This is a genomic window from Duganella sp. LjRoot269 (assembly GCF_964254095.1).
In the GTDB taxonomy this organism is placed as follows: Bacteria; Pseudomonadota; Gammaproteobacteria; order Burkholderiales; family Burkholderiaceae_D; genus Rugamonas; species Rugamonas hordei.
This window is the reverse complement of sequence record NZ_CAXUSL020000001.1, coordinates 6,203,950-6,261,620: the sequence shown is the minus strand read 5'-3', so window position 1 is coordinate 6,261,620 and position 57,671 is coordinate 6,203,950. Positions and strand designations below refer to the sequence as shown.

The following is a 57,671-nucleotide window of genomic DNA, read 5'->3' as shown; positions in this document are numbered from 1 at the left end:
CGGCAGCTATTCGTCCACCTTCAGCTCGGTGCAACTGCCTAACATCATCGGCAAGAATCCGGACCAGGTGGCCGACGCCGGCAGCATCCCGCTGCCAGGCCTGTCGAAGACCAACGCCAAGGCCCAGCTGTACTTCGAGAAGAAAGGCTTCAGCGCCTTCATCGCCGAGAACTACCGTTCGCGCTACGTCGGCAAGGTGGCCAACGACACCGTCGGCGGTTTCCCGGCGCTGGTGTTCATCGAGTCGCAGAAGTGGATCTCGGCCCAGGTCGGCTACGAGTTCCAGGAAGGTCCGCTCAAAGGCCTGTCCCTGCGCGTCGAGGCGAACAACCTGAACAGCCCGTACTACGTCGAGTCCAATGCTGACGGTTCCACCAAGACCCGTACGCAAACCGGCCGCACGCTGTTCTTCACGGTCGGCTACAAGATGTAATAAGGCAGTGGCCTGAAACCTCCAAGCCCCTTGCCGGAATGTTGCCGGCAAGGGGCTTTCTACCTTTATACTTCTGACAATGCCGTGCAGGGACCCTTGCATGGCGTCCTCGTGGGTCTGGATGATGGAACAACGCAAACTGAAAAATATCGTCATCGTCGGCGGCGGCACGGCCGGCTGGATGACCGCCTCCGCGCTGGCCAAGTCGCTCAAGGGCCAGTACAGCATCAAGCTGGTCGAGTCGGACCAGATCGGCACCATCGGCGTGGGCGAAGCCACGATCCCGATGATCAACCTGTTCAACCGCATGCTGGAGCTGGACGAAGACGAGTTCATGCGCCAGACCCAGGGCACGTTCAAGCTCGGCATCGAGTTCGTCAACTGGGGCCGCATCGGCGACCGCTACTACCACGGCTTCGGCGTCATCGGCCAGGACACGTGGACGGTGGACTTCCACCAGTACTGGCTCAAGCAATATCTGGCGGGCAAGGCGCCCGAGCTGGACCATTTCTCGCTCAATAATGTCGCCAGCATGCACAACAAGTTCATGCGCGCGCAGACCGACCTGCCCAATTCGCCGCTGGCGCAGATCGTGCACGCCTACCAGTTCGATGCCAGCCTGTACGCCAAATTCCTGCGCAACTTCAGCGAGGCGCGCGGCGTGCAGCGCATCGAAGGCAAGATCGCCGAGGTCCAGCTGCGCGACGCCGACGGCCACATCGCGGCCGTGGTGCTGGAGGACGGCGGCAGGATCGACGGCGACCTGTTCATCGACTGCTCGGGTTTCCGCGCACTGCTGATCGAGGGCGCGCTCAAGACCGGCTACGAGGACTGGTCGCACTGGCTGCCGTGCGACACGGCCATCGCCGTGCCCTGCGCCAACGCCGCCGAGCTGACGCCGTTCACGCGCGCCACCGCGCGCGGCGCCGGCTGGCAGTGGCGCATCCCGCTGCAGCACCGCATCGGCAACGGCCACGTCTTCTCCAGCAAGTACATGAGCGAAGACGAGGCGACCTCCATCCTGATGAGCAACCTCGATGGCGAGCCGCTGGCCGAGCCGCGCCCCGTGCGCTTCCGCACCGGCAAGCGCACCACGGCGTGGAACAAGAACTGCGTGTCGATCGGCTTGTCGTGCGGCTTTATCGAGCCGCTGGAATCGACCAGCATCCACCTGATCCAGATGGGCATCGCGCATCTGCTGACCTACTTCCCGGCGGCCGGCTTCGATGCCGCCGATATCCGCCAGTTCAACCGCGTGATGGACGACGAGTACATCTGGGCGCGCGACTTCGTGATCCTGCATTACAAGGCCACCGAGCGCAGCGACACGCCGTTCTGGGACTACTGCCGCAACATGGCGGTGCCCGAACTGCTGCAGCACAAGATGGATCTGTTCCGCAGCAACGGCCGCGTGTTCCGCGAAGGCGGCGAGCTGTTCACCAAGAACAACTGGCTGCAGGTGATGCACGGGCAGCGGCTGCGCCCCAAGTCCTACAACCCGCTGGTGGACCTGATCGGCGAGCAGGAAATCAACGGCTACATGGACGAAGTCACCAGCGTGATCAAGAACTGCGCGGATGCGATGCCGCTCCATTCCGCCTACATCGCCGCCAACTGCGCGGCGAAGCGGCACAAAATGTAATGTGTGTTTGATTTGACGATAAAAGGAGATATCAATGAAAAAAATAGTCCGTCTGGCCCTGCTGGTTTCGTTGTCCGCCGCGTTTGCCGGTTGCGCCACCACCGGTCCGCGTACCGCCATGCTGACCTACGACAGCAATCCTGCCGGCGCCACCATCTACGAAGGCGACAAGTCGCTCGGCATCGCGCCGGTGACGCGCACCTATGAGTTCGGCGATTCGGTCAGCAGCATCGCCACGCCGGAAGTGACGGCGGTGTGGACCAGCGGCGCCAAGGCCACTTACTGGACCAATCTGTCCGTGCGCACCGATCTGGCCGCGACCATCGAGCGTCCATTGAATGCGCCGGGCCTGGACAAGGACCAGGCCGCGGCCAAGCCGCTGCTGGAGCAGCGCGCGCGTGAGGCGGAGCGTCTGAAGGATGAGAACATGCGCGAAACCGCGCGCAATTCCGCCCGCTGCCGCGAGCAGATGCAGAAGGGGAACGTGGCGACCAGCGATTGCTGACCGCCATGCCAGGTCACCGCGTCATTGGCCGGAGCGGTTCTTGACGCTGGGCCGTTCGGCCACCCTGGCCTGCCACGCCGCCAGCGCGGGCAGGCTTGCCGGCACCGTGACGTCGACGAAGGCCGCGTGCAGCAGCGCGCAGTAGGCGGTGATGTCGGCCACCGAGAACTGCCCGCCGGCGAGGTAGGGCTGGGTGGCCAGCACGCTGTCGAAGTACGCCATGCCGCGCTTGAATTTCTCCAGGTTGCGTTCTCCCCATTCCTTGCGGTGCGCCCATTCTGGGCTCTTGTACGCCTGCAGCGCTTCGCCCAGGCCGGGCGTGGCGTGATGGAAGTAGATGCCGATGGCGTCGATCAGCTGGTCGTCGGCGCGTTTTTGCATCATGTGGATCATGGCCTTCTCGCGCGGGGTGGTGCCGGTCAGCACAGGCTTGCCGTCGAGGTTGTCCAGGTACTCGGTGATGGCGATCGATTCCGAGATGAAGACGCCGTCGTCGAGTTCCAGCACCGGCACCACGCCGGTCGGATTCTTGGCCAGGAAGGCTTGCTGCTTGTGCTCGGCCGCGAACAGGTCGACCTTGACGAATTCGACCTGCTCGGTGAGGCCTTTCTCGGCAAGGACGATGCGGATGCGGGCGGGGTTGGGGAAGCCGGGGATGTCGTGGATTTTCATAGGATCTTTCATTAAATCTACCTCTCGGTAGATAGGTTACAATGGATCGATAAGCTGGATTTGTCTATCTATCGATAGGTAGATAATAAGTCCGGAGGTTTTGTCGCGTCAAGCGATTTTTTTACCGGGAATGGATATGGCAAGCGACAAGAAGCAGGAAGTGATGATGGCGGCGCGCCTGATGGTGCAGGCCGGCGGCTACAACGCGCTGAGTTTTCGCGACCTGGCCGAGGCGGTGGGGGTCAAGAGCTCCAGCATTCATTACTACTTTCCGACCAAGGGCGACCTTGGCGCGGCGCTGGCGCGCCAGTACACCGAGGAGTTCCTGGGCTACCTGGAAGGCTTGCTGGCCGATGGGCTGGACTGGAAGGAGTGCATCGCCAGGTATGCGGCGGTGTTCCGCGATACGCTGATGCGCGAGAACCGCATGTGCATGGCCGGCGTGCTGGCGGCCGAGCGGCCCAGCCTGGCGCCGGAGGTGAAGGCGGAAGTGGAGCGGTTTACCACATTGATCGTCGAGTGGCTGGCCAGGGTGCTGGCGATCGGCAAGCCGAAGATGGCGCCGGCGGCGTTGAAGGGATGGGCGTTTGCCGTGTTCTCGGCGATTGAAGGCGCGCAGCTGGTGGCGCGCGGGTGCGATGATGTGAAGGTGTTCGACCAGACGTTGGCCGGATACAGGGCAGCGGGTCTGCTGCCCTGATATGCTGGCCTTACTTCTTTTCAGCCGCCGCAAAGGCGGCGTTCTGCGCATCCAGCCAGGTTTTGAGCGGTGCGAAGTAATCGAGCAGCGCGCCGCCGTCGATCTTGTCTTCGCCTGAAATCGCCTTCAACGCTTCCGGCCACGGCTTGCTCGCGCCCATCGCCAGCATCTGCTGCAGCTTGGCGCCGGCCTTGGCGTTGTCGTACACCGAGCAGCGGTGCAGCGGACCGGTGTAACCGGCTTCGCGGCACAGCGCGCGGTGGAACTGGAACTGCAGCATGTCGGCCAGGAAGTAGCGCGCGTACGGCACGTCGGCCGCCACGTGGTACTTGGCGCCGGCGTCGAAGCCGTCGCTGGAGATCGCGGCCGGGCGCTTCATGCCCATGTATTGCTCGCGCAGCTGCCACCAGGTCTTGTCGTAGTCCGCAGGCTTGGTCTTGCCGGAGTAGACGTCCCAGCGCCATTTGTCGACCGAGTAGGCGAAGGGCAGAATCGCGACCTTGCTCAGCGCGCGTTCCAGCAGCTGGCCGATGTCGGCGTCGGCGTCCGGAGCCTGGTCCATCAGGCCCACTTTCTGCAGATAGCCCGGCGTGATCGACAGCGCCACGGTGTCGCCGATGGCTTCGTGGAAGCCGTCGTTGGCGCCGTTGCGGAACAAATAGGGTTGCTTGCCATAGGCCAGGAAGTAGTAGACGTGACCCAGCTCGTGGTGGATCACGGTAAAGTCTTCCGCGGTCGGCGTGATGCACATCTTGATGCGCACGTCGTCCTTCTCGTTCAGCGGCCATGCCGAGGCGTGGCACACCACATCGCGGTCGCGCGGCTTGGTCAGCAGCGAGCGCTCCCAGAACGATGCCGGCAGCTTCTGCATGCCCAGCGAGGTGTAGAAACGCTCGGCGTATTGCGTCATTTGCCTGGCGTCGGTCTTGCGCTCCTCCAGCACCTTGCTCAGGTCATAGCTGCTGGCGCCGGTCGCCGGTTTCAGCAGCGGATACAGGTTGTTCCAGTTCTGCGCCCACATATTGCCGAACAGGTGGGACGGGATCGGGCCGGTCAGCGGCACGACGTCCGGGCCGTAGGTCTGGCGCAGCTTGTAGCGGGTGTAGGTATGCAGCGCGTCGTACAGCGGCTTGACCTGCTGCCACAGGCGCTCCATCTCGGCGGAGAAGGCTTCCGGCGGCATGTCGTACTGTGCGCGCCACATGGCGCCGGTGTCGGCAAAGCCCATTTGTTTCGCGCCCTTGTTCGACAGGGCGACGTATTCGGTGTACTTCTGCTTGTACGACGGCGACTGCGCGTGCCAGCCCAGCCACATTTCCTTGAGCTTGGCCTCGTCGCGGCTGCTGGCCAGCACCTTCTCCATTTCGCCCAGCGCCATGCAGGCGTCGCCGGTGCTGTCGTCCTTCTTGACGCAGTACTTGGCCTTGCCGTAGGCGCCGTTCATGGCGGCCTGCAGCTGCGCATATTGTTCGCGTTCCTTGGCGTCGGCGAAGACCAGCGTCTGCTGCAGCAGCATCATCTTGCGCGCCGATTCCGGCGCCAGCTTCAAGCCGTTGAAGCGGCGCGCGGCAATCGCCGCCTCGCCCGCCGCCGTCAGGTAGCGTTCGGCGAAGTAGGACGCGATGGCCTCGGTGTCGTCGGTGATGAAGTTGGAACCGACCCAGGCGCCCCTGGCCTGTTCGTTGTTCAGCTTATTGAGACGTTCCTCGGTGTCGGCCAGGAAGCGTTCGGCTTCGGCGACGGTAGGTTTTTTTGCGGGGGCGGCCAGCACGGTGGTACTGGCGGCTGTCATGGCGCTGAACGCCAGCAGCGTGCTGATGAGTTTTGGTGACACAGGCATCTCCCTTGGTGGTCTTGTTGTACAAACCCGGGGTCAGATCTGACATTCGGACACGAGCCCTGCCGTAGCGGCCGCTACGGCAGGGCTCGTGTCCGAATGTCAGATCTGACCCCGGGTTGACAGCAATGATACACGCTTACAGGGCGATGGCGACGCTGCGGCTGGCCTGGCTGGAGGCCGGCATTGGCACGTTCAGCACCTTGGACGCTTCGTCCCAGACGAAGATCACCGGCTTGCCGTCGACGCGCACCATCGATGGGTGGCTGGTCACGTTGTGCACCTGCAGCGCGATGCTGCGCTCGGGGCGCTGGTACCGATTGCCCGTTTCCGACTCCACGCGCAGCGTCAGGCTGCGGCCCTGCAGCTTGCTGGCGAAGTGCAGCAGTTCGTACTTGCCCTGTTCGTAGGCTTGCGCGGTCAGGCCGTCGTCGTCATACAGCTTGCCGGCGCCGGCGCTCACCGAGGCGTCGTGGTAGTAGTGCAGCTCGAGATTCTTGGTCGAGTAGTCGCGCGTGGACTGTACCGGCTTGACCATCGGGATGAAGGCGCCGGCGCGGACGTAGACCGGCACGTGGTCGGCGGCCAGCGCGATCGTGTCGGTGACGCCGCCGGCGCGCTTCTCGCCGGTGTAGAAATCGAACCATGCGCTGCGTGCGGGAAAGTAGACCTCGGCCGTGGTGGCGCCTTGCTTCAGCACCGGCGTGACCAGGAAGTCCTTGCCCCACAAGTAGGTCGACGACATCGCGCGCACCCTGGCGTTGCCGGGCTCCTCGTAGATCATCGGCCGCATCAGCGGCAGGCCCTTCTGGTTGTTGTCGAAACCGAGCGTGTAGTTGTATGGCAGCAGGCGGTAGCGCATGCGGATGGCCTCGCGCGCCAGCGTCTTGATCCGGTCTTCGCGGTAAACCGGCTCCGACGGCACTTCGTCCTGCGCGTGCGGACGGAACACCGGCTGGAACACGCCGTACTGCAGCCAGCGCGTATACAGCTCATTGTCCAGCACCGGATTGGCGAAGCCGCCCAGGTCCGAGTGCATATAGCCTGCGCCCTGCATGCCCATCTGCAGCGAGATCTCCGGCTGCGATTGCAAGCCGCCCCAGCCCCTGTCCACGTCGCCGGACCACGGGATGATGCCGTAGCGCTGCGAACCCGAGTAGCCGGCGCGCATCAGGATGAACGGACGCTCGGTAGGGAAGTCCTGCTGGTAGCCTTCCGCCACCAGCCGCGCCCATTGATGGCCGTAGATGTTGTGGACCTGGTCCGCCGTCAGGCCGCCCGCATGGCGCATGGCGGTCGGATGCACTTCCGGCTCGCCCAGGTCGCCCCAGACGCCGGTCACGCCCTGCTGGCGCAGGCCTTTGTAGATATTCCAGAACCAGTCCTTGCCCGGCTTGGCGAAGATGTCGATCAGCCCCGTGTGGCCGAAGTAGAAGTCGTAGGCCAGCGGCTTGCCGTCGGCGTCGGTGCCGAGCACTTTTTTGTCGATGGCCTCCTGCCATTTGCTGGAGGAATCCAGGATGAACGGCTCGGTGATGACCACCGTCTGCACGCCTTTTTTCTGGAAGTCCGCGATCATGCCGGTGGGATTGGGGAAGCTGTCCTTGTCCCATTCCAGGTTGCCCATCGTGCCCTTGATCTCCTTGCCGAACCAGAACAGGTCGAACACGATGGCGTCGAGCGGGATGTCGTCGGCGATGAACTTGTCCACCGTCTGCCGCGCCACGGTCTCGTTGCGGTAGCCGAAGCGCATCGCGAAGTTGCCGAAGGCCCAGCGCGGCGGCAGCGGTTGTTTGCCGGTCAGGCTGGTGTAGTTGCCGACCACGTCTTCCCACGTGTCGCCGGCGACGACCTGGTAGGTCTTGCGGCCGCCGATGGTCTCGTAGGTCAGGCTGTTGTCCTTCCTGCTGTCGAAATCGAGGTAGCCGGTTTGCGGATTGTCGAAATGGATGGCGTACATTCTCGACGACAGCGCCACCGGTATCGCATAGCCCATCTGCTCCGACTTGTCGCCGTAGCCGTAGTGCGCCTTGTTGTACAAGGTGAAGCGATGGCCGCGGCGGTTCATGCCGACCGCGCGCTCGCCCGCGCCATACAGCGCCTCGTCCTTGTCCAGTGCGAACTCGATGGCTTCCAGTTCGCGCGCTTCGCCCTTGTTGATATCCTTGCTGCCGGTGGCGACATCGTCCTTCATCTTCAGGTAGCCGTGTTTTTCCGCGACCAGCTTCCTGCCCTTGTAGGCGTAGGCGATCTGGAACGGCGACTTGGTGATCGTGACGACGATGCCGGGTGTGGCATATTCGACGCTGTTGGCTTTCGTGACCAGCGTGGTCTTGACTGCGGCCGGCGCCAGCACCACCGCATGCGATGCCGGGTCGGCCTGCTCACCCTTGGGCACGAAGGTGGTTTCGACGATGGCGGCGGAGTAGGGCTTGATCAGGTAGCTGCCGTCGCTGGTGTGGACTTCCAGCTGGCCGTCGCGGCGGGTGGCGCTGTCGAATTTGCGGTCGGCGTTCTGCGCGCTGGCTGCCTGGCTGACTACAATCAGCGGCAGTAGGGCCGCCAGTGTGGCGATGGAGTTGCTTTTCATGAAAGTATGCGGTCTCGGTGGTTGTTATGATTTTGTTGTTTGGCTACATTTGACTACAAAATTCGGTCCCTGGGATGGCCTTAAGCCTTTATTTTACTGGGTAATTCTTTCAATTGACACTGATGGGGTGCCGTGTTATTTTGCTACAAATTCAAATAATCGGGGACCCGCAGCATGCAACCATCCAGCAGCAAGCCCATACTGTCGTTCTGGCAGTTATGGAATATGAGCTTCGGCTTTTTCGGCATTCAATTCGGCTTCGCGCTGCAAAACGCCAACACCAGCCGCATCTTCTCCACGCTGGGCGCCAATCCCGACGACTTGTCACTGTTCTGGCTGGCCGCGCCGGTCACCGGCTTGCTGGTGCAGCCCATCATCGGCTATTTGAGCGACAACACCTGGCACCCGACCTGGGGCCGCCGCCGTCCGTTCTTCTTCGTCGGCGCCTTGCTGGCGTCGATCGCGCTGTTCCTGATGCCCAATTCCACCGCGCTGTGGATGGCCGTCGCCGTACTGTGGCTGATGGACGGTGCCATCAACGTGTCGATGGAGCCTTTCCGTGCCTTCGTCGGCGACAAGCTGGGGCCATCGCAGCAGACCGCCGGCTTCGCGATGCAGACCTTCTTCATCGGCTGGGGCGCGGTGATCGCCTCGCTGCTGCCGACCATCTTCGCCGATGTCCTCGGCGTCAGCAACGTGCCGGTCAACGGCGCCATTCCCGACACCGTGCGCTACTCGTTCTACGCCGGCGGCGCCATCTACATGCTGGCCGTGCTGTGGACCGTGGTCACCGTCAAGGAAACGCCGCCGGACGACCTGGCCGCGTTCCGCTCCGAGCAGCAGCGCAGCAAGGGCCTGGGCCACGCCTTCGCCGAGATCCTCGGCGGCTTCACCAAGATGCCGAAGACCATGGTGCAGCTGGCGGCCGTGCAGTTCTTCGCCTGGATTGCGCTGTTCGCGATGTGGATCTACACCACCTCCGCCATCGGCGAAAACGTGTTCGGCACCACCGACGCGCAATCGGCCGCGTTCCAGGAAGCGGGCAACCGCGTCGGCGTGATGTTCGCCGTGTACAGCGGCGTGGCGGCGCTGGCCGCGTTCATCCTGCCCGTCCTCGCGCGCAAGACCAGCCGCAAGTTCGTGCACATGAGCTGCCTGCTGATCGGCGGCGTCAGCCTGTTCAGCATCTACGCCATCCACGACCTGAGCATGTTGTACCTGCCGATGATCGGCGTGGGCGTCGCCTGGGCGTCGATCCTGACCATGCCGTACGCGATCCTGGCCGGGGCGCTGCCGGCCAAACGGATGGGCTACTACATGGGCGTGTTCAACTTCTTCATCGTCATTCCGCAAATCGTCAGCGGCGTGCTGCTGGGGTTTGTGACCAAACACTGGTTCATGGGCCATACCGTCAAGACGCTGATGCTGGGCGGCGTGTGCATGGTGGTGGCGGGCGTGTTGACGCTGGCCGTGCGCGATAACGCAGAACCGGCCGGCCATTGATGTAATATTGTTCGTGAGACAAGTTACTTGTGCGACGCGATTTTGCCGGAACAGGTAAAACCGTTGCAGTAAATCTGTCACCACCCTACGCGGAGCGAACATGAGCATTCAGACGGTCAACACCAAATCCTTCCCTGGCCAGCGGCCGGGGACTTCCGGTCTGCGGAAAAAAGTCACGGTCTTCCAGCAGCCGCACTATCTCGAAAACTTCGTGCAAAGCGTGTTCGACACGCTGGGCGACTGCGCCGGCAAGACGCTGGTGCTGGGCGGCGACGGCCGCTTCCACAACCGCGACGCCGTGCAGACCATCCTGCGCATGGCCGCCGCCCACGGCTACGCCAAGGTGCTGGTCGGGCAGGGCGGCATCCTGTCGACGCCGGCCGTCAGCTGCGTGATCCGCAAGCATGGCGCGCTGGGTGGCATCGTGCTGTCGGCCAGCCATAACCCGGGCGGACCGGATGGCGACTTCGGCATCAAGTACAACATCGCCAACGGCGGCCCGGCGCCGGAAAGCGTGACCGAGGCGATCTACCAGCGCACCGAGACCATCACCGAATATCGCATCAGCGACGCCGCCGCCGTCGACCTCAATCGCATCGGCGTTACGCGCATCGAGCAGATGGAGGTCGAAGTGATCGACTCCGTCGCCGACTATGCGGAACTGATGCAGAAGCTGTTCGACTTCGAGGCGATCCGCAAACTGTTCGGCGGCGGCTTCCGCATGTGCTTCGACGGCATGCACGCGGTCTCCGGTCCGTATGCCAAGGCCATCCTCGAAGGCATGCTGGGCGCGCCGGCCGGCACCGTCATCAACGGCGTGCCGCTGGAGGATTTCGGCGGCCACCATCCGGACCCGAACCCCGTCAACGCCGCCGAGCTGATCGCCATCATGGCCGCCGACGATGCGCCGGACTTCGGCGCCGCATCCGACGGCGACGGCGACCGCAACATGATCGTCGGCCGCAAGTTCGACGTCACGCCGTCGGACAGCCTGGCCGTGCTGGCCGCGAATGCGACCGTGGCGCCGGGCTACCGCGACGGCCTGAAAGGCATCGCCCGTTCGATGCCGACCTCGCAGGCGGCCGACCGCGTGGCCGAGGCGCTGGGCATCCCCGCCTACGAAACCCCGACCGGCTGGAAGTTCTTCGGCACGCTGCTGGACGCCGGCAAGGCCACGCTGTGCGGCGAAGAGAGCTACGGCACCGGCTCCGACCATATCCGCGAGAAGGACGGCCTGTGGGCGGTGCTGTTCTGGCTTAACCTGCTGGCCGCAAGCGGCAAGTCGGTTGAGCAGCTGGTGAGCGAACACTGGGCGCGCTTCGGCCGCAACTACTATTCGCGCCACGACTACGAGGCGGTGGAAACCAACGCGGCCAATGAGCTGATGGCTTCCCTGCGCATCAAGCTGGCCACGCTGCCGGGGCAGGACCTGGGCCATTACGTGGTCGCCCTGGCCGACGATTTCGAATACACCGATCCGGTCGACGGCTCGGTGGCCCGGCAGCAGGGCATACGCATCGTCATGACCAACGGCTCGCGCATCGTGTTCCGCCTGTCCGGCACCGGTACCGAAGGGGCGACCTTGCGCGTCTATCTGGAGCGCTACGAAGCCGATCCTACTTATCACCATTTGCCGACGCAGCAGGCCTTGGCGGCGTTGATACTGATCGCCGAGCAGGTCGGCGGCATAACCGGATGGACCGGACGAGCGCGTCCGACCGTCACCACATAAAACCATAAGGACGACAGCATGAAATTGACTCCCCTCGCAATGACTCTGGCACTGGCGCTCGGCGCCGCGTATTCCCCGGCGATGGCGGCCAAGCCGTCCGCCACCGCGCCGGCGGCCAAGCCATTCCTGTGGGAGAACGCCACTGTCTATTTCCTGCTGACCGACCGCTTCAACAACGCCTTTACCGGCAACGACCTGGCCTACGGCCGCAAGGCGGACGCGGGTCCGCTGCGCGGCTTCATGGGCGGCGACCTGGCCGGCATCACCAGCAAGATCAACGAAGGCTATTTCGACAGCCTTGGCGTGACGGCGATCTGGCTTACGCCGCCGGTGGAGCAGATCCATGAAGGCACCGATGAAGGCACCGGCAAGTCCTACGGCTTCCACGGCTACTGGGCCAAGGATTTCACCACCGTCGACGCCAACCTGGGCACGGAAAACGACTTCCGCAATTTCGTCGAAGCCGCGCACGCGCACGGCATCCGCGTGTTGCTGGACGTGGTGATGAACCAGACCGGACCGGTAACGGAGACCGACTACGTATGGCCGGACGACTGGGTCCGCACCGGACCGCAGTGCACCTACAAGGACGCGAAGACCTCCATCGAGTGCACGCTGGTGAAGAACCTGCCGGACTTCCGCACCGACAGCGACACGCCGGTGGAGCTGCCGGAAAACCTGGCGGCGAAGTGGCAGCGCGAAGGCCGCTTCGAGCGCGAAGTGAAAGAGCTGAACGAGTTCTTCGCCCGCACCGGCTATCCGCGCGCACCGCGCTACTATCTGATGAAATGGCATACGGACTGGATACGCAAATACGGCGTCGACGGCTTCCGCGCAGACACCGTCAAGCACGTCGAGGCCAAGGTCTGGAAGGAGCTGCGCACCGTGGCCGACGCGGCCTTCGACGACTGGAAGCGCGCCAATCCGGACAAGAAACTCGGCGACGACAAGTTCTACATGACGGCGGAAGTCTTCAACTACAACATCGCACAAGGCCAGATGTTCGACCTGGGCGGCGGGCAGGCCTTCAATTACTACCAGAACGGCTTCAACAGCCTGATTAATTTCGGACTGGTGTACGACGCGGAGAATGACTACGAATCGCTGTTCAGCGCTTATTCGAGGCAGTTGCATGGCGGCGCGCTGGACGGCTACTCGGTGCTGAACTACCTGGACTCGCACGACTTCGACAAGCCGTTCGACGCGTCGCGCAAAAAGCCTTTTGAAAGCGCCAACAAGCTGCTGCTGGCGCCGGGCGCCGCGCAGATCTACTACGGCGACGAAACCGCGCGCAAGCTGGACGTGGCCGAGGCGGTGGGCGACGCCAAGCTGCGTTCCTTCATGAACTGGGATGAGCTGGAGCGCAACGTCGAACGCGACGGCTACAAGATCGCCGAGGTGCGCGCGCACTGGGCCAGGATCGGCTTGTTCCGCAAGGCCCACGTGGCGGTCGGCGCCGGCGTGCACCAGCAGCTGCAGGCCAAGCCTTATGTTTTCAAGCGCACCTACGACCAGGGCGCGCTGCACGACAAGGTGGTGGTCGCGCTGGACCTGCCGACCGACAAGCCGGCGAAGATCGACCTGCACGGCGTGTTCGCCAACGGACAAAAGGTGAAGGACTACTACTCCGGCAAGACTGCGGTGGTCAAAGGCGGCGGCGTCACATTTGGAACGCGTAATGCGACGGTGCTGATCGGCCAGGAGTAATGGCGGGAGCGGAAGAGGCGCACCAGCCGGTTAACTCTTCCGCCTCCATCGGCCGGGCGAACAAGTAGCCCTGCGCTTCGTCGCAACCTGCCAGCGTCAGGAAGGTGCGCACCTCGTCGAACTCCACGCCTTCGGCAACCACGCGCAGGCCGAGATCCTGCGACAAGGTGATCATGGTGGCCACCAGCGCCTGCTTGCGCGTGTCGTCCTCCAGGCCGATGATGAACGACTGGTCGATCTTGACCACGTCGGCCGGCATGCGCTGCAGATACGACAGGCTGCTGTAGCCGGTGCCGAAGTCGTCGATCGCCAGCCGCACGCCGGTGGCGGCGATGGCCTCCAGCATCGCGTGGGCCTTGACCGGCTGCGCCATGATGGCGCTTTCGGTGATCTCCAGCTCCATGCAGGCGGCCTCCAGGCCATGCTGCCGCAAGCCCGCTTCCAGCGCGGCGGCGAAATCCGGTTCCAGCAGATTGGCCGCCGACACGTTCACCGACAGCTGCAATATCAAGCCCTGGTCGCGCCACAGCCGCTGCTGGCGCATCGCCGACGCCAGCACCCAGGCGGTGGTGGCCTGCGCCATGCCGGAGCGCTCGATCACCGGTATGAATTCCGCCGGCCCCACCGCGCCGAGCGTCGGATGCTGCCAACGCAGCAACGCTTCGGCGCCGGTGCACATGCCGGTGATCAGGTCGATGCGCGGCTGGAACACCAGCCGCAGCTGGCCGGGGCTTTCCAGCGCCGCGCCGAAATCGTTGAGCAGGGCAAAGCGCCGGCGGTAGCGCGCATCCTCCGCTTCCGAATACACCGCGATATGGGTGGGCGTGTCGATCGCATCCTGCGCCGCGCTCTGCGCCTGGCGCAGCACGCTGAGGCAATCGGAGGCGCCCACTTCGAACGGCGCCACGCCGACCATGGGCGTGGCCACGTAGCGCGATTTGGCGATGCACTGTGCCTGGGCGATTTTCTGCTCCAGCAGCGGCACATAGGTGGCGACCGTCGCGCCGGGCGGCGCGATCAGCGCGAACTGGGTGCTCGACACCTGGTACACGATGCGGCCCGCACCCGCCATCGCGCGCAGCCAACACGCGGCGTCGGTCACCAGTTCGTCGAGATAGGAGGGACTCATCGCGCGCGCCGCATGGCCCAGCTGGTCGGGCGTCGACAGGTTGATCAGCACCGCCAGCCGCTGTTCGCCGGCCGGGCGGTCGTACTGCAGGTCCTGGAAGTCTTCCATGAACTGGTTGCGGTTCGGCAGGCCGCTGAGCGGATCGATGCGGCCCAGCGCGTGCTGCAATTCGATCTGCGACATGATCATGCTGGCCAGATCGCACAAGGCGCTGATCTCGTCGGGCGTGGTCTGGCGCGGCTGCATGCCCAGCACGCACATCGCGCCCAGGCAGTGGCCGTCGGCGGTGGTCAGCGGCGCGCCGGCGTAGTAGCGGACGCCGCTGGCGGCCAGCGGGCTGTCGCGAAAATATTCGTCTTCCAGCAGGTCGGGGACCACCAGCAGGTCGCCGCTGTCGGCCACGCTGCCGCAGGGGGCGCGCATGCGCGGGATGGCGGTGTGCTCGACGCCCACGCGCGACTTGAACCACTGGCGGTTGGCGTCGGTCAGCGACACGGCGGCGATCGGCAGGTCGAACAGCCGGGCCGCCATGCGCGTGATGCGGTCGAAGGCTTCGCTGGGCGGCGTGTCCAGCAGGTTCAATTTATTGAGCGCGTCCATGCGGCGTGCTTCGGCGAGTGTGCAAGAAATAGTCATGATCTGGTCTTTGCGTGGTAACGCGGTTCTCTGACAAGGGCTATTCAATGCGGGACTGGGCACTGGAGGACTGCAGCGGGAGCGGGGTGGGGCTCCCGGGGCGCAACTTATGATTTAAATTGCCGAAAGGAAAGACATAGCATAGCACGGTCTCCGGTTCATTGCTCGATCACAATTGACTAGTGTTGCGGATCGGCCGACAGGGAGTATGGCGCGTCGGCGGCAGAGGTGGAGCGGCGGATATTGGGCTTTTCGGCCATGTCAAAATCCAGGATTGCGCCTTGCATCAAGCTAGTATGGTCCAGCCAATTCCTCGAATAAGGCTTGCCGTTGACCTTGAGCGCGTTCACATAGCGCTTGCTGTCGCTGTTGGCCGGCGCGTTGATGACCACCGTCTTGCCGTTCTCGAGCTTCAGCGTGACCTTCTTGAACAGCGGGGCGCCGACCACGTATTGCGGCACCGCCGGCGTGACCGGATAAAAGCCCAGCGCCGAGAACACATACCAGGCCGAGGTCTGGCCGTTGTCCTCGTCGCCGCAGTAGCCGTCCGGCGTGGCCTTGTACAGGCGGTTCATCGCCTCCCGCACCCAGTACTGGGTCTTCCACGGGGCGCCGGCGTAATCGTACAGGTAGATCATGTGCTGGATGGGCTGGTTGCCGTGCGCGTACTGCCCCATGTTCGCGATCTGCATTTCGCGGATCTCGTGGATCACTTCACCGTAATAGCTTTCATCGAAAGTCGGCGGCAGCGTGAAGACCTGATCGAGCTTGGCGACGAACTTGTCGCGGCCGCCCATCAGGTCCACCAGCCCGTTCACGTCCTGGAATACGGACCAGGTGTAGTGCCAGCTGTTCCCCTCGGTGAAAGCGTCGCCCCATTTGTATGGATTGAACGGCGACTGGAAGCTGCCGTCCCGGTTCTTGCCGCGCATGAGGCCAGTCTCCGGATCGAACAGCTTCTTGTAGTTCATCGCGCGCTGCCTGTAGATGCCGATCTCCGATTGCGGCTTGCCGAGCGCCTTGCCCAACTGGTAGATGGCGAAATCGTCGTACGCGTATTCGAGCGTGCGCGCGGCGTTCTCGTTGATCTTGACGTCGTAGGGCACGTAGCCCAACTCGTTGTAGTACTTGACGCCTGCGCGGCCGACGGCAGTCATCGGGCCTTCGTTGTCGGCGCCGTGCTTCAGCGCTTGCCACAGCGTGTCGATGTCGTAGCCGCGCAGGCCCTTGACGTAGGCCTCGGCCACCACCGACGCCGAGTTATTGCCGATCATGACATTGGCCAGGCCTGGACTGGACCACTCGGGCAGCCAGCCGCCTTCCTTGTAGTCGTTGACCAGGCCCGCCTGCATCTCGCGATTGATCGATGGGTACATCAGGTTCAGGAACGGATACAGCGCGCGGAAGGTGTCCCAGAAGCCGGTGCCGGCAAACATATAGCCGGGCAGGATCTGGCCGTTGTAGGGACTCCAGTGGACGATCTGGTTGTTGGCGTCGATCTCGTACAGCTTGTTCGGAAAGAACAGCATGCGATACAGGCTGGAATAGAAGGTGCGCGTCTGGTCGACGCTGCCGCCTTCGACGCTGATACGGCTCAGCGTCTTGTTCCAGACTTCCTTGCCCTTTTGCGCGGTGGTGTCGAAGCTGTCGGTGGCCAGTTCGCGCTTCAGGTTCAGTTCCGCCTGTTCCGCGCTGATGAAGGAGGAGGCCACGCGCATGCCGACCTTCTCGCCTTTTTCGGTCTTGAAGCCGAGCACCGCGCCGCTATGGTCGCTGGCCAGCTCCATCATGTCGCCAGCCAGCTTGTCGCCGCTCCAGATGCGGGTGGAGGCGAATGGTTTGTCGAAGGTGATGACAAACCAGTTCTTGAAGTTCTTCGGCAGCGGGCCGCGCGCGTAGCGCGTGCTGTAGCCGATCACCTTGCGCTCGGCCGGGATCACCTTGATGTACGAGCCTTTGTCGTAGGCGTCCACCACCACCCAGGCTTCGTCGGTCTTGGGGAAGGTAAAGCGGAACTGCGCGGCGCGTTCGGTCGGCGCGATTTCGGTGGTCACATCGGCGTCCGCCAGGTAGACGCTGTAGTAGTAGGGCTTGGCCACTTCGGCCTTGTGCGAGAACCAGCTGGCGCGGTCGTCCTGCGTGAATCTGAGCTTGCCGGTGACAGGCATGATGGCGAACTGGCCGTAGTCGTTCATCCACGGCGACGGCTGGTGCGTCTGCTTGAAGCCGCGGATCTTGTCGGCGTCGTAGGTGTAGGCCCAGCCGTTTCCCATCTTGCCGGTCTGCGGCGTCCAGAAGTTCATCCCCCACGGCAGCGCGATGGTCGGGTAGGTGTTGCCGTTCGAGAGTTCCGGCTTGCTGGCGGTGCCCATCAGGGGATTGATCCACTCGACGGGATCGGTGATGGGCGCGGCCGCAGCGGTCAGCGCAAATAAGAGGGCGGGCAGAGCGAGCGTATGCAGTTTCATATCCTGGGCGGTGATGACTGGCGTCATTCCAGTGTAGCAGAGCTATCCTCGCATTCGGCCAGGATGGCGCACAATGCGTCGAAGATCAGCCTGACGCGCGCCGGCACCGGCGTTCTTTGCGGGCGATACACATAGATCGATGCAGGAGCAGGCCTCGACTTGTCCAGGACCGAGACCAGCCGCCCGGCGAGCAAATGGCGTAAGGCGAGATGGCCCGGAAGTTGGCCGAAGCCTATGCCATCCAGTACGGCCTCGCATTCCGCTTCCGGATCATCGGTGACAAATACCGGGTCCGACGGCACCTGTTCGCGCCCGCCCTTGAACATCCATGGCCAGGGCATGCCGGTATTTCTGTCTATGAGCACGGTCAGAGGACCGCGCAATAGTTTTTCCTCGTTGCCGGGCCGGCCCAATCGATCGATCAGCGCTGGAGCGCCGACGAAATACAGCGATGCTGGCGAAACCCGGCGTACCACGAAGCGGCTGTCGCGTATATGGCCAATACGAACGCCGACGTCAATTTGCCTTTCAACCACATCAGCGGAAACTTCAGAAAGCCGCAAGTCAATTCGAAGACCAGGATGGACGGCGAGTATCGGCGCCAACTGACGGCTGATAAACCGGCGGCCCAGCACACTGGGCGCCGCTATCCTGACCGTGCCCGCGATGTCCTGCGTGACGTTGAGCCTTTGATCCGAAAATATCTCGTCAATGCCCGCAACCGCGCCAGCCGCCTTGAGCGCCAGTTTTTCACCGAAGCCGGTGAGGCGCACGCCTCTTGTATTTCGATGAAACAGCAGCTCACCAAATTCCGCTTCCAGTTCCTTGACCACGCGCGTGACCACCTGAGGGGAAACGCCGAGCCGCGTCGCCGCGTCGCGAAAATTGACGGCGTCGGCAGCGATGCCAAAGATGCGCAGTGTTTCGAGCTTGTTCATTCGCAGTCCGGGTGGAATAGGGAATTCCATATTCTACGGTATTCCGGTTTGAGGAATTCTGAAATCGTACTGTCTTCATTTACGCAACACTGGGTTGTGAGCATACTGAATTCCTCTTGCAACCCATGTTAGAAAGATCAATATGTCTTCAGTACTTTTTATTCTTACCGGCGCAACTTCGTGGACCCAAAAAGACGGCAGTCAGCGCGCCAGCGGCTTTTGGGGCGAAGAGTTCGTCGTGCCGCATCAAATATTTTCCAACGCCGGTGTGAGCATCACGATAGCCACGCCGGAAGGCTCGCCTGCCGTTGTTGATGGCTTGAGTCTCAGCCCTGAAGCGAACAATGGCGACACCGCCAAGGTAGCCGCCATTTCGGCGTATCTGAATTTGCATGGCAGCGCGCTCCGTGCTCCTGCCCGGGTTGCGGATCTCGATGTGGGGGATTTCGACGCAGTCTTTGTTCCGGGTGGCCACGGCCCGATGCAAGACCTGGCGGTCCATGGCGGCGTGGGCAAAATTCTCGCCGAGGCGCTGAACCATCCTGCCAAAGTCGTCGCGGCGGTCTGTCACGGTCAAGCGAGCTTCCTGGCGGCCGGGGACGCCGCAAGCTGGACTTTCAAAGGTCGCAAGCTCACGGCGTTCTCAAATGCCGAAGAAACGCAAGTGGGGCTGGCGGATAATGCGCCGTGGTTGCTGGAAGACCGTTTGCGTGCGGCGGGAGCCGCATATGAGGCGGGAACGTCCTGGGCGCCAAATGTCGTCATCGACGGCGACCTGGTCACGGGACAAAATCCGGCCTCGGCGGAGGCGACAGCCAAGGCCGTGATCGAGTTGCTTTCGCAGCGCGCTACTGCGCGGTGATGGTAACGGTGGACGGCACGCTGTCAAGCGTACCGTCGTTGACGATCAGCGTGGCGGCATAGGCGCCGGGCAGGTCGGCAAAGAAGGTAGGCGTGGCGACGTGATAGTTCAGCAGCGTCGCGGTGCTGCCCGCCGGTTTGGTCAGCGTCCACGAATAACCGAGGATGTCCTTGTCCGCATCGGTGCCGCTGCCGGCCAGCTTGACCGAGCTGCCCGCCGGGACGGTTTGTGCCGGGCCGGCGATGGCCACCGGCGCGTGGTTGGCCGGTGTGGTGTAGTCGCCTCCGCCGCCGCAGGCGCCCAAGGCGAGGAGGAGTAGCGCGGCGGGGAGGCGGTTCATCATGATCTCTTTCCGGATCCATAGGGAGCCGAAAAGATAGCATGGTCTTTCCTACTTTTCCACGAAGACCACGGCGCTGCGTGGCGGAATTGCAAACGTGCCGGAGGCCTTGTCGTATTTGGCTTCCAAGGCCACGCGTTTGTCCGCTGCGGCCATGCTGGTGTGGACGGGATGCAGCTGGTAGCGGCGGTTTTTCTCTTCCGCCACGGTGACGCGTTGCGCGACTTTGTCGACGTTGATCAGGTAGGTGATGGACTTGAAATTGGCTCCGGCATAGCCGGCGCCGTCGAGGTGCGCGACGATCACTGTCGGCACCTGGCCGCTGCCGGTGTTGTGGAAGCGCAGGCGCTGCTTGATGTCGGCGGCGGTGCGCAAGCGGAACAACGTGCTGCTGGAGCGGATCGCCAGCAGGTCGCGGAAGGCGTCGCGCGCGTAGGCGATGTCTTTCGGCGACGGCTTGATGGCGGCGTTGCGCAGCAGCGGTTTGATGAGGGCGTAGTCCTTGCCGTTGTCTTCCTCGCGCGGCACGCCGATGCCGTAGTAGTTGTCCTGGTAGCTCCAGTCCAGGCGGTTGAACCAGTCGCCCGACTCGAAGCTGTTGCGGTCCAGCGATTTGGAACGCAGGATGTCGAAGCCGGCATGGAAGTAAGCCACACCCTGGCTGAAGGCGTTGATGGCGGCGCCCAGCATCTGCACCTGCGCGCGCTCGGCGCTGGTGGTGGCCAGCGGCAGCTTGAAGACATTGATGTCGAACAGCGTCTGGTTGTCGTGGTTCTCGACGTAGTTGACAACTTCGCCCGGTTCGCTGGCGTAGCCGGCCGGCTGGTTGCCGCCGTAGACGATGTCCTGCAGCGCGACGGTGCGGTCATCGGCGGTGGTCAGCGGGTAGCTGCGGATCGAGCCGGCCAGGCCCACCTTGACCAGGTCGGCCGCGTGCAGCAGGTCGACGGTGGGACGGGCGCCGGCTTGCGCATTGGCGTCGTACACCAGGCCATTGATGTAGCCCTGCTGGGTAATCATCTGCACGCCGCTGTCGCCCGCGCCGCCGCCGCGCACCGCATCGCGCCCGCGGTCGCTGAAGGTGCCGATGCCGCTGCCGTTCAGCGACAACTGCGAGGCCTGAACGAAGCGCGCGCCGTCGGCCACTTCGCCGAAGTTCCAGCCTTCGCCGATCAGGTTGACGTGGCGGCCGGTGGCGCGGTCGGCGCGGGCCTGCAGTTGCTCCATCGCGGCGCGCGGCTGGTGGCCCATCAGGTCGAAGCGGAACGAGTCGATCTTGTATTGAACGGCCCACTGTTCGACCGAGTCGATCATCAGCTTGGCCATCATCAGGTTTTCGGTGGCGGTGTTGTCGCAGCAGGTCGAGCGTTCGACCTCGCCCTTGGCGTTCAGGCGGTGGTAGTAGCCGGGCACCACGCGGTCCAGCACGGATTTCTCGTGTTGGCCGGCGATGAAGGTATGGTTGTAGACCACGTCCATGCCGACGCGCAGGCCGGTCTTGTGCAGCGCCTGCACCATCTGGCGGAATTCGACGATGCGTTTGGCGCCGTCGGAGGGATCGGTGGCGTAGCTGCCTTCGGGGGCGTTGTAGTGGTACGGATCGTAGCCCCAGTTGTAGCAGTCGGCGGACTGGGTTTTTGCGACCAGCGCCTGCTGCTCCTCGCCGTCCGGTTTCAGGCCGGGCAGGGTGGCAACGTCCGGCACGGCGCAGCCTTGCTCCGGCACGCTGCCGATGTCGAACACCGGCAGCAGGTGGATGTCGGTCATGCCGGCTTTGCTGAGCGCTGCCAGGTGCTTCATGCCGTTGGAGCCGGCCTCGGTGAAGGCCGTGTACTTGCCGCGGTGCGCGGCGCTGACGGTGCTGTCGTTGATCGAGAAGTCGCGCACGTGCAGTTCGTAGACTGTCATGTCGGGTTGGGCGGCGACTTTTTTCGGGGCTGGCGTCTTGTCCCAACCGGCGGGCTTCAAGCTGGTGGCGTTCAGGTTGGCGATGTAGCTGCGCCTGGAATCGGTGGTCAGGCTGATCGAGTAGGGATCGGTGACGAGGTTGCGCACTAGGCCTGCTGACGGCGCGACGACGTCCACGAGGTATTGGTAGTAGTGGCCGGACTGGTTGCCAGGCAGCCGCGCGGACCAGATGCCGGTGGCGTCGTCGCGTTGCATGGCGGTGATGGCGCTGGCCTTGCCGGAGCCGCTGGCGTAGGTGCACAGCGCTACGCGCTGCGCGGTTGGCGCCCAAAGTTTGAAGCCGGTCGCCGCGCCGACCGTCACGCCGAGATCGCGCGCATTGGCGGCGCCGGCATACAGGTCGTCCAGCGCGCCGGCGATTTGCAGCGTGGTGGCATCGCGCACGGTGCCGTCGTCGGCCTCGTGTACCAGCATCACCTGCCGCGTCAGCACGCCGCCGAGGCGCGCTCCGTCGGCAGGCGCCAGGGCCAGCACCGCGCCATTGCCGACAAATTTGAACCGCTGCGCGGCATCCGCCGGCAGGCCGCCATCGAAGTGCGCCAACGCCAGCGAGCCGTCCGCACCGGACACGCGTGCGCCGGGCGTCGCATGCAGCGATGCGGAAGACGAGTAATAGAGTTTGAAAGCGCCACCGGCGGCATCGGCGCCCGGCCACTTGATCAACTGGCGATTGAGCCAGTAGGCGCGCGCGTCGGCGGCGGAGGCCTGCCGCAGGACGGTGGCAAACGGCCCGTCGCAGGCATCCAGCGTCGGCCCGGCGGGCGGATTGGCGGCCGCAGCGGCCAGACAGCTCAGCGCGAGCGCGCCGCCAATAGAAATTCCAGCAATCCGATTCCCCGCCATGTGCCGCCTCCAAAACTATAGATTTAGGTAGTGTGGCTACAAAAAACCAGCAAATACCCTTGAATTTGCCGGTTATGGTAATCCAAAATCTGTAGTTTTGATACTTTGACCTACGACTTATCCTCCGCGGTGGCTGGGTAACACAAGCTTGCGGCGCCTTCGCTGCGGTAGTTGTCCACCATCTTGTAGCGCAATGCGTACAGCGCGAAGATGGCCGCGACCAGCAGCGCGAAGGCGGCGAAGAAGAACATCTGGAAGCCGATCAGACTCACGCCGCTGCCGGCGATGTAGGCGCTGACGGCCTCGTTCTTCACGCCGGCGTTCACGATCAGCACCCACAGGTTGCCGATGGTGACAGCCAGGTACCAGAAGCTCAGGATGATGCCCTTCATCGACGCCGGCGCCTGGCTGTACGCGAACTCCAGGCCCGTGGCCGAAACCAGCACCTCGCCCAAAGTCAGCAGCGCATACGGCAGCAGCTGCCACAGGATGGACACCTTGTCGCCGCCATCCATCTTCAGCTGGATCATGCCGATCACCACCCAGGCCAGCGCCGACAGCGCGATGCCCATGCCCATGCGGCGCAGCGGCGTCGGCGTGATGCCGATGAGGCGCATGATCGGGAACAGCGCCAGGTTGTTGAACGGGATCAGCAGCATCACCAGGATAGGATTGACCGCCTGCATCTGCGCCGGCAGCAGCTTGAATTCCCAGCCGAAGATCGACAGCAGCGGGCTGTCCATCGAATTGGCCTGGACGATCCAGGTCGAGGCCTTCTGGTCGAACAGCGACCAGAACGGCGTGATCATCGCGAACACGATCAGGATGCGCAGCACCGCGCGCACGCCTTCGACCGCTTCATCGGTATGCAGTCCACGCGCGCGGTCCAGCTGCATCGACACGCCGATGCCGCCAAACGCCAGCAGCAGCACCAGCGCCGTGCAGGCGGCGATGACGAAGCCCCATTGCGGCGTCATGACCAGCGCCGCGACCGCGCCCAGCGCGCCGACGCCGGCGATCAGCAGGCCCGGGTTCGACCGGCCCGGCACCTTGGTCATCAGGGCGGTGCGCGCCACGCTGCTGAAGGAGTCCGGATTCGGCGCGGCCGGCGGCACGTGCACATATTTGCGTTTGCCGAGCCAGAACACCAGCGTGGCGATCGCCATCAGCACGCCGGGAATGCCGAAGGCCACGGCCGGGCCGTAGTCGCGCAGGAACACCGGCATCAGCAGCGAAGCGAAGAAGGAGCCGAAGTTGATGATCCAGTAGAAGGCGTCGAACACCACCTTGGCGCGGTTCTTGTTGGTCTGGTCGAACTGGTCGCCGACGAAGGCCACCACCAGCGGCTTGATGCCGCCGGAGCCGAAGGCGATCAGGAACAGGCCGAAATAGAAGCCCTTGAGGTTGTCCTCGAAGATGGCCAGGCAGGCGTGGCCGGCCACGTAGATCAGGCTGAACCAGAACACCGTGTTGTACTTGCCGAACCAGCGGTCGGCCAGCCAGCCGCCCAGCAGCGGGAAGAAATAGACGCCGATGACGAAGGTGTGGAACACGTGCTTGGCCTCGCTGGCGCGGTCTGCCAGCGGCACGAACAGCAGCAGGGTGCTGAGCAGGAAGGGCGTCAGGATGTTGCGCATGCCGTAGAAGCTGAAACGTTCGCAGCCTTCGTTGGCGATGATGTATGGAATTTGCCGGGGCATCGGCCCGTTGCCGGTGTTGCTCACTATTTTCTCTCCCAATTTTGTGTAGTTTGACTACTATTTTTACCTGACGATTTTTTATAAAAATACGTAAGATATTGATTTTTATGGATTAATCGTGTTAATCCGCAAGAGCCTCATGGATTGAAAATTCCATATTCGTGATGTATATTGTCTACAAACCTATATCCAGTTTTGCCAACCCCGGATTTTCTTATGACTAAACAACTTACACAAGTCTCCCCGCACGCCCAGGACTGGTACCGCGAGGCGATCATCTACCAGGTTTACCCGCGCAGCTTCAACGATACCAACGGTGACGGCATCGGCGATATACCTGGTATTACGGCAAAGCTGGACTATATCGCATCGCTGGGCGTGGACATCGTCTGGATCTCGCCTTATTTCAAGTCGCCGATGAAGGACTTCGGCTACGACATTTCCGACTACTGCGACGTCGATCCGATGTTCGGCACCTTGGCCGATTTCGACGCGATGATCGCCAGGGCGCACAGCCTGGGGCTGAAGATCATGATCGACCAGGTGATGGCGCACACGGCCGAAGAGCATCCGTGGTTCAAGGAGAGCCGTTCCAGCCGCGACAATCCCAAGGCCGACTGGTATGTGTGGTCCGATCCCGCGCCGGACGGCAATCCGCCGAACAACTGGATGTCGGTGTTCGGCGGCTCGTCGTGGCAGTGGGATACCCGCCGTCGTCAATACTATTTACACAATTTCCTGGTCAGCCAGCCGCAGGTCAATTTCCACAATCCGCAAGTGCAGCAGGCGCACCTGGACGCGCTGCGCTTCTGGCTGGAGCGCGGCGTCGACGGCATCCGCCTGGACGCCTCCAACTTCCACTTCCACGATCTGGAGCTGCGCAGCAATCCGCCGGCCACCAACCGCGACACGGCCACCGTATCGGACGTGAACCCATACGGCATGCAGGCGCACATCTACGACAAGAGCCGTCCGGAGAACCTGCCGTTCCTGCAGAAGCTGCGCGCGCTGCTGAACGAATACAAGGCGGTCGCCATCGGCGAAGTGGGCGCCGACGATTCGCTGGCCGTGATGGCCGAGTACACGGCCGACGGCGACAAGCTGCACATGGCCTACAGCTTCAACCTGCTGGTGCCGACTTGCTCCTCGCACTACATCCGCAAGCAGGTCGAGAATTTCGAGGCGCGCGTCAAGGGCGGCTGGGCTTCCTGGTCGGTCGGCAACCACGACGTGCAGCGCGTGGCGACCCGCTGGGGCGGCCCCGCGGCGCCGGTGGCCTTCGCCAAGATGATCCTGGCGATGCAGCTGTCGCTGAAAGGCACGCCGTGCCTGTACCAGGGCGACGAGCTGGCGTTTGCCGAAGCGGACGTGCCGTTCGAGCTGCTGCAGGACCCGTACGGCATCACCTTCTGGCCGGAGTTCAAGGGCCGCGACGGCTGCCGCACGCCGATGGCGTGGAGCGCCGAAGCGAACGGCGGCTTCACCAGCGGCAAGCCGTGGCTGCCGGTGTCGCCGGACCACATCGCCAAGGCGGCCTCGGTGCAGGAAGGCGATGCCGGATCGTCGCTGGAATTTACCCGCAAGTTCATCGCCTGGCGCCGCAAGCTGCCGCAGCTGACGCGCGGCGCGATCCAGTTTTTCGACACGCCGGAACCAGTGCTGGCGCTGCGCCGCGATGCGGAGGGCGAGCGCGGCATCATCGCCGTGTTCAACCTGGGCGCCGAGCCGGCCAGCTTCTCACTGCCGCAGGCGGTGGGCGCCGAGCAGATGGAAGGCTACGGCCTGCCGGGCACGGTGACCGACGGCCAGGTGCGGCTGCCGGCCTTCGGCGCGTGGTTTGGCTACGCCAGATAAAGGAAGGGAGCGCCACGTTTTCGCATCGTTTCCTTCTTAACATTACGTATTTCGGGTATGCTTCCGCCAACTGTTTTGACTGAATCGACGATGAAACAAGCTGAAGTGGATCAAAAACTGAATCGCACCGCCTTTGCCGACGGCCCGCGCCTGCTGGCCGACATCGGCGCCACCCACGCCCGCTTCGCGCTGCAGACCGCGCCCGGCGAGTTCCGTGCGGTGCGCGTGCTCAAGTGCGACGACTACACCGACATCGTGGCGATGCTGCGCTCCTATCTGTCGGATCATTCCGATATCACGCTGAACCACGCGGCGCTGGCGGTGGCCAACCCGGTCAGCGGCGACCACGTGCGCATGACCAACCGCGACTGGGAGTTTTCCACCGACGAAGTGCGCCGCGCCTTGGGCCTGCACACGCTGCTGGTGGTGAACGACTTTACCGCGCTGGCGATGTCGCTGCCGGGCCTGAAGCCGGCCGACCTGATGCAGGTGGGCGGCGGCAAGCCGGCGTCCAATTCCGTCATCGGCGTGCTGGGGCCGGGCACCGGCCTCGGCGTGTCGGGCGTGATCCCGACCGTCGACGGTTTCGTCACGCTCGGTTCGGAAGGCGGCCACACCAACTTCGCGCCGGCCGACGAGCGCGAATATTCGATCCTGCAGTACGCCTGGCAGACCTGGTCGCACGTGTCGACCGAGCGGCTGATTTCCGGCCCCGGCATGGAGATCATCTACCGCGCCATCGCCAAGCGCAACGGCCGCCAGGTGCGCGACCTGACGTCGCAGGAAATCATGGCCGGCGCGCTGACCGACAAGGATCCGCTGTGCCTGGAAGTGCTGGAATGCTTCTGCGCGATGCTGGGCGGCGCCACCGCCAACCTGGCCGTCACCTTGGGCGCGTTCGGCGGCATGTTCATCGGCGGCGGCATCGTGCCGCGCATGGGCGAGTGGTTCGCCTCGTCGCCGTTCCGCACCCGTTTTGAGGCCAAGGGGCGCTTCACCAGCTACCTGTCCGAGATTCCGACCTACGTCATCACCACGCCGAACCCGGCGTTCTACGGCGTGGCGACCATCCTGTCCGAGCACTTGCGCGGACGCAGCGGCGCCAACACGCTGATGGAACGCGTCCAGCATCTGCAGCACGAGCTGACGCCGGCCGAGCAGCGCGTGGCGCAGCTGGTGCTGGAGCAGCCGCGCCTGGTGCTGAACGAGCCGATCGCCGACATCGCGCGCCTGGCCGAGGTGAGCCAGCCGACCGTGATCCGCTTCTGCCGTTCGCTGGGCTTCCTGGGCCTGGCCGATTTCAAGCTGAAGTTCGCCAGCAGCCTGACCGGCGCGATTCCCGTGCGCCACAGCCAGGTGCGCGTCAGCGACAGCACGCACGACCTGAGCGCCAAGGTGATCGACAATACCGTTTCCGCGATCCTGAAGTTCCGCGACCAGCTGGACGTGCGTTCGCTGGACAAGGCGATCGCGCTGGTGGCCAAGGCCAAGCGGGTCGAGTTCTACGCGATGGGCAATTCGCGCGTGGTGGCGCTGGACGGCCAGCACAAGTTCTTCCGCTTCCGCATTCCGACCTCGGCCTATGGCGACTCGCACCTGCTGACGTTGGCGGCGGAGCTGCTGAATCCGGGCGACGTGGTGATCGCGATTTCCAATTCGGGCAAGCTGCCGGATCTGCTGGCGGCGGTCGACGCGGCGCGCGCGGCGGGGGCGGACGTCATCGCCATCACGTCGAGCAATTCGCCGCTGGCCAAGAAGGCGACGGTCTGCCTGGCGGTCGACCACAGCGAGGACAGCACGACCTTCCTGTCGATGATTTCGCGCATCTTGCAGCTGCTGCTGATCGACATCCTGTCGGTCGGCATTTCGCTGGACACGCAGAACTCGCGCCTGGTGGTCGAACACAAATCCAGCGGCGACGCCGACAACCGCCGCCTGCTGATTTCCCACCTGGACAGTTAAAGCCGTCCGGACCGGGCAAGAAACAATCCGGGGTCAGATCCGACATTTGGACACGAACCCTGCCGTAGCGGCTGCTACGGCAGGGTTCGTGTCCAAATGTCGGATCTGACCCTAATGCCGTTAAGTTAAGGAACTAGGCCGGCCCCAGTTAGTTGTTGTAAACATGCGCGAAGGCTGTTAACCTTCGCGCCATGCTTTCCGACGTTCTCCCTTTGACCACGTGTGACTTGCCAGCTCCGGACTGGGGCCGGCTTGGGGAGCAGTTGCCCGTCGAATGGATCATGGGAGCATTGAGCTACACCGGCAAGGCGAGTATTCGGCAGCGGCGTCTGCCGGCGGAGCAGGTAGTCTGGTTGGTCATCGCGCTAGCGATCTACCGACATCACTCAGTGCGACAAGTGCTGGGTGAATTGGAACTGGCGCTACCGGATCTGAAGGACACTTGCGTCACTGATAGCGCTGTAACGCAAGCACGTCAGCGGCTGGGCGAAGAACCGTTGGCGTGGCTATTCTCAACGTCCGCGCGCCATTGGCAGATGCAAGACGCCCATCGTTCCGACTTCCACGGCCTCCAACTGCTCGCCATGGATGGGACGACCCTGAAATTAGCCGATAGCGCGGAAAACCGGGCACATTTCGATTCGCCACACTTCGCCAAGGGAGCTTTGGCCAGTTACCCCCATGCCCGCATGGTGACATTGGCTGCGCTGCGCACCCAGTTGGTCTTGGCCGCCGATTTTGGCCCCTATAGCAAAGGCGAGATGAGCTTTGCCTTGCCGTTGCTAGACGATATACCCGACCATTCGCTGACGGTCTTCGATAAAGGTTTTCTAGCCGCCGAGCTGTTGCATAAACTTCGTATGCAAGGCCAGGAGCGGCACTTCCTCGTGCCGGCCAAGGCTAATACGCAATGGCGTCTTGTGAGCGGCGACAGTGAGGATGGCATCGTCGAAATGCGCGTTTCCCCACAAGTACGCAAGCGCGTCCCCTCCATGCCCGAGCAGTGGCAAGCGCGTGCCATTGCAACGAAAGATCCGACGGGCAAACTGTGCTATTTGCTGACCTCATTGACGGATCGCCGGCGCTTCTCCGCCAAAACCGTCCGCGACTGTTATAGCGAGCGCTGGCAGATCGAAACGAGCTACCGCGAGATCAAGCAAACCATGATGGGGATGGCCCTATGCCTGCGCAGCCAAAGTGTCGCAGCAACCAGGCAGGAAATCTGGGGCATTCTTATCGCCTATAACCTCGTGCGACTAGAAATGGCGCGCACGGCCGACCAGGCAAAATGCGCTCCCAATGACGTTAGCTTTGTCTTCGCCCTCGGCATATTTCAGCTCGAGATGCTACATGCGGCCTCCGAACGGGCCTTGGGCAATCTACCAGGAACGATCAAACGGATGCGCGAGAGGATGATCCTCGAACTCAATGTCTATCGACCCGACCGGAAATTCGATCGGGTCACCAAAGCAAAACCGCAACGCTATCCTGAACGGAGGCTCAGGAAATCCTTAACTTAACGGCATTAGGATCTGACCCCGGATTTTCTTTGCCTGTTACAAATTCCTGCTTGAACTCGTCCGCAAACAAGTTAAGATATGTCTTAATAAGTTATATCTTAAATTGTCATATCGAAGGAGAGACTCATGTTTGGATTTTTACATCATAAGCACCGTCCGCACGGCCCGCACGGCGACCATCACCACCATCGCGGCGGCGGCCGTGGCCGTGGTCCGAAAATGTTCGATGCCGGCGCCATGCGCTATATCGTGCTGCAGCTGATTTCCGAGAAGCCGCGCCACGGCTACGAGATCATCAAGGAGCTGGAGCAGCGCTCCGGCGGCGGCTACACCCCCAGCCCCGGCGCGATCTATCCGCTGCTGTCGATGCTGCTGGATATGGGCCATGTGGTCGCCACCGCCGACGGCAACAAGAAGCTGCACACCATCACGCCGGAAGGCGAGGCTTTCCTGGCCGAAAACCGCCAGTTTGTCGACGCCATCGTGGCGCGCATGAGCGATCCGGCCGAATCGCGCGACGACCTGCGCAACATCATGCATGAGCTGAAGCATGCGGTGATCGCCCAGGGCCTGGAAAACCACCCGAGCGCGGCCAAGCTGGAGCATATCCGTGCCATCCTGCGCCGCACCACCGCCGAGATCCTGGCGCTGGATTGACACCGGAAGGGAAACAACAATATGCAATCAACAGTCCCTCCCGCTGTACCGCTGCCCGAGGCGCGCGAGCGCCTCGTACTGTGGCTGCTGGCGCTGACGCAGTTCACCGTCATCATGGACTTCATGGTCATGATGCCGCTGGCGCCGCAGCTGATGCGCGCCTTCGCCATCGAGCCGGCGGCCGTGTCCGGCGCCGTGTCGGCCTATGCCTGGTGCGCCGGCATCTCCGGCCTGCTGGCGTCGATGTACATCGACCGCTTCGACCGCAAGCGCCTGCTGCTGGCCATGTTCGCGCTGTTCACGCTGTCGAACCTGGCGTGCGCCGTCGCGCCCAACTTCCATGTGCTGGTGCTGTCGCGCGCCTTTGCCGGCCTGACCGGCGGCGTGCTGGCGTCCATCATCATGGCCATCATCGGCGACCTGATCCCGGCCCACCGCCGCGGCGCGGCCACCGGCATCGTCATGACCTCGTTCAGCCTGGCGGCCGTGGCCGGCGTGCCGACCGGCGTCATGCTGGCCGCGCACTACGGCTGGGCCTCGCCGTTCTACCTGCTGGTGCTGTTCTCGCTGCTGATCTGGTTCGGCGCCTGGCGCGTGCTGCCGTCGCTGGATGGCCACCTGGGCAGGCGCGTGCCGCTGGCCCAGGTGCTGCCCGACCTGATCGGCTTGTACAAGGTGCGCGGCCACCTGAAGGCTTTCCTGCTGTCCGGCGTGAACATGATGACGGGCATGATGGTGATTCCCTTCATCTCGCCTGTGCTGGTCAGTAACATCGGCGTGCAGCCGGCCGAGATCACCTTTGTCTACCTGGCCGGCGGCGTGGCGACCTTGTTCACGGCGCGCATGCTGGGCCGCTGGTCGGACCGGGTCGGCGCGCACAAGGTCTACCGCTACGTGGCCCTGTTCTCGATCCTGCCGCTGATGTTCATGACCCACATGCCGCGGATACCGCTGTACGCGGTGATCCTGTTCTTCCCGTTCTTCATGACGGCGCTGTCGGGCCGCAACATTCCGATGCAGGCGCTGATGACGACGGTGCCGGATCCGGCCAAACGCGGCGCCTTCCTCAGCGCCAATTCGGCGATCCAGCAGATCGGCAGCGGCGTCGGCGCGCTGGTGGGCGGCTTGTGGCTGCATACCGATGCGGCCGGACATATCTCCGGCTACAGCCTGAACGGCTGGATCGCCGCGGGATTGACCTTGTTCTCGGTACTCTGGATAGGGCAGGTGGGAGGCGCAACGACGGCTGCCGCTGCGCCGGCCGGGGAGCGCCAGGCGGCCTAGTTGACTAGTTATCGATGCTGGTGCGCTTGGCGGGGTGTTTTTCGCGGCGCCAGCGCGCCAGGCTGATGACTTCGTCGGTGCTGGCGTCTTCCACCAGGATCTCTTCGTCGCTCGACGATACCAGGAAGCTTTCCCAGCGCTGGGCGGCTTCCGCGCTGTTTTCCACAAAGCTGAACTGCCAGTAATTCTTGCCGTTCAGCTTGCGCGGGGCCGGGTCGTACTCGATCAGCGCCCCGTGCGATTTTCCGCCCGAATTCTTCTCGACGATGGCCGACCAGGCTTGCAGTTCCGGCAAGGCCATCAGCGCGCTGGCGGCCTGCTCCTTGCTGCGCAGATGCTGCGGTTCCGCCGGCACCACCGGCGCCACATTGGCGGCGGCGGGAGCGCGCGGCGCCACGACGGCCTTGACGCTGGCCGAGGCGGATGCGCTGGCGCTGGCCGGCACCTTGGCCGACGCCGGCATCACCTGCGACTCGGCCGGCGTGACGCTGGCGAAATACGCGGCCGCGCCCAGCAGCAGGGCGCCGGCAACGGCGCCTGCCAGGTACAGATTTCGGGGGGACGGGGTGCGAGATTCCATAGGGGGAGTTGCCTGGACTATTTTCTTGACGGCCATACTAAACCAAAGGCATCTATCGGGCAACTTTTCCCGGTGACTGGCTATATCATTTTTGTATTACTCCGGCGTGATAATTCATTGGAGTGGGGGCGGGCTTTTTCGTACCATCATGACAGACAATCAAAGGATTCCGTCATAGTGGACAAAAACATACTGGCAATAGACTGGGGCACCAGCAACCGGCGCGCCTATCTGATCGATCAAACCGGCGCCTGCGTGGCCGAACACGAGGATGGCCAGGGCATGCTGGCGGTCGGTGGACAGCAGCATTTCAGCGCATCGCTGGCCGGGCTGCTCGCTGCCATGGGCATCTCCGCCGATGTGCCGGTGATTATGTCCGGCATGGTCGGCAGCGCCTCCGGCTGGCAGGAAGTCGGCTATCTCGACGCCTCGGTGCCGCTGCGGCAGTTGCCCGCGCACCTGGCGCCGGTCGCCGATCCCGACTGGGCCGGCCGCTGCCGCATCGTGCCCGGCTATTGCTATCGCAGCGGTTCGGACGTCGACGTCATGCGCGGCGAGGAAACGCAGCTGCTGGGCGCGGTCGCGCTGGGCCATCGCGACGGCTGGCTGGTGCTGCCCGGCACCCACAGCAAATGGGTGCTGCTGCGCGACGGCGTGATCCAGTCGCTGTCCACTTACATGACCGGCGAGCTGTTCGCCATGCTGTCGGCCGGCGGCACCTTGTCGTCCATGATGGGCGGCGACGCGGCCGATGCCGAAGGCTTTGCCATCGGCTTGAACCAGGCCGGCAGGAACGAACCGCTGTCGAACACGCTGTTCCGTGTGCGCGCCGGCGTGGTGTCGCGCTCCGCGCCGGCGCAGCAGGCGCCGGCCGTGGTCAGCGGCCTGCTGATCGGCGCCGAATTCGCCGCCGCGCGCGCGCAGGCCACCGCCGGCGGCATCACCGTCATCGGCTCGCCGGCGCTGGCGGCCCGCTACGCCGTCGCCGTCGCGCATTTCGGCTTGCAGTGCGAGGTGCTCGATCCGCACCGGGTCTATTGCACCGCGATCTCCCAATTCCTCAAAGGTCCACAATGAACCAACCCCACCCCGCCACGCCATTGGTCGCTATCCTGCGCGGCCTGGCGCCCGCCGAAGCTGCCGATGTCGGCAAGGTGCTGCACCAGGCCGGCTTCCGCGCGCTGGAAGTGCCGCTGAACCGTCCCGGCGCGATCGAGTGCATCGCCACGCTGGTCAAGCTGAACCTGGCCGATACGCTGGTCGGCGGCGGCACCATGCTGACCGTCGCCCACGTCGACGCGGTGCACGAGGCGGGCGGCCGCCTGCTGGTGTCGCCGAACTGCAATCCGGCGGTGATACGCCGCGCCGCCGATCTGGGCATGTATTGCGCGCCGGGCGTCGCCACGCCAACCGAGGCATTTGCCGCGCTGGACGCCGGCGCCGACGCGCTCAAGCTGTTCCCCGCCGATATGGTCGGCCACGCAGGCCTGAAAGCCTTCAACAGCGTGGTGCCGGCCGGTACGCCGATGTGGCCGGTCGGCGGCATCACGCCCGACAACATGGAAGGCTGGGTGCGCGCCGGCGCCACCGGTTTCGGCATCGGCGGCCAGCTGTACACGCCGGGCACGACGCTCGACGAACTGGCGCAGCGCGCGGCGGCCTATGTCGCCAAGTGGCGTGCCTTGAAAGTATGATGCGGGATTCCAGACTCGGAGCAGAACTGATGAGCGAACAAGATGTGCAACCCGATGTGCAATGCCTGTGGGAAGCCAACGCGCAGCTGGGCGAAGGCCCGTTGTGGGTGGCGGAACAAAACCGCTTGTACTTTGTCGACCTGAAGAACCAGGCCCTGCATGCGCTGGACGTGGCAAGCGGCGCGCGCCGCAGCTGGGCCATGCCGGACTACATCTGCTGGCTGATCGCCCGCCGCGACGGCGACGGCTTCATGGCCGGCCTGCGCGACGGCATCGCCCGCGTGTGGCTGGAACCGGAGCTGCGCATCGAATACCTGCACCGCCCATTCCCGGCCGGCAGCGGCCTGCGCATGAACGACGCCAAGGCCGACAGCGCCGGCCGCATCTGGGCCGGCTCCATGCACAACACCGATTACGCGCAGGCGATCGGCATGCTGTTCCGCCTCGATGCCGACCTGTCGCTGACGGTGGCGGACGAGGGCTATCACATCTGCAACGGCCCGGCTTTCAGCAACGACGGCGCCACCATGTACCACACCGACAGCTACGAGGACCGCACCTACGCCTATCCGCTGGCGGCGGACGGCACGCTGGGCGCGCCGCGCCTGTGGCGCCAGTTCGGCGAAGGCGAAGGTTCGCCGGACGGCATGACGGTCGACAGCGAAGGCTGCGTGTGGATCGCGCAGTGGGGCGGTGGCCGCGTTTGCCGCTATTCGGCCGAGGGCGAGCTGCTGGCGACCATCCGCGTGCCGGTGCGCAATCCCGCCTCGTGCACCTTCGGCGGCGCCGACCTGAAGACCTTGTTCATCACCACTGCGCGTGAAGACAACACGCCGGAGCAGTTGCAGGAGTTTCCGCTGACCGGCGCGCTGTTCGCCGTGCAGGTCGAGGTGGCCGGCGTTCCCGCCGCGCGCTTCGGCTAGCGACGCGGTTTAACGCTTCAATTCCGAGCTTCAGTTTTTGACATGCCGCGCGACGCGGCGGGGGGAGGTGCGCACAGGCGGTTCGCAGCGAGTGTCATTCAAACCATAAAAACACTGGAGACTACATGAAACTCAAGAATTTGCTGTTCGCATTTTTCGGCCTGGCGTTGAGCGCGGCCGCGTACTCGGCCACCTTCGCCAACGGTGCCGATGTGGGCTGGGTCAGCCAGCAGGAGTCCAGCGGCTACTCGTTTTATAACAGCAGCGGCGTGAAGACCGATCCGTTTGTGCTGCTGAAAAACCTGCAGGTCAATGCGATCCGGCTGCGTGTGTGGGTCAACCCGAGCGGCGGCTGGAACGACGGCGCCGACGTGCTGTACAAGGCCAAGCGCGCGGCCGCCCAAGGCCAGCGCATCATGATCGACTTCCACTACAGCGACAGCTGGGCCGATCCCGGCCAGCAGACCAAGCCGGCCGCCTGGAGCAGCCACACGCTGGCGCAGCTCAATAACGACGTCTACAGCCACACGCAGGGCATCCTGAATTACCTGAAGACCAACGGCATCACGGTCGAGTGGGTACAGGTGGGCAATGAGATCAACGGCGGCATGTTGTGGCCGGAGGGGAAGACCACCAGCTTCAGCAACCTGGCGGGCCTGATCAACAGCGGCTACAACGCCACCAAGGCGGTGTATCCGAACGCCAAGGTGATCCTGCATTTGTCGAACGGCTATGACAACGCGCTGTACCGCTGGTTCTTCGACGGCGTCAAGAACGCCGGTGCCAAATGGGACGTGATCGGCATGTCGCACTATCCGCCGGCATCGGACTGGGCCAACTACAACAACAAGATCTCGACCAATATGTGGGACATGGTGTCGCGCTATGCCAAGCCGGTGATCGTGTCGGAAGTGGGCATGGACTGGACGCAGGCGGCCGCCACCAAGGCGATGCTGGCCGATCTGCTGGCCAAGACCAAGGCGCTGGGCTCGAACGGGCTGGGCGTGTTCTACTGGGAGCCGCAGGCGTATCCGGGCTGGCAGGGGTATACGATGGGCGCGCTTGATGCGAGCGGCAAGTTCACCGTCGCGCTGGATCCGTTTTAAACCGTGAGCGCAGGGAGGGGCTTGCCCCTCCCTGTTAAAATCCGGGAATCGTCATCTATGGTTCCATCATGCAGAAACCCGTCATCCGTTATTTACATCTCGCTCCGGACAGCGATCTTCCCGTACTGGAGGGGCTGTCTCCATTCAAAGCCGTGCTGGTCGTCGAGGCCGACGTGGCGGAGATGACGATGTGGGAAACCAGCCGCGCCCTGGTGGCGTCGGGCTGCGTGTATGCGCTGGCATGGGGCAGCCAATGCGAAGCCTGGCGCGAAGCGGTGGAGGACGCCAGCCTGGAAGCGTCCGACTACGAAGACGTTCCCGACGAGCAGTTGGTGGTCACCACCGCGCACGAGGACGAAGAGTTGGGCGAGGTCTTCTGGTTTGCCAAGCACCGCGCCGTGCATCCCGCCCACGAGCTGCGCGAAACCTTGGTCCTGCACATCGCCGACACCCCGCGCCGCGATGAAATCGAAGCGGAGTTCCGCGACGCCTGAGCTCAGGCAATCCGCAATCGGGGCGCCATAAAAAAACGCCAGCATGATTGCCGGCGTTTTTGATGACTGCGCGGGTTGCTTAGCTGGACTTGCGGCGGCGCGCGACGAAGCCCACCAAGCCCAGGCCGGCCAGCATCATGCCATAGGTGGTCGGTTCCGGAACGGCCGACGTCATCGTGCGCTGGCCGGTGTAGATGCCCAGGTTCGAGAACGTCGGAATGCTGCTGAGGCTATTGGCGTTGTTGAGCCATTTGATGGCCCAGGTGCCGGTCAACGTTTGACCTGCCGATACCGCCTGGTTGTCGAACAGGAAGCTGCCGACGTTATTACCGGCATGGAAAGACAGCGCCAGGTCGACGGTGGTGTTCTTGGTCAAGCTGGTGTTGGTGACCGACCAGGTGCCGGTGGTGCGGCCGGCTGCCTGGGTGAACGCGAAGCTCAGGCCGTCGGAGGCGGCTTTGTCCGTCAGCGTCAGGCTGTTGGTGGCGTCGTTATATTGGACCGTTTCGGCCAGGGTCCAGCCGCTGGACTGGGTCAGGGACGTCGCGGCGAACTGGCTGGCGAAACCATCTGTCGACTGGATCGGGTTGATATTGCTGCTCTGAATCAGCAAGAACTTATCGGCAGCATCCGTGCTGAGTTTGACATCGCTGGCGCTTGACGAGCCTGGGCCAGGATGCGGAGCGGCATGGACGGCGCCGGCTGCCAATATGGCGCTCAGCAGTGCGACTTTGACGATGTTCTTCATAATGTTTTTCCTGACTGGGGGCTGGGTTAATGCTCGATTGGTAACACATGTTTCCAAATCACAAGCGTAAGGTACCACGATCCGTCAGGAGGATGCAAGAAATATATCTGTTGTTGCGTATTTGCAATTACCCGCCAGCAATAGGGGCCGAGGATTTCCTGGCGCCTAGAGGCTGTCCGACGCCACCGGCAGCGCCTCGCTCTTCCAGCGCAGCATGCCGCCGGCCAGGTTGGCGACCTGGCTGAATCCGGCCTTGGCCAGCAGCACACTGGCCTGGGCCGAGCGCACGCCAGAGCGGCAGACCGCCACCACCGGCCGGTCGCGGTCCAGTTCGTCCAGCCGATCCATCAGCTGCGACAGCGGCACCAGCTGCGCGCCCGGCAAGTGGCCGAGGCGGTCGATGAATTCCGGCGCTTCGCGCACGTCGACGATCTGTACCTTGGCCGCGTGCTCCAGCAGGGCCATCGGTTCGATTTCCCATACGCCGCTGAAGCGCAGCGTCAGCGGCGCCCAGGTGGGCGAGTCGGGCGCGGGCGTGTCGCCCTCGGGTTTGCCGCAGCGCAGGTTGGCGGGTACCGCCACATCCATCAATTTTGGATGCGGCAAGTTGAGATGGTTCATGTAGCCGCTGAAGTCACCGACGTCGACATCGCCGCCCAGGCGCGGGTTGAAGCGGCGTTCCTCGGCCACGCTGGTGACGGTGATGCCGCGATAGTCGTGCGCCGGATAGAGCAGGCAGGTGTCGGGCAGCGTCAGGATTTGCTGGTGCACCGAGGCGAACAGCTGCTGCGGGCTGCCTTGCTGGAAGTCGGTGCGGCCGCAGCCGCGTATCAGCAGGCTGTCGCCGGTGAAGGCCATGCTCTGGTCGTCCAGCACATAGGTCAGGCAGCCGTTGGTGTGGCCGGGCGTGGCGCGCACGGTCAGGTGGCGGCTGCCGAAGTCGATGCGGTCGCCATGCACCAGCGGCCGGTCCGCCAGTTCCGCGCCGGCCACTTTCGCCAGCGCGATGCCGCTGCCGCAGCTGTGATGCAGGCGCCAGGCGCCGGTCACGTGGTCGGCGTGCACATGGGTGTCGAGCGTCGCCAGCAGGCGCAGGCCCAGCTCCTGCAGCAGCGCCAGATCGCGCGGCACCTGCTCGTACACCGGGTCGATCAGTAGGGCCTCGCCGCTATCGCCCAGCAGGTAGGTGTAGGTGGAGGAGGTGGGGTCGAAAAGCTGGCGGAAGATCATGATGGCTGAATTCTGAACGAGGTCGATGCGGTCATCATAACAAACCGGGATAACGCCAGCCAAATAGTCGCCTAGAACGTGATTTTTACCGACGGTACACTGCGCTGGGCGGCGCCGTGGTGGACGGCTTCGATATTGTTGCCGTCAGGGTCCAGCACAAAGGCTGCGTAGTAGCCTGGATGATAGGCACGCTCGCCGGGGCCGCCGTTGTCCGCTCCGCCGTTGGCAAGCGCCGCCTTGTGGAACGCGTCCACCACGGCGCGGTCCCGCGCCTCGAACGCCAGATGATGGCGGCCGGTCAGGACGCCCTGGGCCGCTTCGCTGTCGGCGTAGAACCCATTAATTCGGCGCGCACAAGCCGTTCAACTCCTGTTGCACGCGCCACGATAGCGGCAACGTGAACAGCAGGATGGCCGCCAACGCGATCAAGGCGACGGGCACGCTGGTGGCGTCGCCCAGGCTGCCGAACAATACGGGCGACAGCGCGCCGGCGCCGATGGTGCCGGTGTAGAACAACGCGAAAGCCTGCTCATGCCTGCCCTCGGCGGCCAGTTCCGGCACGACGCCATACAGCACCGACGAAGTCCCGTTCAAGGCCAGCCCAAGCAGCGGCAGCATCGCCATCACGCCGGCCAGCGGCAGCCACACCGCCAGCACGATGCACAGTGCCGTGAGCGACTCGGTCAGCCACACAGTCTTCATCATGCCGATGCGCGCGCCCAGGTAGCCGCAGAACAGCTTGCCGAACGCGCCACCGACAAACAGCAGCGATAAAGCGAAACCGATGCCGGCGGTCCCCGCGCCCTTGCTTTTCAACAGGAAGGGCAGGAAGGTGAGGAAGCCCATGCGCACGGCGCTGTCCAGCGTGCCGGTCAGCAGCAGTGCGCGCAGGCCGCGCGCCGAACCCTTGCCGCCACCGTCCTTGGCGGACTTGGCCTTGCCGGGCGCGAAATCGCCGCGCGCGGGTATCAGCCACCACAGCAGCCCGGCCGCGGTCAGGCCGAGCAGGCCGATCATCGTCACGCTGGCCTGCCAGCTGACGACCACCAGCAGCAAGCCCGTCAGGCCCGGAATCAGCGTCTTGCCGATATCGCCGGCAAAGTTATATTGCGACAGCGCTTCCTTAACGCCGCCGCCGGCCGCGTGCGCATCGGTGACCATGGACGAGGCCAGCGGATGCTGCGTGCTGGCGCCCAGTCCACCGAGCATCAGCGCCACCAGCAGCATCGCCAGGCCGCCGGCCTGGCCCGCGATCAGGTAGGCGATTCCGGCCAGCACGGTGCCGCCCACCAGCATGCGTTCCCGTCCCCAGCGCTTCGCCAGGCGGCTGGCCAGCAACTGGAAGCTGGCCATCACGCCGGAATAGGATGCGCGCAGCAGTCCGACCACCGCGTAGCTGATGGCGAACTGCGCCTGCCAGATCGGCAGCAGCACGTAGATGAGATCGGTCAGGCCATCGTGGACGGCATGCGCCGTGCAGGCGGCGAACAGCGAACGGCGGCGGGTTGACGCATCTGATTTCATGAGCTGGCTGGGCTAAGGACAAACGCCGAGTTTAGCAGACATGAAATGGCCCTTGCCGGGCCCGGCTTTATTGCTTGACCAGCTCGACGCGGCGGTTCTTTTCGCGTCCGGCTTCGGCATCGTTCGACGCCGCCGGCGCGTACGACGCCACGCCTTTGGCGCTCAGCCGTTTCGCATCGACCTTGTAGTCGGCCGCCAGCGCCTTGATCACCGATTCCGCGCGCTTCTGCGACAGGTCGACGTTGTGCGCCAGCGCGCCCTGGTTGTCGGTATGGCCGACCACGTACAGTTTTAATTTTGGGTCCTGTTGCAGCAGCTTGGCCATCTCGGCCAGCGCGGTTTTCGACTCCGGCTTGACGTCGGTCTTGTCGGTGTCGAAGTAGACGCCGTAGACGGCCACCTTGCCATCGGCGGCGATGCCCTTGGCCATGTCCGCCGCGTTCAGGCTGGCGGAGACTTTGCCGGTTTCCATCGCCTTGGCTTCGACGATCTCGACGTAGATGCCGCCGTTCTTGTCCTGCACCGGCGCCACCGAATACACGGCGACGTGGACCAGCGAGCCGTCGGGGCGGGTGCCCTTGGCCAGCAGGTAGCGCTCGTCGTCGCGGCCGTAGTTGAAGGGCGACCAGTAGTCGGAGCTTCCCTTGACGAAATTGTCGCCGACGCGCTTCTCCAGGAAAAACTCGCCAAAGTTTTTGCCGCAGGTTTCCTTGGCACAGGCGAACACGGTTTTCAGTCCGGCCTTGTCCAGCGCAGCCTGATAGTTGCGCATCACTTCCAGCGCCGAGCGCTCCTTCGGATAGTTGTAGGCGATGCGAGTGTACTTGCCTTCCAGCTGCAGCGCACTGTCAAACGCCATCTGGCCGCCCTTGTTCTCGACGCGTTTGCCGGAAGGCAGCATCACTTCGTCGAATTCCTTGATGCCGTAACCGACCATCTTCGACCCTTCAAAGCGGGACAGCAGCGGATGGTCCTTGCCGCCTTTGACGGTGTCCTGCGTCGGCATCTGGGCGTGGGCGAGAGAGGCGGAGCCGGCGCAAAGCAGCAGCGGCAGAAGGCTATAGGCGCGCATAGGGTGACGTCCGAAAGTGGTTGATGAAGATCGATTGTAGAGATTGATTGCATTTAAATCAATTTTGACTTTTCAATTGAATCGATGGTCGCCAGTGATAATTGGTGCATTTTCTATATTAATTAAATGATATCCTTTCGGGAGGAAAACCTATGGAGATCGCATGAATAAATTTACGGTAGCGCCGTTGGTACTGGCTTTGTGTATTGTCGGTTGTGGCGGAGGCAGTTCCACGACGGATATCCCCGCGCAGAAATCGGCAAGCATCTCGGGCAGCATGAGCGGGTTGTCACCCGGCGTCACCGCCTTGCTGGTCAATAATGGAACGGAAACCATCGCCGTCAGCGCGAACGGCAGTTTCAAGTTCGATCATCCAGTCGCTGCCGGTGCGGCGTACAGCGTTACCTTGTTTGGTGACCCGAACGGCAACGCCTGCAAGGTCGCCAATGGAGCGGGCATGGTTGCGCAGAACGCAGTCGATATCAGCAATGTCGCCGTGACTTGCCAGCCTGCTGCGATCACCTTGCTGCGATATAACGTGGGTGTCACGGTATCGGGACTGACGGCAGGCAATAGCGTCAACTTCGCTGATGACCAAGGGAGTATCTTGAAGGTCAGCGCCAACGGTTTGGGCGTGTTTCCGAAGTCGTATTCGCCGCTGATGGTTCCCGGCGCGGACTATAACGTGACCGTGTCCGCCAACCCCAGCGGGCAGACCTGCACGCTGGCGAACAGTTCGGGTACGAATCCGGCGGGCGTCGGATTTTCCAACTTCATCAACGTGACCGCCGTCTGCAAATAAGTTCAACAATACGCCGCACTTGAATAAAAAAAGCCCCTGATCGCTTGCGACGGCCAAGGCCGCCGCAATGCCACAGGAGCTTTTTTGTACAGCGAGGCCTATGCCGGCAATTACATCATGCCGTCCATACCACCCATGCCGCCCATGCCACCCATACCGCCCATGCCGCCGGCTGGTTTGTCTTCGGTGACTTCAGCGATCATGCAGTCGGTGGTCAGCATCAGGCCGGCGATCGACGCTGCGTTCTGCAGTGCCGAGCGGGTGACTTTGGCTGGATCCAGCACGCCCATTTCAACCATGTCGCCGTAGGTGCCGTTGGCGGCGTTGTAACCGTAGTTACCTTTGCCTGCCAGAACCGCTGCAACCACCACCGAAGCTTCTTCGCCGGCGTTTTGCACGATCATGCGCAGTGGCTCTTCCATGGCGCGCAGGACGATCTTGATGCCTGCGTCCTGGTCCGGGTTGTCGCCTTTGACGTTCAGAGCGGCACGAGCGCGCAGCAGGGCTACGCCGCCGCCTGGCACGATGCCTTCTTCCACGGCAGCGCGGGTAGCGTGCAGTGCATCTTCAACGCGGGCTTTCTTCTCTTTCATTTCAACTTCGGTGGCTGCACCGACTTTGATCACGGCAACGCCGCCGGCCAGCTTGGCCACGCGCTCTTGCAGTTTTTCACGGTCGTAGTCCGAGGTCGCTTCTTCGATCTGCACGCGGATTTGCTTGACGCGGCCTTCGATGGCGGCAGCCTGGCCAGCACCGTCGATGACGATGGTGTTTTCCTTGCCGATTTCGATACGCTTGGCCTGGCCCAGTTCTTCCAGCGAGATTTTTTCCAGGGTCATGCCGACTTCTTCAGCAACCACTTGACCGCCGGTCAGGATCGCGATGTCTTCCAGCATGGCCTTGCGACGGTCGCCAAAGCCTGGGGCCTTGACTGCGCAGGTTTTCAGGATGCCGCGGATGTTGTTCACAACCAGGGTGGCCAGCGCTTCGCCTTCGATGTCTTCGGCGATGATCAGCAGTGGACGGCCGGCTTTCGCGACTTGTTCCAGTACCGGCAGCAGGTCACGGATGTTGGAGATTTTCTTGTCGCACAGCAGGACGAATGGATTGTCCAGGATGGCGACTTGCTTCTCTTGGTTGTTGATGAAATATGGCGACAGGTAGCCGCGGTCGAACTGCATACCTTCAACGATGTCCAGCTCGTCGTTCAGCGACTTGCCGTCTTCCACGGTGATGACGCCTTCCTTGCCGACTTTTTCCATCGCTTCAGCGATGCGGTCGCCGATCGACGAATCCGAGTTGGCGGAGATCGAGCCGACCTGGGCGATTTCCTTGGTGGTGGTGCATGGACGGGCGATGATGGCGATCTGCTCGACGGTGGCGGCAACCGCCTTGTCGATGCCGCGCTTCAGGTCCATTGGGTTCATGCCGGCGGCAACGAACTTCATGCCTTCGCGGACGATGGCCTGGGCCAGCACGGTGGCGGTGGTGGTGCCGTCGCCGGCGTTGTCGCTGGTGCGGGAAGCAACTTCCTTGACCATTTGCGCGCCCATGTTCTGCAGCTTGTCTTTCAGTTCGACTTCCTTGGCAACGGATACGCCGTCCTTGGTGACGGTAGGGGCGCCGAACGAGCGTTCCAGCACGACGTTGCGGCCTTTAGGGCCCAGGGTGACTTTGACTGCGTTGGCGAGGATGTTGACGCCTTCAACCATTTTGGCGCGCGCTGCGTCGCCGAAAATTACTTCTTTAGCTGCCATGTTGTTTCTCCAGAATTAGGTGATTGCTAGTGCAAACTGCTAGTGCAATGCGGTCAATTATTTGACGACGATTGCCATGATGTCTTCTTCGCGCATGACCATCAGTTCCTGACCGTCGACTTTGACGGTTTGGCCGGCGTATTTGCCGAACAGGACGCGGTCGCCTACTTTGACATCCAGCGGACGGACTTTGCCGTCTTCCAGAATCTTGCCATTGCCAACGGCGAGCACTTCGCCTTGATCCGGTTTTTCAGCAGCCGCATCAGGGATGATCAGGCCGGACGCAGTTTTGGTTTCCTGGTCGAGGCGTTTGACGATTACTCGATCGTTCAAAGGGCGAAGGTTCATACAAAACTCCTTAAATTTAACAATGGTACAGTTTGTTGTTGTATCAGTAATCTTGTTACAACGGAAAGTTTGGCCGAGAGCGCTGTTAGCACTCCCTTGGAACGAGTGCCAATTATAGGGACGACCTTGGGGTATTTCAAGGCGAACTGTTTGCGTGTGCGCAAAAAAGAGGGGGAATGATGCAGATATGACTACGTTTTGATGCGCCGGGCGCCTGGGCGCCGGGCATTCCTGGAGAGATCAGGGGTCCAGCGGATCGGCGGGGTCGATGCGCAGCGACTTGGCCGACGGCCGGAAGGTCAGCTCGGTGGGCGACAGCCGCGTGCCGACGGTGCCGGGCGGGTAACCCAGCTCTTTCTGATTGCGCGCGGCGAATTCCGCACTTTCTATGTAGCGGCTTTGGTCGACGTTGGTGATGATCAGGCTGTCTTTGTCCAGCGGCGCCCCCATCGCGGCCAGCCGCCGCGTCACGTTCCGCAAATTCGTCGTGGTGTGGCGGGCATACGGCTCGATGATGATGGATTCCGCCGGCACGCCGAAACGTTCGATCAGGGCCCTGCGCATTTCAACCGCCTCGACAAACCGGCTTCCTTTCGGATGCACCGAGGCGCCACTCAGGATCACGAAAGGCGCTTCGCCGTCCGCAAAGCGCTTGGCGGCCATCCGCACGTTCAGTTTGCCCCGCGCGCTCAACGCCATCGAAAGAGTTTCCGGACCGACGCCCGGAATGATAATCGCCGTATAGTGATAGAGCTTCCAGTCGATGATGCGCGCGCGCCCGAGCGCTGCAGCGTTGTGGGCCATGTCGAGCGGCTCGAAGGCGACGGCGTCGTTGCGGTCGTTTACATCAAGCAAGGCGATCGCAAGTCTGAGGCTGGGATCCAGGCTCGGCACCGGATCGTCTTCGCCAGCCTCGGCCAGCCAGACCGCATCCTTGACCGTCGCGTTGAAACGCGCGCTGCCGGCCGCATCGATCGGACCGTCGATGAGCGGATAGTGTGGCGCCATACCCAGGCCGTACACCTGGATGATGCTGTTCAGGCCGCGAAGCTCGCGCGCCACCTGGGCCTGCGCCCCATCGTCGGCCAAGGTCGCTTTTCTCCAGGATGACGCCGGCGCCTTGGCGGCGGCCGCCGCGATGGCTTCGATTTCCGCGTCGGTCCACAGGCCGGCATTCAGCACGCAGCCCGGTTCCTGTTTGCATGCGTCGATGCGTGCGCGGCGGCCGGCCAGGACGGCGGTGCCGGGGCGGGCTGTCCCCATGTCCACCAGCGCCGGAAACAGCCGGTTGGCCAGCAGCGACCAGTGCTGGTCGCGCACCGGCGCGGCATGGACCTGCTGCGCCAGCAGCAGCGAGAGGGCGATGACAGTCTTCTTGATCATATGACTCACCATGCCTTGCTCAGCACCAGGCGGAAATTGCGGCCGAACACGGGACGTCCGTAAATCGCTTCCCTGCTGCCTTGTCCGGCCAGCGTATCCGTTCGGGTGTTGCCTTCGGTCAGACCCTTGGCGTTGGTCAGGTTGTCTCCGACGACCTGGAGCCTCCAGTTGCCGCGGCTGACGGACGCGCCCGCGCCGAGGGCGTGGTATGCCGGCATCGCGGTGGCCTCGAAGAAGTCGACGTAGCGCTTGCCCGTGTACGAGTAGCTGCCGTACAGCTCGACAAGGTTGTCGCCTACATTGAAATTGAAATTCGGGCGGATGTTGCCGAATACCCTGGGCTCGCGGATGATCTGGTTGCCGACCACCTTGGAAGGATCGGCGCCGGTGGCGCTGACGAAGTTCCGGTATTGCGGATCCTGCAGCGTCAGCGAGCCGTTGATATAGAAGCGGTCCGTCAAGTGCAGCGCGCCGTCGAACTCGGCGCCGCGCACCACGGCCTTGCCGAAGAACGGCACGGTCTGATCGTTGCGCCCCGTCACCGGGTTGAAGGCGATGAAGGAGGCGTTGAGCGGATCGAATTGCGTGTAGAAGCCGGTCACATACAGATAGGAGCGGCCGGCGGTCATTTTGAAACCCACCTCATATTGATCCGCCTTGGTCGTCAGGACCAGCGGATCGACCGAGGCTGCCACCTGCATCGACGGCGGCACCTCCAGGTGCGACACCCTGGCGTAGCCGCCGAAGCGCTGCGAGAAATCGTAGTTGGCGCCGAGCGTCCAGTTGACGGTGTCGGTGTTGTACTTGTGCGCCTGCCTGTCGCCGGTGAAGGCGCGCGTCGTGTCGTCGGCCAGGGTGGCCGGATCACCCAGGTTCAGCTGCTTGGTCAGCAAGGCGTAGCCGTCGTAGTGATAACGCTCTTTGCGGACGCCGCCGTCAAGGCGCAGCCCGTCGAACACCTCCCACGTATCGTTGACATAGAGCGCGCCCATTTTGGCGTCGACGTCGCCCTGGTTCAGCGTGGTGGTGTAGCGCAGCACGCCCTTGTCGGTAACGTAGCCAAGCACCGCGCCGGAAGCGGAGTAGGCGACCAGGTCGAGGGTGCGCGGCTTGCCCTGCACCTCGATCAGCATGTCGTTGTAGACCGACTTGCTGGTCTGGCCGTAGGTGCTGCCGTAGAAACCGATCTTGACGTCGTGGTTGCCCAGGCCGGTCTGGAAATTTCGCGTGATATTGATATCGGCCTGATTCGAGTAGAAGTCCGAACCGGCGGCCCGGTATTGCGCCTGCATCACCAGGCCGGAGGCCAGCGCGGGATTGTAAGCCTGGGTGCCGTTGGTGCCGGCGATCGCGTAAGCCAGATGGTCGACGGCGCCGAACGCGGTCTTGGCGGCGTTCATGAAGCCGCCGGCGAACTGGGTGGCGTCGGCCGGGTTCGAGGTGGAATAAAACGCGTCGAAGTCCAGCGTGCCCTTGGTCATGCCGCCCTTGGCCGACAGCTGCCACTTGCCGAGATCGCCTTCATAGCGCACGCCGATATTGCCGTATTCGAGGTGGCGTCCATCGGCCAGGTCGCGCGTGTCGGTCTGCAGCTTGCCGGCGCCGTCCAGGTATTTCTGGGGCACGCTGCGCAGCGACGGCGAATTCATCGTGCCGTCGAAGTAATCGATGTACTTGTCGAGCGACACCGCCGGGTTGCGCGGATCGGAGATCGGGATCGGCAGGTAGAAGGTGTTGTGGTCGTTCAGGTAGTTGGCGCTGACCGTCAGCGTGCCCGAGTCCAGCACGCGCTTGATGTTGCCGCGGATCTGGCCGCCTCGGTCGTTGGGGAAGCCGTTGTCCCGATGGCCGTCATCCTGGCGCACGAAGCCGCCGACGGCGTAAAAAGTCTTGTCGTCGATCTTGCCCGCCTGGTAGGCGTCGATGCGCGCGAGGCCGGTGGTGCCCAGCGTCACCTGCGCCTTGCCCTTGGTCGTCTCGGTGCCGGTGACCGTGCCGCTGTTGACGATGGCCGCCGCCTGGCTGGCGTAGATCGAGGCCGGTCCGCCGCGCACCACCTCCAGGTTTTTGGTCATCAGGTCGTAACGGTTCAGGCTGTCGCCGCGGAAAAAGAAGCCGTTGATTTCCGTGAACAGCGGCAGGCCGTCCTGCTGGAACAGCGCCAGGCCATCGTCGGTCGGAATGCCGCGCACGCGGGTGATGTTCTGCACCTCGCCCCCGGTGGCCTCGACCTGGATGCCAGGCAGCTTGCCCAGCAGGTCGGCCATGTTTTGCGGGGCGAGTTTTTGCACATCGTTCTGCGACAGCGAGTTCACCGCATAGGACACGTCGAAACGGCGCTGGGGACGGGCCGACCCTGTAACGACCACGCTGGCGATGTCGGCTTCCTCACCCGGCTGCGCCGTCGGCGCGGGGCCGGATTCCGCCGGCACAGCCTGGGCGAACGCCGGGCCGGCCATGGCGCACAGGGCGCCGATCGCCCAGCCGTGGGCGAGCGTATTTTTTCGTTTCATCATATTTCTCCGGTTGAAAATGGATGGGGGCAGCTGTCGAGCCGGAGTATAGCCACGGTCTTTTGGTATAATTATTTATTACTTGTAAAATAAATAGAATATGACAGGCGTGTGACAAGAATTGCCTTTATATAAATGAATGTATGAAAATTGCGCGTCTAAAACTGTCTTCAGAAGAAAAACGTTTGTTATGGCAGCTTCGGACCAAGGGACCGCTGCCGCGCACCGAACTGTCGATGGCGCTGCAGGTGAGCAATTCGGCCTTGACCAAGCTGTCGCGCAACCTGATCAGCATGGGCTTGGTCGAGGAGCAGGCCTCGTCCGATACCAGCGGCCGCGGCCGCCCAACCGTGCCGTTGACGATCTCGGCCGCAGGCGGCTTCGCGGTGGGTGCGACGGTGCACAAGGGCGTGCTGGAAATCGCGCTGGTCGACTACGCCGGTGGCATCATCGCGCTGACCAGCGAGGCGGTCGGCGCGCCCGACCCGCTCGGTTTCGCGCAACTGCTGGAGCAGCGGATCACCGAACTGTCGGCCAAGCACCGGCTTCTCGGCGGACGCTTTCTCGGCGTCGGCGTCGGCCTGCCGGGGCCGCCCCGGGGCCGCGACGGTGGACAGTGGAACATCGTCAATGACTTGCCGGGATGGCGCAATGTCCCGCTGCGCCAGATACTGGACAACGCGCTGGGCTTGCCGACCATGCTGGAAAATGACGCCAACGCGTCCGCGCTGGCCGAGTACTACCTGAACGACACGATACGGCGCTCCTCGACGGTGGTGGTGTTTTTGCTGGGGTACGGCATCGGTGCGGGCGTCATCGAGGACGGGCGTCTGCTCAAGGGCGAGTTCGGCAGCGCCGGCGACATTGGCGGGCTGTACCCGATGGACCGGCCGCGCCCCACCACCATGGACCTGCTGTCGGTGCTGCGCGAAGCTGGCTGTCCGATCCAGTCCATCGCGCATTTCGACGAGGCCAGCGTCGGCCACGAAGCGCTGATCGAACGCTGGCTGGACCGGGCGGCCGGGCAGCTGGAATCGGTGGTCAACAGCGCGATCTCCTGGTTCGATCCGGGCGAGATCATCTTTTCCAGTCCGCTGCCGGAATCCATCATGGTCCGCCTCGCCGCCAGGCTGAACCGGGGCCAGCTGCGCTGGCCCGAGCACCGGCAGGCTACCGAAATCCGCGTGTCGCGGCTCGGCGGCAGTTCGATCGCACTGGGCGCCGCGCTGTTGCCGATACACGCGTCCACCGCGGTTTCCTTCTGGTAGGGGACCGGCGATCATGGGCCGTTATCTCGACAGGATGAAGGCGGACCGGCACTTGATCGGCTATTCGAGCGGCAATTTCGGCAAGAACCTGATGCTTGGCAGCGTAGACGTGACGCTGCTGTTTCTGCTGACGGACCTGCTTGGCATCGACCCGCAAAGCGTCAGCTTGCTGATGCTGCTGGTCTTCGGCGCTGACCTGGTGCTTGACCTGGGCGCGGGCTGGTTGGCGGCTTGGGCGCAAAACAGGGGCACGGGCTACCGGCGCCTGATCGTATTGGGCACGCTGCCGTGTGCCGCCGCGTTTGTGCTCATCTACAGCCTGCCGTTGCTGGGGGCGAAGAGTATCGCGGCGATTGCCCTGGTCATTATCTTTTTCCGCGCGGCGTACGCGGTCATCGACGTCCCCCACAACAGCCTGCTCGCGCGTGTCGCCACCGACAGCCGCGCGCGCGGGCGCGCATCCGGATATCGCACCGTGTTCAGCTCGGCGGCCAGCGCGCTCATCGCTACCGTGCTGGTGCCATTCATGGTCACCGCCGGCCAGCCCGCCACCGCCGGCCAGTTGTCCCGGCTGGGCGTGACAGGCGGGACGGTGTTTTGCGCGGCGATGTGGTTCGCGGCCTGGTCGGCGCAGGAAGAGGACGGCCGCGGAGAGCGCCAGGTGCGGCCGTCCGCGAGGATAGTCATCCTGCCCAAGCTGGACCGGCTGTTCGGGGCCTTCGCCATCGTCGCCTTGGTCACCGGATTTGCGACCCCGGTTTTCTCCAAAATGATGCTCTACATATCGACGTATGTGTTGAAGGAGCCGGGTTTCGCCGGTCGGATTTTACTGACCATCACCCTGGGCCAGCTGGCCGGCGCCGCGTTATGGATATTCCTCGTCCGCTCCCGCGACAAGACCGTCTTGCTCGCTGCCAGCCACGGCATGGCCGGCTGCGGCGTCTGGCTTTTCTCGATGGCGGGAGAGCACACGTGGTGGTTGACGGCTTCGGCGGCGCTGATCGGCGTCGGCTTCGGCGGCGTGTTCATGCTGCCCTGGGGGATACTGGCGGACATGACGGATTTCGCCGAATTCCGCCATGGCGAGCGGCGCGAGACGGCCACTTTCGCCACCGTGCTTGTCCTGCTCAAGGCTGGCGGCGTGGGATCCGCGGTCGCCATAGGCTGGACCTTGGGAAAGCTGGGTTACGTACCCGGTGTCGCGCAATCCGACGCCGTCATCCAGGGCATGAAGCTGCTTGCCTTTGGCGTGCCGATCCTGGGTTCACTCATCGCGATCGCGACGCTGCGACGCCTGGCGGTCGGGCATGAGGTGCATGCCCGCGTTGTTCGGGCTAACCTGGAGCGGCAGCGCCGGCTGGCCGCCGCGTCCCGGCCGGTTTAGCGGCGTTCGCCGCGCGTTTTCAGCTGGTCCAGCAGCACGGCGGCCAGCAGGATCACGCCGCGCATCAGGTACTGGTAGAAGGCGTCGACGTCCAGCAGGTTCATGACGTTTTCCACCGTGCCCATGATCAGCACGCCGATCAGCACGCCGAACATGCGCGCCTTGCCGCCCTGCAGCGACACGCCGCCCAGCACGCAGGCCGAGATCACGTCCAGCTCGAAGCCCTGGGCCGCGTTCGGCTGGCCGCTGGTGATGCGCGACGCCAGGATCAGGCCCGCCATCGCGGTCACCAGGCCTTGCAGCAGGAAGATCCATACGCGCAGCCGCTCGACGCGCACACCGGCCAGGCGCGCCGCTTCCGGATTGCCGCCGATGGCCAGCGTATTGCGGCCGAATACCGTCTGGTTCAGCAGCACGCCGAACACCAGGAAGCAGCCGGCGCACACCAGCACCGGCAGCGGCAGGCCGAAGACGCGGGCATCGCCGAAGTCGATGAAGGCGTCGTTGCTGATGCCGACCGCCTGGCCCTTCGATACGATGAAGGCCAAACCGCGCACCATCAGCATCGTCGCCAAGGTGGCGATCAGCGCGTTGACGCGCAGGTAGGCGATCAGCACGCCGTTGCAGGCGCCGATCAGCGCACCGGCGGCCAGGCCGGCGCCGACGGCCAGCAGCACGCTGCCGCTTTGCTCCAGCACGATGGCGCCCAGCACGCCGGCGAAGGCGATGGTCGAGCCGACCGACAGGTCGAAATCGCGCGAGGCAAGGCACAGCATCATGGTGCAGGCGACCATGCCGATCTGCGCCACCGACAGCATCAGGCCGACCACGTTGGTCAGCGAGAAGAAGTTTTCAACGGTGACCGCCAGCACGGCGAACAGCACCACGTAGGCCAGCGGCATGCTGTATTCCACCAGCCACTGGCGCTGGGCGTTGGACGCCGCGGACGGCGCGGCAGGATTCAATTGTGAGACGTTCATGCAATGCTCCGTGTGGGAAGTGCGGGAGTTTCAATAGGGGTGGGGATGACCGAATCGGGCAGCGCAAGGCGCAGCACCTCGGTCTCGCTGGCCTGGGCGCGCGGCAGTTCGCCGCAGATTTCGCCTTCGCGCATGACGATCACGCGGTCTGAGATGCCCAGCACCTCCGGCAGTTCGCTCGACACCACGATCACGCAGCAGCCGCGTTCCGCCACTTCGTGAATGATGCGGTAGATGTCGTTCTTGGCGCCGACGTCGATGCCGCGCGTCGGTTCGTCGAGGATCAGCACCTTCAGGCCGGGTTCGGCCAGCCAGCGCGCCAGGATCACCTTCTGCTGGTTGCCGCCGGAGAGCAGGCGGATCTCCTGCTGGCGGTTCGGCGTCTTGATGCGCAGGCGGGCGATGTACTCCTCGGCCAGCGCCGCTTCCTGCTTGTGGCGCAGGAACAGGCCCGCGCGCAAATCGTTGCGGCGCACGCTGATGTTGATGTTCTCCGCCACCGAGGCCGTGGCCAGGATGCCTTGTTCCTTGCGGTCCTCGGGACACAGCACGATGCCGGCGGCAATCGCGGCGGAAGGGCCGCCGGTGGACACGGTCTGGCCGTCGAGCACCACGCTGCCGGCGCTGCGCACATCGGCGTTGTACAACAGGCGCATCAACTCGCTGCGGCCGGCGCCGACCAGGCCGAAGAAGCCCAGCACCTCGCCGCCGCGCACCGAAAAGCTTTGCGGGCCTTTCACGTGCTTGCCGGCCAGGCCTTGTATCTTCAGGCGCTCTTCGCCGAGCGGGCGGGCGCGGTAGTCGTAGATGTCGCTCAGTTCGCGGCCGACCATGTCGCTGATCAGGCGCTCGCGCGGCACGTCGGCCATCACGTCGTGGGTGACGATCTTGCGGCCGTCGCGGAAGATGGTGCAGGCGTCGCACAGTTCGTACAGCTCTTCGAGGCGGTGCGAGATGTAGATCAGCGTGCGGCCGGCGGCGCGCAGTTCCTTCACGAGGCGGAACAGGATCTCGGTTTCGCGGTGCGACAGGCTGGACGTCGGCTCGTCGAAGGCGATGACCTGGGCGTCCTGCATGATGGCCTTGCAGATCTCGACCATCTGGCGCTGCGCGATCGACAGGTCGGCCAGCTTGGCGTCCGGCGCCAGGTCGACGCCGATGGCGGCCAGCTTCTCGGCCACGAGGCGGTAGGCTTTCGGCTTGTCCAGCAGGCCGAAGCGCGTGGGCATGCGGCCCAGTAGCACGTTCTCGGCCACCGTCAGTTCAGGCACGTATTGCAGTTCCTGGTGGATGATGGCGACGCCCGCCTGGATCGCGTCCTTGGAGCTGCCGAAGCGGCATTCCTTGCCGTCGACCAGCAGGCGTCCGCCGTCCGGCTTGTACTGGCCGCCGAGGATCTTGAGCAGCGTCGACTTGCCGGCGCCGTTCTCGCCCAGCAGGCCGTGGACCTGTCCGGCGTGCGCGGCGAAGCTGACGCCGTTGAGCGCCTTCACGCCCGGGAAGACCTTGCTGACCTGGTCAAATTGAAGATACGCGGTCATCTTACTGGCCCATCTGCTTGCGCACGTCGGCCTGGTTGGCGCGGGTCATCAGCATGCCCTTGGTCAGCACCTCGGCTGGCGGCACGCCTTTGCCGGTGATCCAGTTGTACAGGTTGACGGAGGTCTGGTAGCCGTGCTCCTTGGCGCTGATCATCACGGAGCCGAAGAAGCCGGTCGGCGCGGGCTTGTTCAATTCATTCTCCGCCGCCTTGGCGCCGCCGATGCCGACGCCGACCATGTTGTCGGCCTTGATGCCGCGGCCTTCGGCGGCGCGCACGGCGCCCAGCACCGCTTCATCGTTCAGGCCGACCGCGACCCAGTGCTTGAAGCGCGCGTTCTTGGTCAGCGCGATGTTGGCGGCGTTGAAGGCGTTTTCGGTATCGGTCTTGGCCTGCGGCGCGTCGATGACGTTCGCGGCCGGGAAGCCGGCCGCTTTCAGCGCGTCGACCGCGCCCATGGTGCGCTCCTTGGCGGTGGGCAGCTGGTCGTAGGCGACGCGGATCGCGCCGACGTCGGCCATATTCCACTTGCGCGCCTTGATCTCGGCGGCGATGCCTTCGCCGACCTGCTTGCCGATGGCGTAGCCGGAGATGCCCATGTGCGGGATCGAGGCGATAGGCTTGCCGCTGCCGTCGACCAGGCGGTCATCGACCGAGATGACTTTGAGGTTGTTGCGGGCGGCCGAGCGCTCGACGGCCTTGCCCAGCTTGACGTCCGGCGCGCAGATGACGAAGCCTTGCGCCTTTTGCGCGGCCAGGTTGTCGATCGCGGCCATCATTTTTTCGCCGTTCGGCACGCCGATCTTCACCAGCGTAAAGCCCTTGTCCTTTGCGGCTTGTTCGGCGTAGCGCCATTCGTCCTGGAACCAGGGTTCTTCGGCCTGTTTGACGAGGAAGCCGATCTTGACCGGTTCGGCGGCGTGGGCGGCTGCCATCAGGCAGAGTGTTGCGGTGGCCAGCAAGGTGCGTTTCATTTGAATCTCCGGTTGATATTGTTATTTATGGCGTCACGCGCAGCTGATACACGGGTATCACGCTGACGCCGCGCACCGAGGCCATTTGTGTTTGGCCAGCGAAGTTTGGTCTCGCCTCTTTGGGCAAGTAGATGGGGGCGTCGGCGCGCAGCGGCAGTACCGATACGGTCAGCGGTTGGTCGAGCAGGGCGCCGGCCTGGCGCAGGCCGAACTGCCATGGATAGCCGCTGTAGTACCAGTCGTCCAGCAGGCGCGTGCCGGAGTACAGGCGGCCGATGTCGCCGACAAAATCGATTTGCAGCAGCGCGTCGTCCAGCCCGCGCAGCTGTTCGCGCGGGACGTTGATCCGCCAGCTGGCCGCGGCCTTGAAGTTTTCCGGCGCCGGCTGCATGGCGGCCTTGGCGCCGCCGCCGATGGCGATGGCCGCCGCTTCCTGCGCCGCGCGCGTTTGCGTGACGGTGGCCTTCAGGTCGCGCACGGGAAGCTCCGCCTCAAAGGCCTGGAAGATGCCGTCGTTGCCGGCGGCGCGCAGCGTGGTGCCGGAGTTGCCGGCCGATGCCTTCGGTTGCGCGGACAGCGGCGGGTAGACCGCGAAGCGGAACTTGTTGCCGCCCGCCGAGCGCATTTGCAGCGCGCCGTCGCCGACCCAGGCCTGCTGCGCGCTGAGGATCAGGCGGCGCTGGCCGGCCAGCTCCGCCACGCTCAGTTGCTGCGATTGCTCCGGCGTCAGCACGACGACGGTCAGCGGACGCTTGCCGCTGCGTTGCACGGTCAGCGCGGCGCCTGCGCCGGGATGCACGCCGCTCACCAGCGCGCGGCCTTCAGACATGGCGACCTGCGCGCCGCCGGCCTTGATCTGCGGCGCCAGCGCGGCATCGAACGCCAGCTCCACCGGGATACCTGCGCCGGCGGCAAACACCGCCACCAGGCCCGCCTTGCCCTGGTCCAGCAGCGCCAGGGGCTGCGCCGTGGCGTAGACCAGGTTGACGCCGTCGAGGTCGAGGTTCAGCGGCCAGATGAAATAGGCGCCGTCGGCGATATCGACCGGCTTGCCTGGCAGCGTGATGCGCTGGCCCGGCAGCTTGACCGAGAACTGCGTCGCCTGCTGTGCCGCCATCGGATACTGGCGCACATGGTTGTTCACGAACAGGAAGCCGCGGTCGCCTTCGCTGCGCACCGCGAAGCGGGCCATCTTCAGGTCGTCCGGCGTGGCCGGCGCGGCATCGGGTTTGCGCACCGTCATCGGCGCCAGGCGCGAACCGAAATCGTGCAGGAACAGGTGGAAGGGACGCAGCTTCTCCAGCACCTTGCGCTGCTGGCCGTCCGGGCCCAGCGGCGCCTGGAAGTCGTAGCTGATCATGGTGGTGTCGTTGTAGCCGCCGCTGAGCGTACTTTCTTCCATCGACGTGCCGCCCAGGCCCATCGGATTGCGGCCGCCGTGGAACATGTAGTAGCCCATCATGTTCAGGCCGGAGCCCAGCTGCACCGGCAGCATCGACGCGATATCGTCTGCCGACACCACCGTGCGGCGGCGGTACATGAACGGCAGGCCGGCGCCGTATTCGGCGCCGAGGAAGGGCGTGACGTCCTTGTCCGTCTCCGCCGTGCCGGGCGCGTGGGCCGCCGTCTGCGCACCGAGGTCGCCGCTGACGCGGGTGTCGAAGCGGAACGCATAGGTTTCCTTGGGCGGCAGTTCGGCGGTGCTGGTGCCCCACGGCTCGTCGGGATAGCCGCCGAACACCGGCGTCACTTCGCCGCTCGGATAGATGGTGCCGTCCCAGCCGGTCACGGTGTAGTAGGGCACGTCCATGCCCGCCTTCAGCGCCAATTGCTTCAGCGCGGCGATGTGCGCCGCGCCTTTGCCGGGACCGTCGATGTTGTATTCGTTTTCCAGCTGGATGCCGATCACGTGGCCGCCATCCTTCCACAACTGGCCCTTGAGCTGGGCGCCGATCTGCGCGTACAGCTTCTCCACCAGCGCCATGTACTGCGGGTCGCTGGAGCGGGTCGGCATCGCGTTGACGACCCAGTCGGGCACGCCGCCGAAGCGTACTTCCGCGTGCGCCCACGGACCGACGCGCACCACCACGTCCAGCCCGGCCTTGCCGGCCAGCTGCACGAAGCGGCGCAGGTCGCGCTCGCCCTTCCAGTCGAACTTGCCGGCGATTTCCTCGTGATGGTTCCACATCACGTAGCTGGAGACGATGTCGACGCCGGCGGCCTTCATCTTGCGCAGCTCCGCTTCCCATTGCGAGGCGGGCGTGCGGCTGTAGTGGAATTCTCCCATCACCGGCAGCCACGGGGCGCCGTTGCGGGTCAGGTAGCGCGCGTTGGCGCCCAGCTTGTCGCCGTTGGGCGCGACGGCGCTGCCCATGCGCAGGGCGGCTGCGCGCGGCGCCGGCGCAGGTGCGCTGGCGTCGATGGACAGCGTGTCCCCGTTGGCCACGCCCGCCATGCTGGCCGCCAGGACGCCGAGCAGCAGCCCGGCGCCTGAATGGCGGCGTAACCGGCATAACATCAAGGACATGTCGTCTCCAGTGTCGTTATTATTGTGGACGCTGTACCGCGCTTACCACTCGGCGACGCTGCCGTCGGCGTGCCGCCACAACGGGTTGCGCCAGTCTGGCGCATTGCGGCTGGCCTCGATCACGCGTTCCTCGTCCACCACCACGCCCAGGCCGGGCTTGGACAGCGGCTTGATGTAGCCGTCGGTGATCTTGAAATCCTCCTTGTTGACCACGTAGTCCAGCAGCTCGCCGCCGCGGTTGTAGTGGATGCCCATGCTTTGCTCCTGCAGCACGGCGTTGTACGAGACGAAGTCCACGTGCAGGCAGGCCGCCAGCGCGATCGGGCCGAGCGGGCAGTGCGGCGCCAGCGCGATGTCGTAGGCTTCGGCCATCGAGGCGATCTTCATGCATTCGGTGATGCCGCCGGCGTGCGACAGGTCCGGCTGCACGATGGACAGGCCGCCGGCGGCGAACACGTTCTTGAACTCGAAGCGCGAGTACATGCGCTCGCCGGCGGCGATCGGTATCGACGTCATTTCGGCCAGGCGCGGGTAGTATTCGGCCTGCTCGGCCAGCACCGGCTCCTCGATGAACAGCGGGCGATACGGCTCCAGCTCGCGCATCAGTATCTTGGCCATCGGCGCGGCCACGCGGCCGTGGAAGTCCAGGCCGAACTCGATTGTATTGCCGAAGGCCTCGCGGATCTCGGCCACGCGGGCCACCGCCTCGTCGACCTTGGCGGCGGTATCGAGCATGCCCATTTCCTCGGTGCCGTTCATCTTGAAGGTGTCGAAGCCGGCCACCCGCAGCGCGCGGATGCCTTCGATGACGTCGGCCGGCCGGTCGCCGCCCACCCAGCTGTAGGTCTTCATGCGGTCGCGCACCAGGCCGCCCAGCAGTTCGTAGACCGGCTGGCCCATCACCTTGCCCTTGATGTCCCACAGCGCCTGGTCGATGCCGGCGATGGCGCTCATCAGGATGGGGCCGCCGCGATAGAAGCCGGCGCGGTACATGGTTTGCCACAGGTCGTTGATGCGGGCCGGGTCCTGGCCGATCAGGAACGGCTCCATTTCCTGCACCGCGGTCTCCACGGTGCGGGCGCGGCCTTCGATGACCGGCTCGCCCCAGCCGACGACGCCTTCATCGGTTTCGATCTTGAGCAGCATCCAGCGCGGAGGAACACGGTAGGTCGTCAGTTTGATGATTTTCATAGGAGAGGAGGTGAGTTCAGGAACAGCGTCCAGTCTAAGCCGGGTCGCTAGACCGGAAATATGATTAATTCGAAACTAGCCATATCAATATCGGATAGCAGAGGGAGCGCTTCCACAAGCTATCAGATATCGGCATGGCAGCGGGCGATTT

Annotated in this window: 44 protein-coding genes and 1 pseudogene (1 of these 45 running past the window's edge); 21 read left to right on the top strand and 24 right to left on the bottom strand. The window is 63.8% G+C overall.

The genetic code is table 11. The features are described from left to right. The 3 genes from ACSQ3S_RS28025 to ACSQ3S_RS28015 form a co-directional block, all read left to right on the top strand. Nucleotides 1–433: the 3' end of a TonB-dependent receptor gene (locus ACSQ3S_RS28025; protein WP_413448554.1), read on the top strand. It extends 2,396 nt beyond the left edge of the window; 433 of the gene's 2,829 nt are visible here — the last part of the coding sequence; its start codon lies beyond the left edge, outside the window; it ends in the stop codon at nucleotides 431–433. 124 nt (nucleotides 434–557) lie between these two features. Then, nucleotides 558–2,075 (top strand): tryptophan halogenase family protein, encoded by a 1,518-nt coding sequence (locus ACSQ3S_RS28020; protein ID WP_436145087.1) that lies wholly within the window; start codon nucleotides 558–560, stop codon nucleotides 2,073–2,075. A 34-nt stretch (nucleotides 2,076–2,109) separates the two neighbouring features. After that, nucleotides 2,110–2,580 carry a hypothetical protein gene (locus tag ACSQ3S_RS28015; RefSeq protein WP_436144416.1) on the top strand — a complete coding sequence of 157 codons (471 nt, stop codon included), beginning with the start codon at nucleotides 2,110–2,112 and terminating at the stop codon, nucleotides 2,578–2,580. A 21-nt stretch (nucleotides 2,581–2,601) separates the two neighbouring features. Here ACSQ3S_RS28015 and ACSQ3S_RS28010 read toward each other — a convergent pair whose 3' ends face one another. Then, entirely contained in the window at nucleotides 2,602–3,252 is a 651-nt protein-coding gene (locus ACSQ3S_RS28010; RefSeq protein ID WP_436144415.1) for a glutathione S-transferase family protein, read from the bottom strand. Between the two features lie 136 nt (nucleotides 3,253–3,388). Between ACSQ3S_RS28010 and ACSQ3S_RS28005 the strand changes: the two genes are divergently transcribed. After that, entirely contained in the window at nucleotides 3,389–3,952 is a 564-nt protein-coding gene (locus tag ACSQ3S_RS28005; protein WP_176652747.1) for a TetR/AcrR family transcriptional regulator, read from the top strand. A gap of 10 nt (nucleotides 3,953–3,962) precedes the next feature. Here the strand turns inward: ACSQ3S_RS28005 and ACSQ3S_RS28000 are convergent, their stop codons facing one another. Continuing rightward, entirely contained in the window at nucleotides 3,963–5,792 is a 1,830-nt protein-coding gene (locus tag ACSQ3S_RS28000; RefSeq protein ID WP_436144414.1) for a M2 family metallopeptidase, read from the bottom strand. 136 nt (nucleotides 5,793–5,928) lie between these two features. Continuing rightward, on the bottom strand, nucleotides 5,929–8,379 hold the full coding sequence (locus tag ACSQ3S_RS27995) for a TIM-barrel domain-containing protein (RefSeq protein WP_436144413.1): 2,451 nt from the start codon (nucleotides 8,377–8,379) through the stop codon (nucleotides 5,929–5,931). Between the two features lie 174 nt (nucleotides 8,380–8,553). Between ACSQ3S_RS27995 and ACSQ3S_RS27990 the strand changes: the two genes are divergently transcribed. From ACSQ3S_RS27990 to ACSQ3S_RS27980, 3 genes are all read left to right on the top strand, one after another. Continuing rightward, nucleotides 8,554–9,882, top strand: a complete 1,329-nt coding sequence (locus ACSQ3S_RS27990; protein ID WP_436144412.1) for an MFS transporter — start codon at nucleotides 8,554–8,556, stop codon at nucleotides 9,880–9,882. Nucleotides 9,883–9,982: 100 nt separating this feature from the next. Continuing rightward, entirely contained in the window at nucleotides 9,983–11,614 is a 1,632-nt protein-coding gene (locus ACSQ3S_RS27985; RefSeq protein ID WP_176652751.1) for an alpha-D-glucose phosphate-specific phosphoglucomutase, read from the top strand. Nucleotides 11,615–11,632: 18 nt separating this feature from the next. Beyond that, nucleotides 11,633–13,321, top strand: a complete 1,689-nt coding sequence (locus tag ACSQ3S_RS27980) for an alpha-amylase family glycosyl hydrolase (protein ID WP_436144411.1) — start codon at nucleotides 11,633–11,635, stop codon at nucleotides 13,319–13,321. Here the strand turns inward: ACSQ3S_RS27980 and ACSQ3S_RS27975 are convergent. From ACSQ3S_RS27975 to ACSQ3S_RS27965, 3 genes are all read right to left on the bottom strand, one after another. Continuing rightward, on the bottom strand, nucleotides 13,275–15,086 hold the full coding sequence (locus tag ACSQ3S_RS27975) for a sensor domain-containing phosphodiesterase (protein ID WP_436144410.1): 1,812 nt from the start codon (nucleotides 15,084–15,086) through the stop codon (nucleotides 13,275–13,277). The genes ACSQ3S_RS27980 and ACSQ3S_RS27975 overlap by 47 nt on opposite strands. A gap of 179 nt (nucleotides 15,087–15,265) precedes the next feature. Then, a complete protein-coding gene (locus ACSQ3S_RS27970) occupies nucleotides 15,266–17,581 on the bottom strand; it encodes a GH92 family glycosyl hydrolase (protein ID WP_436144409.1) in 2,316 nt (771 codons plus the stop codon). Then, nucleotides 17,578–18,492 (bottom strand): LysR family transcriptional regulator, encoded by a 915-nt coding sequence (locus ACSQ3S_RS27965; protein WP_176652755.1) that lies wholly within the window; start codon nucleotides 18,490–18,492, stop codon nucleotides 17,578–17,580. The genes ACSQ3S_RS27970 and ACSQ3S_RS27965 overlap by 4 nt, the downstream gene beginning before the upstream one ends. A gap of 142 nt (nucleotides 18,493–18,634) precedes the next feature. Here ACSQ3S_RS27965 and ACSQ3S_RS27960 point away from each other — a divergent pair, with 142 nt between their 5' ends. Then, nucleotides 18,635–19,354: a type 1 glutamine amidotransferase domain-containing protein gene (locus ACSQ3S_RS27960; protein WP_436144408.1), complete on the top strand. Its 720-nt coding sequence runs from the start codon at nucleotides 18,635–18,637 to the stop codon at nucleotides 19,352–19,354. Here ACSQ3S_RS27960 and ACSQ3S_RS27955 read toward each other — a convergent pair. The 3 genes from ACSQ3S_RS27955 to ACSQ3S_RS27945 form a co-directional block, all read right to left on the bottom strand. Beyond that, complete coding sequence (locus tag ACSQ3S_RS27955; protein ID WP_436144407.1) at nucleotides 19,341–19,697, bottom strand: PKD domain-containing protein; 357 nt, start codon at nucleotides 19,695–19,697, stop codon at nucleotides 19,341–19,343. The two genes, ACSQ3S_RS27960 and ACSQ3S_RS27955, sit on opposite strands and share 14 nt — an antisense overlap. A gap of 48 nt (nucleotides 19,698–19,745) precedes the next feature. Continuing rightward, complete coding sequence (gene pulA / locus ACSQ3S_RS27950; protein WP_436144406.1) at nucleotides 19,746–22,505, bottom strand: pullulanase-type alpha-1,6-glucosidase; 2,760 nt, start codon at nucleotides 22,503–22,505, stop codon at nucleotides 19,746–19,748. 110 nt (nucleotides 22,506–22,615) lie between these two features. Beyond that, on the bottom strand, nucleotides 22,616–24,205 hold the full coding sequence (locus ACSQ3S_RS27945) for a POT-type proton-dependent oligopeptide transporter (protein ID WP_436145086.1): 1,590 nt from the start codon (nucleotides 24,203–24,205) through the stop codon (nucleotides 22,616–22,618). A 216-nt stretch (nucleotides 24,206–24,421) separates the two neighbouring features. Between ACSQ3S_RS27945 and ACSQ3S_RS27940 the strand changes: the two genes are divergently transcribed. The 5 genes from ACSQ3S_RS27940 (at nucleotide 24,422) to ACSQ3S_RS27920 (ending at nucleotide 31,482) form a co-directional block, all read left to right on the top strand. Next, the gene (locus ACSQ3S_RS27940) at nucleotides 24,422–26,059 is read left to right on the top strand and encodes an alpha-amylase family glycosyl hydrolase (RefSeq protein WP_436144405.1); all 1,638 of its coding nucleotides are present in this window, start codon (nucleotides 24,422–24,424) and stop codon (nucleotides 26,057–26,059) included. Between the two features lie 90 nt (nucleotides 26,060–26,149). Continuing rightward, nucleotides 26,150–28,021 carry a glucokinase gene (locus tag ACSQ3S_RS27935; RefSeq protein WP_176652760.1) on the top strand — a complete coding sequence of 624 codons (1,872 nt, stop codon included), beginning with the start codon at nucleotides 26,150–26,152 and terminating at the stop codon, nucleotides 28,019–28,021. 191 nt (nucleotides 28,022–28,212) lie between these two features. After that, nucleotides 28,213–29,541 carry an IS4 family transposase gene (locus tag ACSQ3S_RS27930; protein WP_176656081.1) on the top strand — a complete coding sequence of 443 codons (1,329 nt, stop codon included), beginning with the start codon at nucleotides 28,213–28,215 and terminating at the stop codon, nucleotides 29,539–29,541. A 126-nt stretch (nucleotides 29,542–29,667) separates the two neighbouring features. Next, nucleotides 29,668–30,198 (top strand): PadR family transcriptional regulator, encoded by a 531-nt coding sequence (locus ACSQ3S_RS27925; protein ID WP_176652761.1) that lies wholly within the window; start codon nucleotides 29,668–29,670, stop codon nucleotides 30,196–30,198. A 21-nt stretch (nucleotides 30,199–30,219) separates the two neighbouring features. After that, nucleotides 30,220–31,482: an MFS transporter gene (locus tag ACSQ3S_RS27920; protein WP_436144404.1), complete on the top strand. Its 1,263-nt coding sequence runs from the start codon at nucleotides 30,220–30,222 to the stop codon at nucleotides 31,480–31,482. Between the two features lie 4 nt (nucleotides 31,483–31,486). On the opposite strand, the gene ACSQ3S_RS27915 is transcribed toward ACSQ3S_RS27920, so the two are convergent. After that, nucleotides 31,487–32,062, bottom strand: a complete 576-nt coding sequence (locus ACSQ3S_RS27915) for a hypothetical protein (protein ID WP_436144403.1) — start codon at nucleotides 32,060–32,062, stop codon at nucleotides 31,487–31,489. Nucleotides 32,063–32,239: 177 nt separating this feature from the next. Between ACSQ3S_RS27915 and ACSQ3S_RS27910 the strand changes: the two genes are divergently transcribed. From ACSQ3S_RS27910 to ACSQ3S_RS27890, 5 genes are all read left to right on the top strand, one after another. Next, nucleotides 32,240–33,139, top strand: coding sequence for a 2-dehydro-3-deoxygalactonokinase (locus tag ACSQ3S_RS27910; protein ID WP_436144402.1), 900 nt, complete (start codon nucleotides 32,240–32,242; stop codon nucleotides 33,137–33,139). Continuing rightward, the gene (locus ACSQ3S_RS27905; protein ID WP_176652764.1) at nucleotides 33,136–33,756 is read left to right on the top strand and encodes a 2-dehydro-3-deoxy-6-phosphogalactonate aldolase; all 621 of its coding nucleotides are present in this window, start codon (nucleotides 33,136–33,138) and stop codon (nucleotides 33,754–33,756) included. The genes ACSQ3S_RS27910 and ACSQ3S_RS27905 overlap by 4 nt, the downstream gene beginning before the upstream one ends. A 29-nt stretch (nucleotides 33,757–33,785) precedes the next feature. Beyond that, nucleotides 33,786–34,679 (top strand): SMP-30/gluconolactonase/LRE family protein, encoded by an 894-nt coding sequence (locus tag ACSQ3S_RS27900; RefSeq protein ID WP_436144401.1) that lies wholly within the window; start codon nucleotides 33,786–33,788, stop codon nucleotides 34,677–34,679. A 125-nt stretch (nucleotides 34,680–34,804) separates the two neighbouring features. Continuing rightward, a complete protein-coding gene (locus ACSQ3S_RS27895) occupies nucleotides 34,805–35,785 on the top strand; it encodes a glycoside hydrolase family 53 protein (protein ID WP_436144400.1) in 981 nt (326 codons plus the stop codon). A 68-nt stretch (nucleotides 35,786–35,853) separates the two neighbouring features. Then, nucleotides 35,854–36,279: a DUF7684 family protein gene (locus ACSQ3S_RS27890; protein ID WP_353403334.1), complete on the top strand. Its 426-nt coding sequence runs from the start codon at nucleotides 35,854–35,856 to the stop codon at nucleotides 36,277–36,279. A gap of 79 nt (nucleotides 36,280–36,358) precedes the next feature. Here ACSQ3S_RS27890 and ACSQ3S_RS27885 read toward each other — a convergent pair whose 3' ends face one another. The 5 genes and pseudogenes from ACSQ3S_RS27885 to ACSQ3S_RS27865 all read right to left on the bottom strand — a co-directional run bounded on the left by ACSQ3S_RS27885 (nucleotide 36,359) and on the right by ACSQ3S_RS27865 (nucleotide 40,853). Then, nucleotides 36,359–37,027 (bottom strand): PEP-CTERM sorting domain-containing protein, encoded by a 669-nt coding sequence (locus ACSQ3S_RS27885; protein WP_436144399.1) that lies wholly within the window; start codon nucleotides 37,025–37,027, stop codon nucleotides 36,359–36,361. Between the two features lie 165 nt (nucleotides 37,028–37,192). Further along, complete coding sequence (locus ACSQ3S_RS27880; RefSeq protein WP_436144398.1) at nucleotides 37,193–38,257, bottom strand: rhodanese-like domain-containing protein; 1,065 nt, start codon at nucleotides 38,255–38,257, stop codon at nucleotides 37,193–37,195. 71 nt (nucleotides 38,258–38,328) lie between these two features. Next, a pseudogene (locus ACSQ3S_RS27875) lies at nucleotides 38,329–38,586 on the bottom strand (VOC family protein); the annotation flags it as partial. Nucleotides 38,587–38,596: 10 nt separating this feature from the next. Then, the gene (locus tag ACSQ3S_RS27870) at nucleotides 38,597–39,781 is read right to left on the bottom strand and encodes an MFS transporter (RefSeq protein ID WP_436144397.1); all 1,185 of its coding nucleotides are present in this window, start codon (nucleotides 39,779–39,781) and stop codon (nucleotides 38,597–38,599) included. Nucleotides 39,782–39,848: 67 nt separating this feature from the next. Continuing rightward, nucleotides 39,849–40,853 carry an OmpA family protein gene (locus ACSQ3S_RS27865; RefSeq protein WP_436144396.1) on the bottom strand — a complete coding sequence of 335 codons (1,005 nt, stop codon included), beginning with the start codon at nucleotides 40,851–40,853 and terminating at the stop codon, nucleotides 39,849–39,851. Between the two features lie 163 nt (nucleotides 40,854–41,016). Between ACSQ3S_RS27865 and ACSQ3S_RS27860 the strand changes: the two genes are divergently transcribed. Beyond that, nucleotides 41,017–41,655 carry a hypothetical protein gene (locus ACSQ3S_RS27860; RefSeq protein WP_436144395.1) on the top strand — a complete coding sequence of 213 codons (639 nt, stop codon included), beginning with the start codon at nucleotides 41,017–41,019 and terminating at the stop codon, nucleotides 41,653–41,655. A 110-nt stretch (nucleotides 41,656–41,765) separates the two neighbouring features. Here ACSQ3S_RS27860 and groL read toward each other — a convergent pair whose 3' ends face one another. The 4 genes from groL to ACSQ3S_RS27840 form a co-directional block, all read right to left on the bottom strand. After that, complete coding sequence (gene groL / locus ACSQ3S_RS27855) at nucleotides 41,766–43,412, bottom strand: chaperonin GroEL (protein WP_176652772.1); 1,647 nt, start codon at nucleotides 43,410–43,412, stop codon at nucleotides 41,766–41,768. Between the two features lie 57 nt (nucleotides 43,413–43,469). Further along, nucleotides 43,470–43,760 carry a co-chaperone GroES gene (groES, locus tag ACSQ3S_RS27850; protein ID WP_008451606.1) on the bottom strand — a complete coding sequence of 97 codons (291 nt, stop codon included), beginning with the start codon at nucleotides 43,758–43,760 and terminating at the stop codon, nucleotides 43,470–43,472. A 240-nt stretch (nucleotides 43,761–44,000) separates the two neighbouring features. Further along, entirely contained in the window at nucleotides 44,001–45,143 is a 1,143-nt protein-coding gene (locus ACSQ3S_RS27845; RefSeq protein WP_436144394.1) for a YdcF family protein, read from the bottom strand. A gap of 5 nt (nucleotides 45,144–45,148) precedes the next feature. Beyond that, complete coding sequence (locus ACSQ3S_RS27840; protein ID WP_436144393.1) at nucleotides 45,149–47,659, bottom strand: TonB-dependent receptor; 2,511 nt, start codon at nucleotides 47,657–47,659, stop codon at nucleotides 45,149–45,151. A gap of 140 nt (nucleotides 47,660–47,799) precedes the next feature. On the opposite strand from ACSQ3S_RS27840, the gene ACSQ3S_RS27835 reads away from it, so the two are divergent. After that, nucleotides 47,800–48,924, top strand: a complete 1,125-nt coding sequence (locus tag ACSQ3S_RS27835; RefSeq protein ID WP_353403327.1) for an ROK family transcriptional regulator — start codon at nucleotides 47,800–47,802, stop codon at nucleotides 48,922–48,924. A gap of 13 nt (nucleotides 48,925–48,937) precedes the next feature. After that, nucleotides 48,938–50,308, top strand: coding sequence for an MFS transporter (locus ACSQ3S_RS27830; RefSeq protein ID WP_436144392.1), 1,371 nt, complete (start codon nucleotides 48,938–48,940; stop codon nucleotides 50,306–50,308). On the opposite strand, the gene araH is transcribed toward ACSQ3S_RS27830, so the two are convergent. From araH to dgoD, 5 genes are read right to left on the bottom strand one after another with little or no spacing between them, the layout of a single operon-like run. After that, nucleotides 50,305–51,288, bottom strand: coding sequence for an L-arabinose ABC transporter permease AraH (gene araH, locus ACSQ3S_RS27825; protein ID WP_176652773.1), 984 nt, complete (start codon nucleotides 51,286–51,288; stop codon nucleotides 50,305–50,307). The two genes, ACSQ3S_RS27830 and araH, sit on opposite strands and share 4 nt — an antisense overlap. Beyond that, complete coding sequence (gene araG, locus ACSQ3S_RS27820) at nucleotides 51,285–52,829, bottom strand: L-arabinose ABC transporter ATP-binding protein AraG (RefSeq protein ID WP_436144391.1); 1,545 nt, start codon at nucleotides 52,827–52,829, stop codon at nucleotides 51,285–51,287. The genes araH and araG overlap by 4 nt, the downstream gene beginning before the upstream one ends. Nucleotide 52,830: 1 nt before the next feature. Beyond that, a complete protein-coding gene (locus ACSQ3S_RS27815) occupies nucleotides 52,831–53,802 on the bottom strand; it encodes an arabinose ABC transporter substrate-binding protein (protein ID WP_436144390.1) in 972 nt (323 codons plus the stop codon). Nucleotides 53,803–53,827: 25 nt separating this feature from the next. Continuing rightward, nucleotides 53,828–56,329, bottom strand: a complete 2,502-nt coding sequence (locus ACSQ3S_RS27810) for a beta-galactosidase (RefSeq protein WP_436144389.1) — start codon at nucleotides 56,327–56,329, stop codon at nucleotides 53,828–53,830. Nucleotides 56,330–56,371: 42 nt separating this feature from the next. Continuing rightward, on the bottom strand, nucleotides 56,372–57,520 hold the full coding sequence (dgoD, locus tag ACSQ3S_RS27805) for a galactonate dehydratase (RefSeq protein ID WP_436144388.1): 1,149 nt from the start codon (nucleotides 57,518–57,520) through the stop codon (nucleotides 56,372–56,374). Nucleotides 57,521–57,671: the final 151 nt, after the last annotated feature.

Coding starts and splice junctions, on each gene's coding strand:
- ACSQ3S_RS28020 (WP_436145087.1), top strand. CDS start 558: ATGGAACAACGCAAACTGAAAAATATCGTCATCGTCGGCGGCGGCACG.
- ACSQ3S_RS28015 (WP_436144416.1), top strand. CDS start 2,110: ATGAAAAAAATAGTCCGTCTGGCCCTGCTGGTTTCGTTGTCCGCCGCG.
- ACSQ3S_RS28010 (WP_436144415.1), bottom strand. CDS start 3,252: ATGAAAATCCACGACATCCCCGGCTTCCCCAACCCCGCCCGCATCCGC.
- ACSQ3S_RS28005 (WP_176652747.1), top strand. CDS start 3,389: ATGGCAAGCGACAAGAAGCAGGAAGTGATGATGGCGGCGCGCCTGATG.
- ACSQ3S_RS28000 (WP_436144414.1), bottom strand. CDS start 5,792: ATGCCTGTGTCACCAAAACTCATCAGCACGCTGCTGGCGTTCAGCGCC.
- ACSQ3S_RS27995 (WP_436144413.1), bottom strand. CDS start 8,379: ATGAAAAGCAACTCCATCGCCACACTGGCGGCCCTACTGCCGCTGATT.
- ACSQ3S_RS27990 (WP_436144412.1), top strand. CDS start 8,554: ATGCAACCATCCAGCAGCAAGCCCATACTGTCGTTCTGGCAGTTATGG.
- ACSQ3S_RS27985 (WP_176652751.1), top strand. CDS start 9,983: ATGAGCATTCAGACGGTCAACACCAAATCCTTCCCTGGCCAGCGGCCG.
- ACSQ3S_RS27980 (WP_436144411.1), top strand. CDS start 11,633: ATGAAATTGACTCCCCTCGCAATGACTCTGGCACTGGCGCTCGGCGCC.
- ACSQ3S_RS27975 (WP_436144410.1), bottom strand. CDS start 15,086: ATGACTATTTCTTGCACACTCGCCGAAGCACGCCGCATGGACGCGCTC.
- ACSQ3S_RS27970 (WP_436144409.1), bottom strand. CDS start 17,581: ATGACGCCAGTCATCACCGCCCAGGATATGAAACTGCATACGCTCGCT.
- ACSQ3S_RS27965 (WP_176652755.1), bottom strand. CDS start 18,492: ATGAACAAGCTCGAAACACTGCGCATCTTTGGCATCGCTGCCGACGCC.
- ACSQ3S_RS27960 (WP_436144408.1), top strand. CDS start 18,635: ATGTCTTCAGTACTTTTTATTCTTACCGGCGCAACTTCGTGGACCCAA.
- ACSQ3S_RS27955 (WP_436144407.1), bottom strand. CDS start 19,697: ATGATGAACCGCCTCCCCGCCGCGCTACTCCTCCTCGCCTTGGGCGCC.
- pulA (WP_436144406.1), bottom strand. CDS start 22,505: ATGGCGGGGAATCGGATTGCTGGAATTTCTATTGGCGGCGCGCTCGCG.
- ACSQ3S_RS27945 (WP_436145086.1), bottom strand. CDS start 24,205: ATGCCCCGGCAAATTCCATACATCATCGCCAACGAAGGCTGCGAACGT.
- ACSQ3S_RS27940 (WP_436144405.1), top strand. CDS start 24,422: ATGACTAAACAACTTACACAAGTCTCCCCGCACGCCCAGGACTGGTAC.
- ACSQ3S_RS27935 (WP_176652760.1), top strand. CDS start 26,150: ATGAAACAAGCTGAAGTGGATCAAAAACTGAATCGCACCGCCTTTGCC.
- ACSQ3S_RS27930 (WP_176656081.1), top strand. CDS start 28,213: ATGCTTTCCGACGTTCTCCCTTTGACCACGTGTGACTTGCCAGCTCCG.
- ACSQ3S_RS27925 (WP_176652761.1), top strand. CDS start 29,668: ATGTTTGGATTTTTACATCATAAGCACCGTCCGCACGGCCCGCACGGC.
- ACSQ3S_RS27920 (WP_436144404.1), top strand. CDS start 30,220: ATGCAATCAACAGTCCCTCCCGCTGTACCGCTGCCCGAGGCGCGCGAG.
- ACSQ3S_RS27915 (WP_436144403.1), bottom strand. CDS start 32,062: ATGGAATCTCGCACCCCGTCCCCCCGAAATCTGTACCTGGCAGGCGCC.
- ACSQ3S_RS27905 (WP_176652764.1), top strand. CDS start 33,136: ATGAACCAACCCCACCCCGCCACGCCATTGGTCGCTATCCTGCGCGGC.
- ACSQ3S_RS27900 (WP_436144401.1), top strand. CDS start 33,786: ATGAGCGAACAAGATGTGCAACCCGATGTGCAATGCCTGTGGGAAGCC.
- ACSQ3S_RS27895 (WP_436144400.1), top strand. CDS start 34,805: ATGAAACTCAAGAATTTGCTGTTCGCATTTTTCGGCCTGGCGTTGAGC.
- ACSQ3S_RS27890 (WP_353403334.1), top strand. CDS start 35,854: ATGCAGAAACCCGTCATCCGTTATTTACATCTCGCTCCGGACAGCGAT.
- ACSQ3S_RS27885 (WP_436144399.1), bottom strand. CDS start 37,027: ATGAAGAACATCGTCAAAGTCGCACTGCTGAGCGCCATATTGGCAGCC.
- ACSQ3S_RS27880 (WP_436144398.1), bottom strand. CDS start 38,257: ATGATCTTCCGCCAGCTTTTCGACCCCACCTCCTCCACCTACACCTAC.
- ACSQ3S_RS27870 (WP_436144397.1), bottom strand. CDS start 39,781: ATGAAATCAGATGCGTCAACCCGCCGCCGTTCGCTGTTCGCCGCCTGC.
- ACSQ3S_RS27865 (WP_436144396.1), bottom strand. CDS start 40,853: ATGCGCGCCTATAGCCTTCTGCCGCTGCTGCTTTGCGCCGGCTCCGCC.
- ACSQ3S_RS27860 (WP_436144395.1), top strand. CDS start 41,017: ATGAATAAATTTACGGTAGCGCCGTTGGTACTGGCTTTGTGTATTGTC.
- groL (WP_176652772.1), bottom strand. CDS start 43,412: ATGGCAGCTAAAGAAGTAATTTTCGGCGACGCAGCGCGCGCCAAAATG.
- groES (WP_008451606.1), bottom strand. CDS start 43,760: ATGAACCTTCGCCCTTTGAACGATCGAGTAATCGTCAAACGCCTCGAC.
- ACSQ3S_RS27845 (WP_436144394.1), bottom strand. CDS start 45,143: ATGATCAAGAAGACTGTCATCGCCCTCTCGCTGCTGCTGGCGCAGCAG.
- ACSQ3S_RS27840 (WP_436144393.1), bottom strand. CDS start 47,659: ATGATGAAACGAAAAAATACGCTCGCCCACGGCTGGGCGATCGGCGCC.
- ACSQ3S_RS27835 (WP_353403327.1), top strand. CDS start 47,800: ATGAAAATTGCGCGTCTAAAACTGTCTTCAGAAGAAAAACGTTTGTTA.
- ACSQ3S_RS27830 (WP_436144392.1), top strand. CDS start 48,938: ATGGGCCGTTATCTCGACAGGATGAAGGCGGACCGGCACTTGATCGGC.
- araH (WP_176652773.1), bottom strand. CDS start 51,288: ATGAACGTCTCACAATTGAATCCTGCCGCGCCGTCCGCGGCGTCCAAC.
- araG (WP_436144391.1), bottom strand. CDS start 52,829: ATGACCGCGTATCTTCAATTTGACCAGGTCAGCAAGGTCTTCCCGGGC.
- ACSQ3S_RS27815 (WP_436144390.1), bottom strand. CDS start 53,802: ATGAAACGCACCTTGCTGGCCACCGCAACACTCTGCCTGATGGCAGCC.
- ACSQ3S_RS27810 (WP_436144389.1), bottom strand. CDS start 56,329: ATGTCCTTGATGTTATGCCGGTTACGCCGCCATTCAGGCGCCGGGCTG.
- dgoD (WP_436144388.1), bottom strand. CDS start 57,520: ATGAAAATCATCAAACTGACGACCTACCGTGTTCCTCCGCGCTGGATG.